This window comes from Acidobacteriota bacterium (assembly GCA_028874215.1).
GTDB lineage: Bacteria > Acidobacteriota > UBA6911 > RPQK01 > JAJDTT01 > JAJDTT01.
In genome coordinates this window covers 1-40,672 of record JAPPLF010000079.1, presented here as the reverse complement: position 1 = coordinate 40,672, position 40,672 = coordinate 1, and the positions used below count along the sequence as shown (strand labels likewise).

Sequence of the window (40,672 nt, the reverse complement as noted above, 5' to 3'; positions counted from 1 at the left end):
TGTGCCCGAATCGCAACGCAGTCCGCCGGGATGCAGGGACGGTCGAATGCCGTGACGACTTTTACCACGGGCTGCTAGCTCTTCTCGTTCCTCGTATTCTGCATTACGATGAGTTGCGGACGATGATGCCAATCCGATTACTCACTCTCTTTCTGCTCTTTTCGCCGCCGGTCCGGGGCGAAGAGACCCCTGCGGAGGACCCGCAGCCGGCACCTGTGAATTCGCAGCCTGAACTGGAAGATCTGGTCAACATCACCTTCAAGAACGATGCCCGCGTCTTCGCCGTCATGGCCGCGCTCAACGCCGCCGGATTCGACTACGAGAGATCCGGGAAAACGCTCTCGACGGAGCGGCAAGCAGTGCGCCGGCATCTGGAAGGACTCGATCCCGATCTGGTTCTTCGTCTCCAGACCTACTACGAATCCCACCGCCGATACCGGGACGAGGGCCGGGAGAGCGCCGACTACATCTCCCTGGCGCTGCTCCTTTCGGATGTCCCGGAGCTGGCCTTCCCGGAAGAGACCGACCACCTGCCGGCGGACATCCTTCCCTTGCGAGGCTTTGCCGATCTGGTGCGTGAACTCTACGCACCGGCCGGCATTGCCGATCTGTGGACCGGCCATCTCAAGCGCTACGAACACGAAGTCGAACGTTACCGGCCCGTACTCGAAAAACTGATCCATCAGACGCTCCGCTACTTCCGGATCGGTCCCCGGAGAGTCCTGGACCGGACCATCATCTTCATTCCCGACCTCCTCAACGCCAAGGACACCGTGAATGCGCGGAACCTGGAACGGATCTACTACGTCATCGTGGGGCCCGCGGACGACCCCGCAGAGAACTACGTCGCCCTCCAGCACGAATACCTCCACGTCCTCATCGATCCTCTGATCGAGAAGTACGTGGCCCGGATGGACGAGGACGCCGACATCTTGCGGATGGCCAACAAGCAGCCCCAACTGAATCCCGAATACCGGGACCGGATTCTGCTCATCCTGGCCGAGTCCATGATCGAAAGTCTGATCCTGCGGATGCACCCGCCCGACGACCCCAAACGGGAGATCGTGGAGTTCTTTCGACAGGGCCTGGTGGCTCTTCCCTCCTTTTACCGGCAGTTGATCGAATATGAACGCAGCGGGTTGCTTTCATTTCCGGCCTACGCCGAACTGCTCCTCCAGGATCTGGATGAGGACAACCTGAAGGAGGCGGAATCCGCCATCGCGGCCATGGAAGAATCGCTCGCCGAAGAAGAAAGGAAACTCCAGGCAGCCCAGGAACGCGAACGGCAGCGGGTGGAGCGAAAAAACCGCATCATTTCGCTTCTCAACGAGGCCGGTCAATTGATGGCCCGGAAGCAGTTTCACGAGGCGGAGCAGCGCTTGGAAGAACTTCTTCGGGAAGATCCGGGAAACACCAGCGGCCTCTTCTACATGGCTCAGATCTCGGGCCAGACGGGAGACTTGCAGCGGGCGTTCGCGTACTACGAGAGCGTCTCGAATTCGAGGGCACCCGTGTGGGTCCGAGGTCTGTCCCTCGTCCGCATGGGCCGCATCCTGGCCTCCCAGGGATCCATGGCCGAGGCCCGGAAGCGCTTTCAGCAAGTCCTGGTCCTGGAAGGGGATCTGAAGGGGGCCAGGAAAGAAGCCTCCGAATTGATCGAATCCCTGGGGCCGGAGGAACCGGAGGAATGAGTCAAGAGGGCGCCCGCAACGGGTGCTCCTGCATCTTCCCTTCCGTGAATTCGTTGGCCTTTTGTGCCACAATTACCGTCTAGCCTCCTGATCGGGGCGGCCCTCTTTTCATGAGATTCGGAGAAAAAGAATGAAACAGGTTCTCGCCATTATTGTTCTCCTGGGTTTGTTTTCCACTGGGGACTGGGCCGTCGCTCAGAATCAGAACCAGGGACAGCAAGACGAAGGATTTCTCTTGGACGAAGACGAACCCCTGGTGGCTCCACCCGAACCGGTCAGGGTTGTGGGGCAAGCCCAGACCAAGGAGGAGTTCGACGCCTGGACGGCCATCGATCAGACCGAGGATCTGCAGCAGAAGGCCGAACTGGCCATGGACTTCCTTGAGTTTCATCCGAAGAGCGGCCTGACGCCGTTGGCCCACCAGCTTCTGGCTCTCTACTTCCAGCAGCAGAATGAGTACGAGCGGTTCGTGGAGCACGGCGAGAAGGCCATTGCCGAGCTGCCCTCCAGTTACGTCCTCCTGATCGAACTGGCCGTTGGATATGCCGAGAGGGGTGAGGTGCAGAAGGCCTTGGCCAGAGCGCAACTGGGTCTGGATGGCGCCGCTGCCGCACAACAGCCCGGACAAATGAGTCTGGTGGAATGGACTCGCAATAAAGAGCGACTGGAGGCGGATGGCCACTACGCCCTGGGATTGGCGAATCTGCATCAATCCATGAAGAGCAGCTCCACCAAGGCCCAGCACCTGAACAGTTGCGTCGAACATTTCTCCAAGGTGGTCGAATTGGAACCGGACCATGATCGAGCCTATCTGCGCATGGGGCGGGCCTACCTTGGACAGCGGAATGCGGAGAAGGCCCTTGAAGCCTATGCCCGCGCGACAGCCACCGGGGGAATGACGGCCCAGATCGCACGGGAGCAACTCGATCAGCTCTACACCTTCATTCACAAGAAGACGGATGGCATCGAGGACCTCATCAAACAGCAGCGCGAGTACCTGATGCAGCAAAAGGCCGCCAAGGAAGCGGCGCTTCAAGAACTCCAGAATCAGGAGATGCAGCAGTTCATCCTTCCGGACGTGGGAGCGGCCCCTCCGACAGAAAATCCTTGACGCCAATTCGGTCCATTCCGGACGAGGCCGAGACTGCATCCCGGGTCGATACTTGAAAAGAATCCTTCTTTCATGGTCCGGGCTGTCGGTCCACTTACGGGCCTGGATCCGATCTCATTCCCGCCGTCAGCCTGCCTCCCGCCAGAAAGATCTCAAGAGCCTGCAGGGCCGCCTGGGCCATCGTTTTCACCGGATTCGTGTTCTGGAGCGGGCCCTCACCCACCGTTCCTTCGCTCACCAAGCGGGAACACCCGGACAGCACTACGAGTCCCTCGAGTTTCTCGGGGACTCGGTTCTGGAACTGATCATCAGTGAGTCGCTGTACCTCGCCAACCCGGATCGGGCCGAAGGAGAGTTGTCAAAAACCCGTTCCTTTCTCGTCTCCAAGTCCGAGTTGGCCACCCTGTCCGGGCGCTTGGGACTTGGACGGTATCTCAGGCTGAGCCCCAACGAAGAGAAGACAGGAGGTCGAAGGCGAAATACCATACTGGCCGACGCCTTCGAAAGCGTCATCGCCGCCATTTATCTGGATGGCGGACTGGAGGCGGCCCGGTCCTTCGTGCTGCACCAGTTTCGAGATCATCTCAGGCAGGATGCCCGGAACGAACTAGAACTGGGAAACTACAAGTCCAGGCTCCAGGAGCGCCTGCACGTGCTGGGAGCACAAGAACCGAGCTACGCGGTGATCCGGGAGTTGGGTCCGCAGCATTCCAAGATTTTTCTGGTCGAGGTTCGGGGTCTGAACCGGGTGTTGGGACGGGCCCGGGGCACGTCGAAGAAACAGGCCGAACAGAAGGCCGCGCGGCGGGCTCTCGACCGTTTGGAGCCGCGCTAGGAGCGGAGCAATCCCCAGAAGATCAAGAGGGTGACCACGTCATAGAGGGCATGGGCCACGATGGGAGCGGCCAGATGTCCTCTCCAGAGATAGAGCAGACCGAAGAGCAGCCCCAGAACACCCGCGGCCACGGCGAAATCGACGCCCTGGAAGGAATGCCCCGCTCCGAAGAATGCGCTCCAGAGGATCAAACCCGGAACCGCTCCTCCGAGATGGTTTCGGAAGTGCACCAGGATGAAGGCTCTCTGAACCTCTTCCTTGATCCCGCCGACAACAACGCTGCTGATCAGCAGCAATCCCAGGTCGGTCCCGTCCTGGATCATCTCCAACAGCGGATTCGACTCGGAGACGTACTGGGGCAGAAAGATCCGGAAGAGGAACCCCACCAGAAAAGTGGCGCCGAAGAGGAGAGGCACGACCGACACCCCGGCCCACGACTCCTTCCGCCAACCCCGTTTGGCCCATCCCAGGTCCCGGAGGCGGCGGTCCCCGGTCCACAACAGGATCAGAATGATGCCCAACGTCAACGACGTTTCCAGCATCAGATAGAGGACGAGATGAGGGACGTCCCCGTAGATGTCCTCGGCGGACAAGCCCAGGAACCTGATCGCCGGCGATGCCAGGACCATGCCCCCCACAGCCACCGCAACCACTTCCAACAGCGCCCCCAAGGATTTCACTTCGAAACCACTCTACTACGGAACCAGCATGACGAGATTCCATACCGGGTGGATCCCCGCCGGGTGAGTTGAACTGGGTCAGGCGGGCGCGGATAATCGCGTTGGAGACTCAATCGATGACTGCAAGCATCTTGGCACAGGATGACGATCTGTACGACGAGTTCGAGGACGAAGACGACACCGACGACTTTGAAGACATCGACGACTACGCCGGCTTGAACGACACCAACCTCAACGGAGACGGCGTTCGGGCGGATGCCGGAACCTAGGAGAGATCCCTCGCCGGGACCCGCCGGCCATTCGCCGTCCCCACCGATTCCGGAGCACCAGGGAAACGTGCCGATCGACTTTTGCAGGCATGGGTAGACGCGTCACGCTGGCCGCTTTGGGGTTCGTGATCCTGCTCCCCGATATGGCCGCTGCCGCCGGCCGCAACAGATTCAAACAGTTGCGTCCCAGTTGGAAGGGGTCGACCGGCCTCTTCAACCTGGCTACCCCCGAAACCCTGCGAACCGGTGAATTCAGCCTGGGGCTTCATCACGCCCGGTTCCACAGACTGGCCGGGCAAGCCCGAGTCACCCACTTTCCCGTCTCGTTCACTTTGGGACTGCGCGACCACCTGGAGGGCTTCCTCTCCTGGGAAGCGCGGAAGTGGTTCGGCTCGAATCCCGTGAACGACCTCACCGAGATCCGCCTTCCCGGCGACAGCTTGGCCTTGCCCGCCCATTCCGCCCATCCGGACCTTCCCTCAGGGGCGATTTCCGGAAACCTGTGGGCCGGATTGAAACTGAATCTGCGGTCGCCCAGGCACGGACATCCCTTCGGACTCGCCCTCCAGCCCAAAGTGCGAGTCTCCAATTCGACCGGATTCCCAGCCACATTCTCCGAACCGGCTGCGCCGGGGACGGGACTGGGATTGGATATTCTCATCTCGCATCAAATCTCCGCCCTCGCAAGACTCACGGTCAACGGAGGTTTCCTCTACTCCGGCGACGAACCGGAAGCGATCCCCGGACACCAGTTCGACTACGGCGTGGGTCTGGACTTTCCACTGGGTCATGAGGCCACGTTCGTCGCCGAGTTGGCCGGAACCCGCCTCGGCGGTTCCCGATTCGAGTCGCCTCTCGAACTGCACCTGGGAATGCGGCTCCTCTCCCGGCGCTGGTTCCAACTCTCGGCCGGTTACAGTTTGAACCTCAAAGGCACGGACCCCGGCCGGCATGGCTGGACGGCCCAACTGGTCATCCAGAGAAAGATCAACCGTCCTCCCGTCATCCGCTGCCACCCGGGCCGCCAGACGGTCAAGTCAGGGGAGTGGACCAAAATACGGGTCCACGCCCTGGACCCGGACGACGACGTCCTGAGTATTGCCTGGATTGCCAGCGGGGGCGCCGTATCGCTGGAGGGGGATTCGGCCCGATTCGACTCCACGGGACTGGTTGAAGGCGTCTACACCATCACTGCGGAGCTGAGCGATTCGGAGAACACCTCCACCTGCACGGTGGAAATCCGGGTAGAGAGAAAATTGAGCCGGAGGGATTGAGCAAAGAAGGTGTCCGGGCGATGCTTGCATGGAACGCGGCGTTCTCGACGGCGGCGCGGCGCAAGCGAAGACTTCGGCATTCTTCACAAGTGACGAACGGGGTAGAATAGACGCCATGATTGATTCCAGGAGCATTTGGCGGGCGCGCGGCCGGACGTTTCTCATCTGCTGGTTCACCCTGGCAATGGTGGATTCGTCCCTGACGGGCAACGCGGATTCCATCGTCCTGGGTCCCTTCGGAGGAGACGTGCGTTCTCTGGCCGTCCATCCCGGAAAACCCGACACCTTCTATCTGGGCACCAGCGATGGCCAGATCTACGTCTCGCGGAACACGGGACTGGGTTGGTCTCGAATCGATCCCGGTTTGGGACGCAGGGATCTCGTGGTGGACAACCTGGCCTTCGACCCCTCCGATCCGGCCACCCTCTATGCCGCCGCTTGGGAACTGAAAGCCAACCGCGGAAAACTGTTCCGTTCCGAGAACGGGGGCCTGGAGTGGGAGCCCATCGCCCTGGGCCGTTACGACAGCACCATCCGCGCCATGGCCATCGCGCCGTCGGACCCGTCCATCATCGCCATCGGGATCTTGGAGGGTGTGCTGCTGAGCCGCGACCGGGGCAAGACGTGGGACCGGATCACGCGCGGATACAGGAGTCTCTACAACGTCGACTCCCTCGCCTTCGATGACCAGAACCCGCCGACTCTCTTTGTGGGTACCTTCCACTTGGCGTGGAAGACCGCCAACCTGGGACGCAAGTGGGTCCCGATCCACCAGGGAATGGCTGATGACAGCGACCTGTTCGCCATGGTCGTGGAGCCCGGCAAGCCCGACACCATTTACGCGGGGGCCTGCTCCGGAATCTACAAGTCGGACAATGGCGGCGAGAAGTGGTTCAGGTTGAAGAACGGACTGCCCAAGGAGGCGAGGAGAACCCGTGCGCTCCAGATGGATCCCTCCGACCCGGCAACCCTATACGCCGGAACCACCAAGGGCCTGTTCATCACCAGAGACGCCGGCAAATCCTGGAAGCAGCTGATCTCCGGGGTGGTCCTGAACGCCGTGGCCGTGCATCCCCACCGGCCTTCGGTGATTCTGGTGGGTTCCGACGACGCCGGCATCCTTCGCTCCGACGACGGGGGCGCCACCTTCTCCCCATCCAACCGGGGATTCGTCCATCGGCAGATCGGCGCTCTGGAGTCCGATCCGCGCCGTTCCCACGTGTATTACGCCAGCGTCGTCCTGGACCGCGATTACGGCGGATTCTTCACCCTCAAGGGAAGAGGTTGGAAGTGGAGCGCATTCAACGACGGTCTCGACGGAAGCGCGGATTCGATCCGGGCGATCCGTCCCTCGCGCCTCTCCTCCAAGGTGTATCTGGGGACGGGAACCGGCCTCTTCGTGGGGGTCCCCGACGAGACCCCATGGCAGCGGGTCGGGGAGGTCTCGAAGCTGCCCGTCCTCGACCTTTCGTTTTCGAACCGGAAGGAGACCGGTCTCTTCCTGGCCACGACCCAAGGGGTCTTCCATTTGGATCTGGAGACCGGCACGCTGGAAAAGAAGGAGATATCAGGCGATATCGGCGCGGCGCAGTCCCTGCTGTATGACTTGCCGACGGCGACCTTGTTTGCCGGGACCGATTCCGGCCTGTTCCGATCGCGCGACGGCGGGGACACCTGGCTGCTTCCACCCCCCGGGCTGCCGCCAGTCCGGGTGAACATCGTCGGCCGGTCTGCAACGCGCCTGTTTTGCGGGACGAGCAAAGGCGTCTTCGTCAGCAACCGGAACGGGGACGAATGGGTACAGGCCGATGGAATTCAGCCTCTGGACGTCTCTGCCCTTTCGATTGGCGCGCGCGGACCGAACCTCCGCGTCTTCGCCAGCGACTCCCTGCTGGGGCACCTGTATGCGAGTCCCGACGGGGGCGATAGCTGGCGCACGTTCGATCGAGGCAACTCCGGACCACGTATCACGACCTTGCATCTGTCCACTTCGGGAGAGCTTCTCGCGGGCACCCTCTCCGAGGGAATCCACCTCATCCACAATCCCGTAGAATAAAAGCATCACACCCACACCAGCGGATGCTGCCGGCTTGGCGGATGACACGTGCAACAGGCGCTCCTCAGCTACCCCTTACTACTGCTCATCTTCGCCCTGGTCCTGATTGCCCTGGGCATCTTGCTGTTCATCGGCCAGCGCCGTTCGGCCGCTTCAGCCGGTGAACTCCATAGACTGCTCGATTCGGCTCATAACGGCGAACCGCCGGACGACAGCCACCACCTGGTCCCGCTCCTGCTCTACGAAAAACGGTTTCCGGCATTCTGCCAAATCCTGGGCCTGGTCCTGAAACAGTTTCCTCTGCAGAGGTTTCTGCAACGGCGCGACTTCCGCCAGGCCTTGGATTTCCTGGCCGCCCACCCGTTCTCGGAAACGGATTCGGAGGATCCGATTTCGGCCATGGTCATCGTTGTCGAGGTGTTTCTTGCCGACCCCGATGTCGAGTACCGCTGCCGTCCCCGCCTGAGGACGCTGGTGAATCAGTTCATTCGGGAAGTGGAGCGCTGACCGGCTCGACCAATGAGACGACTCGCGTGCCGCTCAGACGATCGTGGATGCACCGCCTCCAAGGATCGATGAGTCCCCACAAGAGTCCCACCAGAGTCAAAGTCACCGGAGGATAGAGAAAGATCCACAGGGCGACGGCCAACATGGATATGGATTCCTGCTGTTTCTCGCTCACCAGCCTCAGACGCGTGAAGTACATTCCGGGCGTTTGTCCGGCGCCCAGGAGAAAGAAGAAGGAAGTGAAGAGGTAGATCCCGGCGGTGCAGACGCCTCCGAGCCGGAACGACTCAAGCGAAAAGAAGTCGAGGCTCAGTGCCCGGGAAGCCAGGAGACAGAAAGAAAAACCGATCAGGCCCGCCAACGAGAGGTCCAGGATCGCAGCCAGAATCCGTGACAGAAGGATCTCCCTCGGCGGGCTGGTCACCGTAACCGCGGGCTCGGGCGGCTCTACGACCGGCGGGGCGGGAGGCAGAGTCTCCAGCTTCAGCTTCTGCTGGCGATGAATCCTGGACGGATTTCCGGATCGCGGCCTCCCGGCGACGCCAATGATCCGCCTGTTGTCGCCCTGGCCGGTTCTCGCACGCTGAAATCCCGAGGGGCTTTCCCCGACGGAACCCCTACCGGCGCCGTGGCCGGCGGTCACGTCGTGGGCGGTCCTGCTTTGGGATGAATGGACAGACTCGGATTGGAACGCAATGGTCCGCTGTCGCGCTTCAGGCGTCCAACCGCAGTTGGCGCAGACGTTCCCACGGCTCCGGGTGCGGCAACGCGGACACAACACGCCTATAGATTAGCAGCCCGCGGCAAGGGTCGTCACGGCCTTCGACCGGGGGAGCATGCCGTCGGTCTCACGACAGCCGGGGAGAGAGTAAAGGCTGCTCATTGCCTCAGGATTTGCAGCATCTGGGCGACCTGCTCGTCGTCCACGTGTTGGATCTTCTCCAAGCGCCGGGAAATCATGAAGAGCTGTTCCAGGTAGACCTCGGCCCGGTCCGTCTCCAGGGCTCGGCGTCGCGCATTCTCGAAGGCATCGATGATCGGTTGCCGGGGGGTTTCTTCCGGCGCCCGTTCCAGCAGGCCCTCCAGGACAACAGTATGGACCAGATCGATCCGGTAGGACCTGAGAACGAGGAGAGCTCCCAGAAAAACCACCGGCAACAGAAGAATCGCCACTCGAGTCCGCTTCACTTGTCTCCATCCGCGCGGGTCATAACAGCCTCAAGATCTCGAAGCAGCTGCCGTAATCCAGTTCGATTCCGTTTCTCTTGGCGTGTCCCAGAATGGTCGAGAGAAAGAGAGTCCGAAACCACCTCGGCCACCATCGCGATTTTCTGGTCCGGCCATGGGCATAGGGATGCTTGAAATAGAAGTCCACCACGGTCCGGCAAGTTTCGAGATCCAGTCGCAGGATCTCTCCCAGGGAGAGTTCGCCGATTCGCACCGTCCGGCCCTGGACGTTGACACTCCGGAGGTTCAGCTTCTCTTCGATGGCCTCGCGATTCAACTCGGCGGCCCGCGCCTTGCCGGACATGGCGGACAGCGCATCCCCGTAGCTCGTCACGCCATTCTCGACGTTGACGGCCAAGGTGTTGCATAACCGATAATCCGGATAGTAAGCGAAGAATTCTCTCGTCAGATCCCGCACTCTGCTCTCAACCGATTTCATGGACTGATTTTTCGGCATTGTAGCGCCCTCTGATCGATGGAACTACCGGCCGGTCCCGGTTGACTTGCGGCGTATTAGCCTATAAAAGAGAACTATTCTATCTGGGAGCGCCGAATGTGGAAAAAAGAATCGCCTGAACCATCTATTCCTGCCGTGGACCCGGTCCAACCTGGGCCTGCGCCACGGAACCCCATCCAACGGAACCCCGTCAAACGGCTGAAGGAAAGAGCCGTCATCGGAACGGCCATCGTCATCCACGGGGAGGTGAGCGGCGGCCAGGACCTGTTGGTCAATGGCCGGATTGAAGGAAAGGTATCGCTTGCCAACCAAACTCTCACCGTAGGCCGGGAGGGGCGGATCAAGGCGGACATGTTCGCCAAGTTGGTCAGCATCGAGGGCAGCGTCGAAGGGACCATCCAGGGCGAAGAGAAGATCGTCCTGCGTGGGACCGGAAGCGTGCGGGGAAACCTCATCGCTCCCCAAGTCGTTCTGGAAGAGGGTTGCCGGTTCAAGGGCAGCATCGACATGGGCGACAAGAACGATGACCAGGAGTCGTCGGCAGTCGATGGCAAGGAATCCCAAAGTGAAGACTCGACCGTGGATGCTGTGCTGGCTTCACCGGGAGTCGTTTCCGAACCAGTCATCTCCACCGAAACCGCATCCCCCTTTCCAAAGGCGTGATGCGGTGGTCCCTTCTCCGAAATTCTGAGCCCAGATCCGATCCGGAACCGACTCTGCCGGAAGCCGAAGTTCACTCCTCCATCGGTTTCAACATCGCCTACAATCAGGTCCGGGGCCACCGGAGATTGAGCGTATTGGACCTGGGGTCGGCTTACGCCTCGAACCTCCAATTCCTCTCCCAGGGCGTTCGCTCCCTGCACATCGCAATCGAAGACCTCTACGAGACCTTGTCCTCCTTCGACTTCTTCGATCCCCGCGAGCCCCGTTCCTATGACGCCGTCTACGGCTACGTTTTCCCCTACGGAGAGGAGACGCGCTTCGACCTCATCCTGGGTTGGGACCTGTTCAACTACCTGGAAGAACTCGAACTCGCCGCCCTGGTCAGGCACCTGGACCGCTTTTGCCATCCGGGGACCCTGCTGTTCACCATGATTTCCACAAACCGGCACATTCCCGAGAGACCGATCCGATTCCAGATCATCGATTCGGAGCGGCTCCGCTACGAGTACCTCTCCTCGCTGCAGCGTCCTTCACCTCAATATCACCGTGCGGACCTGAACCGCATGATGCCCCATTTCCGGTTGTTCAGCTCCTTCAGGCTTCGAAACGGTTTCAAAGAGTACGTCTATTCCTTCCACGGGCGGTCCTGAGCCATGGTGCGTCTGCTTCTGATTCCCTTCCTCGCCGGTGTCGTCCTTTGGACTCTGTTCGGGTTGCCCCCCCGGAGCGATTCGGCTGAGGTGATGGAACTCCTGCGGCTCAACAGCCGGGGCGTGGCCTACATGGAACAACTCGACTACAAGGCTGCCGGCAACGAGTTTTCCCGTCTTCTGGAACTGGACCCGAATTTCGTGCCCGGCCACGTGAACCTGGGCGTCGCGCTGTTCAATCAGCAACTCCACGAGGAAGCTGCCCGATCCTTCCGGCAGGCCTTGGAATTGGATCCGGAGCAGATCCAGTCCCACTACATGATGGGCCTCATCTATCGGAACCAGGACGAGGCGGCGAAGGCGGCGGAGGCGTTCGGCCAGGTCTCCCGGCAGGACCCCCAGGATCCGTCCACCCAGTACTACCTGGGACTGCTGAGTTCCCGTGGCCGCCGCTACGAGGAAGCCATTGGCCACTTCAGAAAGGTCCTCTCTCTGGAGCCGTACAACGCTTCGGCTCACTACAATCTGGCCATCGCTCTGACCCGCAGCGGCCAGTCGGAGGAAGGCCGCGCGGAGATGGAGAAATTTCGAACCCTCCAGGGCATGTTCGGGGCCACGACACTGGGACTCCAATACCTGGAGCAGGGACGCTATGCCCTGGTGCTGGAGGATCTCGACGGCTACCTTCCACAACCATCCGTCGAGAGCCGAGAGGAATTCGTGGTTCGATTCCGGGAGGTCGGGGCGTCTGCGGGGCTGAACTTTCGACACGATGGCCCGGGGAAGGCCATATCCGAAGTGTCGTCGGTCCAGGAATTGGAAGATGGGCTGGTCCCGTGGGTCGGATCGGGAAGTTCCTTCGGCGATTACGATGGAGATGGTCACGAGGACCTTTTCCTCGCCAACTCCGGCCCGGGTGGAAGCCGGAGCTCCCTCTTCCGAAACCGGGGAAACGGCACGTTTCAGGAGACGAGCCGTGAGGCGGGGCTCGAACAAAAAGGCCGGACCATGCACGGCGTCTGGGGAGACTACGACAACGACCAGGACCTGGACCTCTACCTCATCAACTACGGGCCCAACGTGCTCTACAAGAATGAAGGAGACGGCCGCTTTCTGGACGTGACGGAGCAGGCGCGGGTCGGCGACCCTGCCTGGGGGAGCGGGGGAGCGTTCGTCGACTACGACCACGACGGAGACCTGGACCTCCTGGTGACCAACCTCACGGCGCGCCCCGAGAGCCTCGAGTCCGGGACCCGGTTTCCCCAGGATTTCCCGGGAGCGAACAACTCGTTGTTCCGCAACAACTCCGACGGGACCTTCACCGACGTCAGCGAATCCTCCGGCTTGGCCGGGGAGCGGCTGCAGACCTGGTCTTCCGTCTGCACGGACTTCGACAACCGAAGGGACATCGACTTCTATTTCGTCAATCAGGGCGCCCCGAACCAGCTCTTCAGCAATCAGCGGGACGGAACCTTTATGGACATGGCCGAAGCGGCCGGCGTCTCCGGTGACGGTGACGGCGTCGGCGTCGGAATCGGAGATTTGGCGCACCGGGGCGTCCTGGACCTGGCGCTCCCCGCTCTGACCGGATCCGATTTCAACCTCTGGACCCGGCAAGCGAGGAACCGCCGGTACGCTCGCCGCCAAAACTGGATGCCGGAAAATTGGAAGACGCCGGGTCACGTGCACACGGCCCACCTTCTGGACTTTGACAACGATGGCGACCAGGACCTTCTGCTCGTCTCGGCTCCCCTGTTCACCTCGAGCTGGGAGGATCCGCGCCGCAATTTCCACCTCCTGGCCAATCACCGGGGCCGTTTCCAGGACGTGAGCCGGCAGGCGGGCCTCGATGAATTCCGCGGCCTCCCGGTTCGCGGCGTGAGCGCCGCCGACTACGACCGGGACGGAGACCTGGACCTGGTGGCCAACGTGAACGGTCATCCTCCCCTGCTGCTGCGGAATCAGGGAGGCAACCGCAACAGTTGGGTCTCGGTGACCGCCCGCGGGACCAACAGCAACCGCAGCGGCATCGGAACCAAGGTCGAGATCCGCAGCGGCCGCCTCCTGCAGAAAGGAGAGGTGCGCGGCGGCTACGGCTTTCTGAGCCAGAATTCGGCCACCCTGCACTTCGGACTGGGCCCCCGGCAGGACATCGACATCGTCCGGCTGCTGTGGCCCGGCGGGGTCCTGCAGTCGGAACTGAATCAGCAGGTGAACCAGGCTCTGGAGATCCAGGAGCTGGACCGCAAGGGGACGAGCTGTCCCATCCTCTACGTCTGGAACGGAGAACGCTACGTCTTTCAAACCGATTTCCTGGGAGGGAGCGCCTACGGTTACCTGCTGGCGCCGGGGACCTTCAACTATCCCGACACCGACGAATACGTGAAGCTGAACCGGAGCCAGGTGGGTCTGAAGGACGGACGTTTGGCGGTCACGCTGAACAACCAGCTGGAAGAGTTGATCCTGTTCGACCAACTCGAGGTGGTGGTGGTGGACCATCCGGGCGACTACGAGATCTACCCGGACGAGAAGCTGCTTCCGGGACCTCCCTATGCCGGCTTTCGGATCCTGACCTTTTCCGATCCAAGGCCGCCGCTTCGGGCTACCGACGGCAAAGGCCGAAATCTTCTGCCGGCCCTCAGCAAACTGGACGGAAAATACCCGGACCTGTTTCGCAACCTGCCCTTCAAGGGGTATGCCGAGCCTCATGACCTGATCCTGGATCTGGGCCCGGTTTCGGGAGAGAACACGCGCCTCCTGCTGGACGCCTGGATCGACTATGCGGACAGCACCAGCAACCTGGCGGCCTCCCAGTCGGGTCTGAGCCTGAGTCCCCCGGTCCTCCAGGTTCAGGATGCGAACGGCGTCTGGGTGACCGTCATCGAGCGCATGGGCTTTCCCGCTGGCCTTCCCAAACCCATGACCGTCGATCTCTCGGGCAAGTTCCTGAGCGACAGCCGGAAGGTTCGGATTCGAACCAACATGCGGATCCACTGGGACCGGATTCGGGTGGACGCGAGTCCTCCCCGGCGCGACTTCAGGACTTTCCGGCTCAGTCCCCAACAGGCCGATCTTCACTACCTGGGGTTTCCGGCCGGGATCGGGAAACCGCTCCTGGGTTATGACCGCAGCCAAATCCTCCCCACGGCACCCTGGAAGGCGCACATCGGCAACTACACCCGGTTCGGCGAGGTGAGTCCGCTGCTGCTCGAACGGGACGACATGTTCGTGGCGACGCGCGCCGGCGACGAGATCGAGGCGTTCTTCGACCTGGACCGGATTCCTCCTCCCCCCGAAGGATGGGTGAGGGATTTTCTCGTGTATGTGGATGGATTCGGGAAGGATATGGACCTCCATTCGGCCTCCCCCGACACGGTCGGTCCGCTGCCTTTCCACGGCATGAGCCGATTTCCGTACGGCCCGAACGAGCGTTATCCGGACACGCCGGCCCACCAACGCTACCTGCAGGAGTGGAACACCCGCCGCGTCGACCGCTGGTACTGACCCCACAGGAGACCGTATCCATGAGTCCGATCCTCGCCGCCCTGCTTTGCTTCTGCCTCTACCTGATCGGCTACAGGTTCTACGGCAAATACCTGGGCCGGAGGATCTTCCGGCTGGATCCGAACGCCACCACGCCCGCCCATGAGCTGAAAGACGGAGTGGACTACGTCCCGGCGAACCGGTGGGTGCTGTTCGGACATCACTACGCCTCCATCGCCGGCCTGTCCCCCATGCTGGGTCCCGCCATCGCGGTGATCTGGGGATGGGTCCCGGCCATGCTCTGGGTGGTTCTGGGCACGCTCTTCATCGGAGCCGTCCACGACTTCAGCGCATTGGTGATCTCCATGCGTGCCAAGGGCATGTCGGTGGGCAAGGTGGCCGAGGACATCGTGGGTCCCCGGGCCAAGAGCCTGTTCCACATCATCATCTTCTTCCTCATCGGCTTGGCCATGGGGGTCTTCGTCCACGTCTCGGCCACGCTCCTGACCACTCAATACAACCCTCAGGCCGTCTATCCCAGCGGAACTCTGATGGTGGTCGCTCTGGTCGTGGGCTGGCTCGTGTACAAGCGCAACGCGTCCATCAAGAAGGCCACCGCCGTCGCCTTCGCCGTGACCCTGCTGAGCGTCTGGATGGGTGTCCAGCTTCCCAGCCCCGATCTGAGCCTGGGGCAGTGGAGCGTGATCCTGCTGGTCTACAGCCTGGCCGCTTCCGTGTTGCCGGTCTGGTCGCTGCTTCAACCCCGGGACTACATCAACTCACTGCTTCTGTACCTGGGATTGATCCTGATCTACACCGGGTTCTTCTGGCTCGGTCCCGAGTTCGCGGCTCCGGCCGTTCAGACTCATCCGCCCGGAGCTCCCCCTATCTTCCCCTTCGTATTCATCGTCATCGCCTGCGGAGCCGTTTCGGGATTTCACGGACTGGTTTCTTCGGGGACCACGGCGAAGCAGATCAACCGGGAAACCGACGCCACCTTCATCGGCTATGGGGGCATGATCGGAGAATCCCTGCTGGGACTCGTCTCCGTGCTGGCCTGCACGGCGGGTTTCCTCACGCGCGATCTCTGGATGGCCCACTACCAGACCTGGGATACGGCCCTGGGCCTGGGACCGAACATGAAGGCGTTCATCGACGGAGCCGGCCTCTTCATGAGCCAACTGGGCATTCCCCTGGAACTCTCCAAGGCCTTCGTCGCCCTCATCGCCATCTCGTTCGCCCTCACCACCCTGGACTCGGCTACCCGGCTGCTCCGCTTCAACATCAGCGAAATCGGAGAAACCCTGGGCGTCGGGATTCTCTCGAACCGTTACGTCGCCTCTCTCGGGGCAGTCGCCACCATCGGATTTTTCGCCTTCTATCGAGTGGACGGAAAGGCCGCCGGCCTGGCGCTCTGGCAACTGTTCGGCACCACGAACCAGGTTCTGGCGGGACTCACCCTGCTGACGGTGACGCTGTACCTGATGCACCGCCGGCGCCCGTTCTGGTTTACGGGCGTTCCCATGCTCTTCATGCTGGTCACGACCCTGGTGGCCATGTCCTACAAAATGGCCGACTTCTGGAACTCGGGAGCCCACCTGCTGCTGGCCGTGGGGGGAATCATCCTGGCGCTTTCGCTCTGGCTCGGCGTCGAAGCCGCTCTTCGCCTGAGACGAGGAATGGGGAAACCATCGTAGGGGCGCCCTTGCACCCCTACAGGTTCTTGTAGTCGGGACCGCCTCCGCCTTCGGGAGGAGTCCACAGGATCACCTGATACGGGTCCAGGATGTCGCAGGTCTTGCAGTGGACGCAGTTGGTGAAGTTGACCTGCAGCCTGGGGCGATCCCCATCCTGCACCATCTCGTAGACGCCTGCCGGGCAGAAATGCTGGCAGGGATTGCCGTACTCCTTTCGACACCGGTCCCGGCAGAGGTCCAGGTCCGAGATCTTCAGGTGGCTCGGCTGGTCCTCCTCGTGCGCCGTGTCCGAGAGGTAGACGTCCGAGAGCTTGTCGAAGGTGAGCTCGCCGTCGGCAGGCGGCGCCGCCGGCCCGGCCGCTGCGGAACCACTCGTTTTTTCCATCCGCTCATGGCCCGGCACCGTCTTCCAGACGCCTCCCCACCCCAGGCCGGTCAGCGTCTGCAAACCGTTGTAGAGGACTCCCGTCCAGAACCCTCTTTGGAAGGACTGCCGGAAGTTGCGCGCCCCATGGAGTTCCTTTCGGGCCTCGCTGGCTTCGAACAGCTCGACGTACCGTTTCAGCCGTTGTGCGGAACAGTCACGAGCCACCAGGGCCTCGAACGCCGCCTCGGCCGCCATCATTCCCGACTCGATGGCCAAGTGGATCCCCTTCAGCCGGGCCGGGTTGAGGAAACCGGCCGAATCGCCCACCAGGAGCAGTCCGTCGGCGTAGGGCCGCGGCATCGAGTGGTAGCCCCCTTCGGGAATGGCCTTGGCGCCGTAGGAGACCACCCGGCCTCCTTCCAGAAGCCGGCGCACGAAGGGATGACGCTTGTATTCCTGAAGCAAACGGTGAGCGTCTTCGCGCGGGTCCCGCGAGTCCAGTCCCACCACGAACCCCACGTGGACCTGCTCCTGAGTCAACGTATAGATGAAGCCGCCGCCGAACTCCCGGGTTCCCGTCGGGTAGCCCAAGGTGTGCCAGACCCGTCCCGGCTCGATTCCCGGGACCCGCCAGACCTCCTTCACACCCAGCGAATAGAGCTGAGGGCCGCCTTCACGGTCCAGTCCGAGTTGCTCCTCCGCCTGGCGGGTCAGCGTGCCTCTGGGCCCCTCGCCCAGAACCGTGATCTTGGCCAATACGTCGGTTCCCGGCTCGTAGTGCGATCGGGGTTGTCCCTTGGCGTCGAGTCCCCGGTCTCCCATCCGGGCTCCCACCACCCAGTTTCCATCCAGGAGCAGCTTCACCGCCGGGAATTCGGGGTAGACCTCGACCCCATGGTCCTGGCAGAGGGCGGCCAGCCACTTCACCAGCTTGCCCAGCGAGGCCACGTGGTTGCCTTCGTTGTGCAGCGGCGGCGGAATCACGGGAAGCCGGAAATGCCTCTTCCTGGTGAGGAACAGGACGTCCTCTTTCCGCACCGGTGCGTCCAGCGGCGGTTCCGTGCCGGGAAGATCCTGAAGCAGAGCGCGAAACGCCCTGGGGTCCACGATGGCGCCGCTCAGGGCGTGCGACCCGATCTCCTTGCCCTTCTCCACCACCAGCAGGAGCTGCTCACCCAGGAGCGGACCCGGCCGGGTCCCTGCTTCCACTTCACGGTCGTGCCGGCTCACCAGACGCGACAGGTGGAACGCCGCACTCAAGCACGCCGGTCCCGCACCGACGAAAAGAACGTCCACCTCCAACTGTTCCCGCTGCATCACTGTCCGCTCTTCAATCGGGATGGGGTCCCGCGGCCCCCGGGCACAAACCCCTGGTCATGAAGCCGCATCCGGAACAGGTTTCGGCGATCCGGGTCCGGGGAAAACGGTGCGGATCCGGAGTTTGGGGCAGCCTGCCGACCAGATCCCCGCATCGGGCCGCGACGCTGGCGTCGAAGGTCACCGGCCGCAGAGTTCCAGCCTCCGTGAACAGCAGGCGCCCCGCCAGATTCATGGTTTCCAAGATCCGGGACACGGCCCACAGGTAGATCCGGACCTGGAGACGGTAACCCTTCTCTACGATCTCCTGTCCCTCTCCAGGTTCAGTCCGGCGTGTCGTCTTGAAGTCCACGACGACCCAGCGGCCGTTCCCCTCCTGAAAGAGCTTGTCGATAATCCCCGTCACCAGGCGGCCCTGCTCCACGACATGGAATCGTTTTTCGCTGAAGACTTTGCGGGCGGAAGCGAGACGTTCCGCCAAGCGGCTCTTCCGGACACCCTCGATGCTTTTTTCGATGCGCCGGCTCATTCGTCGAATCTCCTCCTCCGAGTAGAGCGGGCCAAGCCTCGTCCGCCACCGGTCCAGGAATCGTTCCACCGCCGCTTCATCTCCCAGCGCGCCCGGTTTCTCAAGCAGCTCGTGCACGGCGGAGCCCACCAACGCCGACGGGCTCGCTCGCCAACCCGAGGCCGGAGCCTCCACGCGTCCCTCCACCCGGGAATGGAAGAAGCTCCGGGGGCATCGATAGTAGGAGACGATCTCGGTCGGTGTCCAGGTGGTCTTGCTCCAACTGTCGGCGCCCGGAGCGAGACGGTTATCCCGGCTCGCCAAGGCCGATTGCCCGGTGAGAACCTGGGTCGAGACCGTGGGAGAGAGCTCGTTCTCCCCGGGCTCCCGGCCGGCTGATTTGCGGGAACCGTCGAGAGTCCGGAGGGTCAGCGGGGTCATGTACGTCTCTGCGTCCGCCTCCTGCAACCAGCGGGCGTAGGAGGGCCGCCCCGACTTCCTCCCGATCAGGACCAACCTCTCGCGGGCCCGGGTCAGCGCCACGTAGAGGAGCCGTTTCTCTTCGGCCGTCTGGCGATACCGGTCCAGCCGCCGCAACATCTCGTAGTGAGGATGCCGGTACCGCTCATATCCCCGCAGTGGGTTGCGGATCGCGAGGCCGAAACAATACTGGTTCTCCTCCTTCCCCACAGCCTGGCCAAAGAACGGATCGATCATCCCGGCCAGAAGCGGGGCGCCCAGATCGGGAAGGATGACCGCCGGAAATTGCAGGCCCTTGGCTCCGTGAATGGTGTGGACACTAATCCGGTCCGAGCCGCCTTCCGCAAATCCTCCTTCTTGGGCCCCGAGCCGGCGAAGTCCCTCCAGGTAGCGGCAAAATGGGCGCCGTGAAGGACCATGGCCGATCTCGAATCTTCGAGCCAGTTCCAACAGCCGGCGGATACTGTTGCGGGCCAGATCTCCCCGGCCTCCGGCCGCCATGATCTCATCGTAGCCGGTCTCTGCGATCACTTGAGACAAAATGGCGGCCGATCCCTGGTACGGCGCCTGGACCCATGCGCCCAACGATTCCCGCGCGAAGATCCAATGCCGGGGCCAGGCCCCCGAGGGAGGCTCGCCGGACCGAAGCTTGCTCCAGATCCCGGACCCCTCCTGCAGCGACAGGAGCAGAAGATCCTCGTCCGAGAAATTGAACAGGGGACTCCGGAGCACCCCCAACAATTCCAGGTCCCTCCCTGGATCATCCAGAAAGCGGAGCAGATTCGTCAGGTCCACGATCTCCGGCTGATCGTGAAGCCGATTGCCCCCGCGGGCGGAAAATGGCAAATCCCAGCGGCAGAAAGCGTTCTCGAACTCCCGGAGCCGGGTGCGGTTCCGGAGCAATACAGCGATTTCACGAGCCTGGAACCCCTCCGACAGCAGTTCCATGGCCGCCTCCGCCGCGACTTCGGCCTCGGTGCCGTAACCTTGCGGGAGCTTCTCGTAGAGCAAACCACGGACACCCGGGTCCGCGACGGCGGACTCTTTCCGGACGGGGGTCATCTCCTGATGAACGGCTTCGTAGTCCAATCCCGGCTGCATCAAGTACCGGAAGACCCGGTTGCTGAATCGCACCAGGCTGGAATGAGAACGGTAGTTCCGGCGAAGCTCGACGACGCGTCCCCGCTTCCGGACCCACTTTCGAACCGCTCGAAATACCGCGACGTCCGCATCCCGGAAGCGGTAGATGGACTGCTTGTCGTCGCCGACGGCGAAGAAATTCGCGCCGGCGCCCACGAGCGGCTTGAGAATCTCCCATTGCAGGCGGTTGGTGTCCTGGAATTCGTCCACCAGGAAGAACCGATGCCGGCTTCGAAGCGTTCTGCGAACGTCCGGCAAGCGGATCAACGAACGAGCCAGCGCCAGAAGATCTTCGAAATCCAGCAGCGAGTCCTGTTCCTTCTCTGACCGATAGCGATCCAGAGCCAGGCCGGCCAGTTCCTCCAGAGCCAGCATCGCCTTGTCGAAGTGAGCGTCGCCGTCGAAACCGGATTCTTCCGAAGGGTGGGAGACCCGTAGCGGATACCGGCCGTATTCCTCTTTGAGCGCCTTCCAGCACTTCACCAGGCCGGCTCGATGTTCCCAGTCCGTCCAGGCTTTGGAAGGCCGCGCCACCAGGCCCAGAGATTCTTCGAATCGAACCAGGAACTCCTTGTCGTCCAACGTGGGGCGAGCCCGAAAGAGTTCCCGCTGCCGAACGCATTTACGGGCGAAGGAATCGTTCCGTATCAAGAGCCGTTTCGGCACCCGCTCCAGAAGGCGCCGCAACCGGGCCCACACCTCCGACCGCGCCAGGAAGTGCGCCGTTTCCCGCCGATAGAGGCGGCCCAGGATCTCAGCCTGGTCGAGGGACGAGCGGGCTGCCAGGTGATTCCGTCTCTGGACCACTTCGGCCAGGATTCCTTCGATTCTCCGGTACGGCAGATATCGAAGCAGCGTCTCGAACGCGGGAAGCCGGGTGCCGGACCAGGAGTCGAGCTGCTCCTGGAGACACCGGTCCAGCAGCAGGCGCTGATCCCCTCCGCTCAGGACGCCGAAACCGGGATCGAGGCCGATCCGGCTTCCGTGTTCCCTGAGAATCCTCAGGCAGAAGCTGTGCAAGGTGGTGATGGGAAAGTCTCCCAAGGCCGCCAGCGCCTGTGCCCAGGGACGTTTCGACTCTGGGGAAGGAGCTATGGAGAGTCTGGCCAGGACCCCTTCCCGGATGCGGCCCGCCATTTGGGAAGCCGCCTCCTCGGTGAATGTGATGGCGACGATCCGGTGCGGTTGGTGGCCGTGATGCTCCAGGATCCGCAGGTAGCGGCCCACCAGGACCCGGGTCTTTCCCGACCCCGCCGCCGCCGACACCACCATGTGCGTAGTGAGGTCCAGAGCCCGGCGCTGGGACTCGTCGTAGCTCGGCTCCGGGCCGGCTTCCCGGTTTCGGGGCGAGCTCGCGCCGGTTCTCCCGGGGACGGGTGCGGAAACAGCCGAACTCACGCCGGCGTCCCTCCGGTCTGTGCTTCCTCCCGCCGGCAGACTCGACTGGTGCTGCAGTGGGCACAGCCGGCGGCCGCCGGCTTGTGGGTGGTCACCGGAAAGGTCCCGGACCAGATCCTTCCGGAGGCCAGCAAAGCCTCGTCCCGATAACGATCCATCAATTGTTCCAGGTCATCCGCCGGGGCCCGGCTTCCCGGTTTCCGCAACGGCCGCCACTTCAGGTATCCGGGCAGTCCGGCATGGTAGAAGCCTCCGGATGCCGCCTTGCCCAAATAGGAGTGCACCAGAAGCAGCGACAACGGGAGACGAAAACCCCAGCCCTCCTTGATCCCGCGCAGGCGATTCCGGTGTCCCGCCACGTAGGACACCAGTTGAAAGCCCTCGGGAGTCCTTTCGATCCGGTCCAGAAGACCCGTCAGGCGAACCGGCCGCGGCGGCCCGTCACCGGTCCGCGAACCGCCGGGAAGCTGGCCCAGCACGAGGGGCCCCAGGGTGGTCTCGACGGAATGGATCTCCAAGCCGGCTTCCCGCTCCCGCTCCCGCTCCTCCTCCAGGAATCGCATCAGCAACCCCGGAGGGTTCGCGTCTTCCAGTCCGTCCATGAGCCACGCCCGCGTCTGCTCCCAGCGCAGGCCGCCGGCCACAGGCAAGGCCTGTCTCAATTCCTCCAGTTCTTCCCGGACGATGGCCGCCATGCGGCGCCGACCGTCTTCGGGACCCAGGGGGCCGCTCGCGGCGGCATCCTGCGAATAGCGGGACAGAATTCTCCGAACCAGCCGGTGTTCTTCACGAACCAGATCCGAGTCCGGCGGCGGCGATTTGGCCCCGAGAATCGTCCGGACGAAAAACCGGAATCCGCACCGTCCATACTCCTCCAGCCGCTCCGGAGAGACATCCATACCGGCCGGAAAGTGGCGCCGGCGCATCCGGTCCAGGATCTCGGGACGGTCGAGAACACCGGCGAAGGCATTGGGATGGTCCGACCGCCTCAGGGTCAGCGCCCGGACGCCACGGTGGATGTTCTCGCCTTTCGCCGTAGAGGCCGCCGAGTCCCGGGGCATCTCCGCGGGGGGAAGGACCTCCTCCCGGAAGTCCAGGTACTCCAAAACATGGCTCGGCAACACCGGACCGTTGTCGGCATGCCGGGGCGAGGACAGAAGCACCGATTCCCGACTCCGGCAGCGGAGACCGTGAAAGATGGAAAGTTCTTCCGGGCGCCGGGCTACCGTCTCGGAAAACGGCGAAGGGCGGCGGGCGGGAATCCGGCCCTCCGAGAAGTCGAGCCAGTAGAGATGCCGAAACTCGCACTCCTGCAGGTGACGGGCACCTCCCACGACTACGGCGTCCCGATCCAGGGCGCGGGAAATTCGGATCCGGGAAACCTGCCGGCGGAGCAGGGAGCGGAAGCGCGAGAGACTGAGAGGGCAATCTCCCCAGAGCAGGGCGGCTTCCTGGAGGCTCGCCTGGAGGCGGACCAGAGCCTGGCCTTCGGTTCGCCCCCAGTCTCCACACCCGTCCGGCGGTCGGAGGAGCGGGCCCAACCGGCCGGACAACAGGGAAACCCACTCCGCGGCCGTCCGGAGCCGCGACGAATCAGCTTGGAGTTTCCGGACCCACTCCCGAAAAGCCTCCGCGCAACCCTCCAGGACCGAATGCGAATCCTCCGAAGACGGGGACGGTTTCCCCTCGATCCACTCCGGGAACGCATCTGCCCACACTTCTCCGCCGCCCCGAAAGCCGCCCTGACAGGCCAGTTGCTCCAGGAGCCGAACTCGATCCGGCGAGAGCCCGTCCGGATGGATCCACGGGGACGAGAGGAGATCGAACAGGTCGTCCCGCCGAAAGTCGCGCCACAACAGCTCCACGTATCCGGTCAGGACTCCAAATGCGTAGGTGGACCCCACGGCGTCTCCATGCAGATTCAGCCAGGGAATCTCCAGCCGGGTAAAGATCTCCCTCAAAAGCAGCAGGTAGCTCTCGTCGCGGGGACAGACGACACCCATCCGGGACCACCGGAGCCGGGGCTCCCGGGTCTTGAGTTCCTGAATTTCCCGGGCCACCGTCCGGATCTCCGCTTCCCGGTGCTCCGGCCGGCAGAAGCGAACTTGGGAAACCGTCTCGTCCGCGGCCTGGAAACGCCACACCGGGTTCGTCCCCTCCCAGCATTCCCTGACCGTGGACACCGGAAGCGCGAGGGGCCGCGTTTCTTCCTCGGACGACTCCAGATCCAATGAGAAGACGGCCTTCCCCACCTGATCCGCCAGCAGGCGCACCAGCCCCTTCTCTACCGGCGTTCGGGCGATGAGCCCCTCGAAGAGGATCTCTCCGACGCGGGGAAAACGATCGCGGCAGTCGAGCGAACCGGTCAACAGAGCCTCATAAAGGCTCAGTCGGACTCCCGCCGCGTCTTCCCATCCCTGCTCCTCCAGCTTCTTTTGGTAGGCGAGAAAGACCCGGATCAACCGGCTCGCTTCCTCCGGGTCGCGGTCCTCCCGCTGAAGATGAAGGCGAATCAGCGGCTCGCTGGTCAGGCCCCGGCCCTTGAGCGTCGTCACCCAGGCCCCCGCCTCGGAAAGAGATACGGGTGGCTCTTCGCCGTTCCCTCCGGGTGCCGGGAGTTGCTCCTCCAGGACCGCCTCCAACAGACATCTCCGGCCGGTCTCCGAAACCACTCTCCGGCCGGATCCGATCTCCCGGAAGAGGGCGGCGACCAAGTCCTGAAACGTGAGGATCGGGATTTCGAAGGTGCGGGGGTTTGCCTGCAGAAACTCTCCCGCCAACTGCTGTTTTCGCCAACGGGAGGAGACGATGTAGAGGTACTCGGGCGGGCGGCCCCGGGACTTCCGAAGGCGCTCCTCAAGCAGCCGCCGCGACCGGTCCCGCGCGGCGGGTCCATGACAAATGACAACCTCTCCCACGGGTTCAATTTACTCCGGGGGACTGACCCGGTTGCGAGGGAGCGGCGGTTTCCAACCGCCGACCAGGGGGGGTTAGGGGGGACGGAGTCCCCCCTGTACGCTTCCTGATGACAAAAGAGAAGACGGGGGGACTAATAGTCCCCCCTCCTACCGGGCGCGTTCGATGTAACGGCCTTGGGAAGGGTCGACGCGGATCAACTCGCCCACGCGGATGAATGGCGGCACTTGGACCGTGACGCCGGTCTCCAGCTTGGCCGGTTTCGGCGAGTTGCTGGCGGTGGCTCCCCTGAGTTCGGCTTCCGTCTCCACTACCTTCAACTCGACTGTGGAGGGAAGCTCCACGCCGATGGGGTTGCCGTCGAAGAATTCCACCGTGATGGTCTGGCCCTCCTTGAGATAGTCCCAGCTTTCGGCCAACGCCTCGCGGTCCAGTCCGATCTGCTCATAGTTTTCTGTGTCCATGAAATGGCAGACGTTCCCGTCCCGGTAGAGGAACTCCATTTCGCGGTGGTCCAGCGTCGCCCGGTCCACGGCTTCTCCGGAGGCGAAGCGATGTTCGTACGAAGCTCCGGTCCGTAGATTCTTCAGCAGGACCCGGACAAAAGCGGCCCCCTTGCCGGGCGCCCGGTGTTTGGACTCACGCACGCGGTGGGGCTCGTTCAGATGGATGATGATCATTCCTTTTCGGATCTGGGTGGCGTTGATCATGGCCGGCTCACGATATCAGACCCCGTTTTCCGCGTGCAATTTGTCCCGGCCCGCCGGTCCCGTTGCAAAATTCTTTGAAACCATTTGGGTCCAAATGTTGTCTTTGTTATTGAACCGCAGGACAAAGGCGACTTTCCGCCAATTTCACCAACAACAATAGGAGACGATCATGAACACCTTTGGCGGGTGCGACCGGAAGCGAATCTCGGGCTTCCTGGGCAACACCCTGAACCTGGATGACAAGCTGGAATTCCTCCTGCACCTGGACACCTGTTCCTCCTGCTGGAATCAAATCTATGCAGCGACGAAGGCCCGGTATCAACAGGACACGAATGTCGTTCAACCGAAGCTCAAACACCAAGCCCCGATTCGCGCCCGCGCCGTTCGACGCAAGCGCCGTGCCAAGCGGGCCGTCTAGCCGGCGACGGTGCTTCTCCCCGGCTGGTCCCGTGCGACCCCGCTCGCCGTTCTTTAGGGGAGCTTTCTTTGACAATTGGGGCGGAAAGATCTATACCAATTGGGCGAACGGAACGGGAGAGGAACCGAAGTGATCTGGTTGAGTTTGGGACTTTTGTTGGCAGGCACGTTGATCATGACCGTGGTGGGCTGGTCGAGCAGAACCGGCCGCCTCGCCACCCTGGCGCACCGGGGTGGGGTCGTGTTGCTCCTGGCCGGCATGGCGATCGCAATGATCGCCATTTAGGACGATTTGCGATGGCGCTGGAGCAGATCCGCGACGTCGAATTGCTGGGCGACGGTGTCGTCTTCCAGTATCTGGTCTTCTCCCTGCAGTTGGAAGGGGCGACCAAAAGGATTGCCCGGGCCTCCAACTACATCAGTTCCGGCGTGGACAGCGAAGAGGCCCTGATCCGCTGGACCCTGCAGGACCTGGAGGACTCGGGTTTCCTGGAGGCGGGCGGAGAGTTCACGGTTCAGGGCGGAGGATCGCTGGCACGCAATCCCTACTACGGGACTCTCACTCTATTCGGCAAGAACACGGCATATGGCGCGGACCCGGATCGCGAATCCCTGGCTCAGACCTTCAAAGCGGCATTCCCCGACTACGAGGTCGCCTGGTTCGGTCCCGACGTGGCGCCTCCCCCCAAGGCCAGGCCCAGGGTGAAACGCCGCCGTCCGGCGAAACGGCGCCGGCCGTTGAAACGCCGCCGGGCCAAATGAGATAATGGTTTCGACATGCAAGTCGACGCTCTGAAAGACAGCAGCACCGTCAAGCGCAACGACAAGCGGAAGCGGAAGCCGGCGCTGGTTGCCGTCATCAACGACTGTTGCACCGGCTGTTCCGGTTCGCCGGCCTGCGTGGACTACTGCCCCATCGAGAACTGCATGATCTGGATCCCGGACGACGACCATCCCCCCTTCGGCCGGATCGAGGTCGATCCCCTGCTCTGCATCGGCTGCAAGCTCTGCACCAGCAAGGGCCCGGAAGGAACCTTCCTGGACGGATGTCCCTGGGACGCCATCGACATGGTGGCGATCAAGAGCTACGAAGGCAGTCACGGGTCGCTGCCCTTCTGATCCCCCGTCCCGCTCTCAGGTATCTTTTCCTCCCGATGGATTGACCTCTTGAGAATGGCTTCGCGGGTCAGGTGCGCCTGGCTGCGAATGCTCTCGTTCTCCTCGCCGGCGCCCAGATAGAGCTCGATCAGCTCCAGATCCTCCTCCGTTCCCACCAGATAGAGGGCCCGGAGCGCCTCCCAGAGGTGCACCGGATCCGGCAACAAGACCATCAATTCGGCGCCCGCATCGACCCGCCGTCCATCCTCGACCAGACTCGCCGCCGTGCCGGCAACGGGGACCTGGACCGCCACGGACACCTCCCCCTGTTCGATTTCCGCCACCGGGGAACCGCTTCGGATCTCGTCGTCCGCCTCCACCAGCAGACGGAGTTGTCCCGCCCGGGGACTCTCCACGACCCAGGGCCGGAGCATGGACCGCAACTCGGGCCGTCCCCGGCCATCGCCGAAACGGACCAGGGAAAGGGCGGCGTTCCGGCGAACCAGGGGGTTGGAGTCTTTCAGAAGCTCACCCAAGCTCAGACGGAAGGCCTCCGCCGAGGCATCCTGTCCCATGAGCCAGGCGGAGAGGTTCCGGATTTCCGGCTGGTCATGTCCCGCCAACTCCATCACCCTCGGGTACCATCTCCGCGCTTCCGGGTCCCCTCTGCCCATCCTTTCTCCCAATTGGGCCAATCCATGCTGCATCCGCCTGGCACTGGTCTCGTCGTTGAGATACGCCTCCAGCTCGGCGTCGTCGAGGGCGCGTCCGAACCAGACATCGTGCCAGAACATTCCCGGAACCAGGACGAGGGCCAACAGGGAAGCGAACACGAGAAGATGGGTCTTCAGGGAAACTTTGCCGGCGCCGGATCCCTTATCGGGCATAGAGATGATAGAGCATGACGTAGATGATCACGCCGGTGACGGAGACGTAGAACCAGATGGGCAGCGTCCAGCGTGCGATGCGCCGGTGGGACGGGAAATCCTCCCGCCACGCCCGGACCAGGGTTACGGCCGCCAGCGGGATCACCGCCGCCGCCAGTACCGCGTGGGTCACCAGAATCGACAGATACAGGGTCCGGATCCAGCCCGTCCCGGGAAACCGGGTGGACCCGGCGTGATAGTGGTAGATGACATAGGAGACCAGAAACAGCGTCGAGACGCCTACCGCGGCCAGCATGAAAGCCTTGTGCGCCCTCACCCGGCCCCGGCGAATCATGGCATACCCCACCCCCAACAAAGTGCCGCTGAGGGCGTTGAGACCTGCATTGAGCGCCGGCAGGTCCGAAATGTTCATCAGGCCAGGCCCCGCAGCCCGGGCCGGCGGACCAGCCACAGGGAGACGCCGAAGACCACCAGAACGAAGAGCAGCGTCACGGCCAGGGACGCGGTGAAGGAGGGGAGACGGATTCCCAGGTTGGGAACCTCCGAGTGGAGAGCATGCCAGAGCAGCGACACCTCGTAGCTGAGGGGGTTGATCCGCATCAGGTACTGGATCCAGGACGACGCCCCCGAGAAGGGGAAGAGGGCGCCCGAGAGGATCCACATGGGAACCAGCATCAGGTTCATGACGGCGTGAAAGCCTTGAATCGACTCGCTCTGCCAGGCGATGACGAAGCCCAGGCCGGTCAGGGAGAGGGCGATCAGGGCCATGACGGCCATCATCCACAAGATCTGTTCCAGGCCGAGGGAAATACCCGCCAGCGGCGCCAGAAGCAGAAAGATGAGACCCTGCAGGAAAGCCAGGGTCGCCCCTCCCAGGATCTTGCCCAGGACCACGCCCGCCCGGGAGACCGGCGACACCAGGACCGAGAGCAGGAATCCTTCACGGCGGTCCTCGATCAGGGAAATGGTTGAGAAGATGGCCGTAAACAGGAGCATCAGCAGAATGGTCCCGGGATAGAAATAGACCAGGTAGTGGAGGTCATCGGGCGCCGCCGCCGGACGAAAGGATTCGCCGACTCCCGATCCGATGAGGATCCAGAAGACCAGGGGAGTGCCCAGGGCGCCGACCAGCCGTCCCCGTTGGCGATAAAAGCGAAGGACCTCCCGGCGCCACAATGTCGCAACCGCTTGTGACATGACTCGTGTGTTATATCAGCCCGCCGCCGGCGCCGCCACGCCATTCGGCTGGCGGACCGGGCATATTTTCGAGAGAATGACGTCAGATCTCCGTGGGTGGCTTCGCCGGCAACCGAAAACGATCCTGGCCGCAAGGAGATTCAGAGTGAGCAGGAATGAGAATCTGAAACCTGCCGAACGAAGACGCCTTTTGTCGCAACAGTTGGCCGTTATGCAGGAAGAGGGCAAGAGGATTGTCTTCCAGGGCGACTATCAGGCCATTGTCGCCGACGGCACCCCGGTGAACCACATCCTTCATCTCATGCTCAGTTTTTTCACCATCGGCCTGTGGGCCATCATCTGGATGCTCGATATCTCATTCCACAAGGAATCCAAGGAGTTCGTCAGGGTGGACATCAAAGGGAACGTGACCGTTTACGACATTTGACCGTCTTCCCGATCCGGCGAACCCCATTCCGACCGGAAAGGCCTGCCTTCAACATGAAACTGAAAACTCTCGCCCTGGTGACGGCGTTTGCGCTCCTGGCGACGTCGAATACGGCTGCCCGGCAGGACTCCGGATCTCCCCATGTCCACTTGGGGCCATTGGAATCGGAACCCCCGCTGCAGATCGGCAACCGGAAGCAGCTTCTGGTGGACAACCACGTGCTCGCCGCCTGGTACAACGTGAAGCGGGTTCAGGCCGTGCTCCGGAAACATCCCGCGAACCCACTGATGGAGGCGGATGCCCCCTGGGAGGAGACGGCCCGGAAGAGCTGGGGAATCCAGCTCGGCACCGCCATCTACGATCCCCGGGACCGGAAGTTCAAGATCTGGTACCAGATCGAGCAGCATACCGGCGGCAACGTGGCCGCCTACGCCGAGAGCGAGGACGGCGTGACCTGGGTGAAGCCGGACCTGGGACTGGTCCGCTACCAGGGAACCATGCGCAACAACGTCCTGCGCCACTCGGACCACCTGGGGAACCGTCCCCTTGCCGGCGCCATCCGGCTGATCCAGGACCCGAGAGAACGGCCGCCGGAACGCCGGTTCCTCACCTGCGGGGTTCCTCCCTACCACCGGGACGGGGGCAAATTCGGAGGCTGGAACGGGATGGCCTACAGCGCCGACGGCCTCACCTGGCACCAGATGCCCGGCGGCCTTCGAGGCGGAGGCGGGGGCGGGAATCCCAGCATCGTCTGGGACGAGAACCTGGAGAAATACGTGCTGTTTCATCGGCAACTGACGGAGAAGGCGGATCCCGAGACCGGCACCGGTCCCCGCTACATCGTCCGCCAGGAGAGTCCGGACCTGGTGAAATGGTCTCCGCGGCAGACGGTGTTCCATCCCATGAGCGAACGTTGGCCCGAAGTGGAGAGCATGCAGGTGATCCGCTACCAAGGAGTCTACCTGGGGCTCCCCTCCATGCTGGACAACTACGTGAGGGGAGACGTGGAGCAGCACCTGATCGTCAGCCGGGACGGGTATCGCTGGGACCATCCCTTTCCCAAGGAGGCATTCATTCCCCAAGGGGAAGAGGGGAGCTGGGACGACCGGATCATCTGGTGGCCCTCCATGATCGTGCACGGGGAGAAGATGCTCTTCTACTACGCCGGCGCCCGCTACAACCATGGTTCCAAGAACGTTCCCCTGGACCGGCGCCAGATCCGGATCGGGTTGGGTTCGGTGCCGAGGGACCGGCTCATGGGTCTCCGCAACCGGGAGGTTCTGGAGGGCAAGGGGGCCTTTCTGACCCGGCCCATCGTGGTGGAGGGGGACGAGCTGCTCGTCAACGCCGACATCGGCGGGGAACTGCGTGTCGAACTGGTGGACCCCACGGGGAGGCAGTTCGACACCGGGAAGAAGGTCCACATGAGCCACTACATCGGCGCCGCCGAGCAGAAGCTGGAAGGCTTCCGGCGCGAGGACTGCGACGTGATCCGGGGGGACGAGCTGGCCCACCGGGTGACATGGCAGGGCCGGTCGCTGGCCTCCCTCAGGGGCAAGGCCGTCCGCCTGCGGTTCCTGTTCCGGGACGCGACCATCTGGTCGTTCCAGGTGGCGGATCCCCGGAAAAGTGTCCGGTAGCGGACACTTTGTCCCGGAAACGGACAGCTGAATACTGTGACCGGTCGTACTGGTGTTCCGTAACCTCTTGACTTATAGCGAGATATAGATCTCGTCCCACCTTGGCACTCCGATTGCTGGGTTGTTCCGCATGAACATCCCAAGTCCGTTCGCCGTTCACCGACGCGGAATCAAATGCACCTACGATCCGCTTGCGGGGATCGTCCTTCCGATTTTTCTCGTGTTGACCGTGCCATTCTTGCGAGCTGGTCCTCTAGAGAAAACGGCCATTGATCAGGCCCAGTCAGAAATGCCAGCGATCGATCGGCCCGAGTCGTGGGCGGACCGGATGCGCCGGGAGAGGCAGGTGCGGGAGTTGAGCGTCAAGGACGCCATCCGTCTGGCGCTGACCAACAACCTGGAGATCGCCATCGAGGACTACAACGAGGATCTGAACCGCCAGAATATCTTCAGAAGCAAGGGTTTCTACGATCCCCGGCTGCGGGTCGAGATGGGCTGGACGGCCACCGAAAACCCGGCCCGGTCCATCCTGGACGCCGGTCAGGGAATCCCGGTGAACACCACGGGCCTCATCTACTTCGACACGTCGCTGGTGCAGAATCTGCCCAACGGAAGCAGCCTCACCTTGAACTTCAACAACAACCGTTTCAGCACTAACAGCGCCTTCTCCTTCATGAACCCCTCCTTCGGTTCCAACTTCGCCGTCTCGTTGCGCCAGCCGCTTTGGAGGGGATTCCGCAAGACCCAGACCAGGCGCGAGCTCATGCTTTACAACCTGGAGACGGAGATCAGCGAAAGCCAGTTCCAACAGAAGGTGTCGGAGATCGTGCAGCAGGTGCAGAACCAGTACTGGGAGCTGGTGTTCGCCATCCAGAGCTACGAGGCCATTCGCAAGTCCATGGAGTTGGCCATCATCCAGCATGAGAACAACCGGAAACGGGTCCAGATCGGCGTCATGGCGTCCATCGAGATCACCGCCTCCCGGGCCGAGGTGGCCACGCGCGAGCAGGAGATGATCCAGTCGGAAGTCCGGATCATCACCGCCCAGAACGGACTCAAGCGCCATCTGGCGCCGGACCCGACGGCGGCCATCTGGAACCTGACCCTGATCCCGACTCAGCTTCCACAAGTCCAGGATCTGGCCATCACCCTGGATGAGGCCATCGCCAGGGCCATGGAGAGGCGTCCCGAGCTGGAACAGAACCGGCTGCTCCGGGAACAGGTGGAGGTGGACCGGGAGTATTACAAACAGGACGGCAGGCCTACCGTGGACCTGGTGGTAGGCCTGACCAATACGGGACGGGCCGGCGAGATCTTCGCAAGCGAGTTCGTGGATACGGACGGAGACGGCGTCCCCGACACCCGTTTGCAGAACGTTCCCCAGCCGTCGAATCCGTTTTTCGGGGGCTTCGGAAATTCGTGGGGTCAAGTCTTCGGGTTCGACTACGTCAACTACACTCTCGGCGTCAGCATGGAAATTCCCCTGAGAAACCGTGCCAACGAGGCGGAGAGGGCCAGCCTGCTGATCCGGGACCGCCAACTCGCCAGCCAGCGCAAGAACCAGCAGCAGATGATCATCGTGGAAGTCCGCAATGCCTACGAGAGCATCGCCACCCAGAGGAAGCGGCTGGAAGCGGCCCGTGTTGCTCGACATCTCTCCGAAGCCCAGTTGGAGGGCGAGAACAAACGTTTCCAGGCCGGATTGTCCACCAACTTCGAGGTGCTCCGGTATCAGCGGGACCTGAGCCAGTCGCAGGTGCAGGAACTGAGGGCGCGGCTGGACTATCAGCAGGCCGTGACCGACTTGGAAATGGCCATGTACACCATTGTCGACAGCAACGACATCGTGCTGGCCCGCCGTGATTAGACGGGAGGCTCTCCGGTGGTTGAGCAGCACTACATCCCGCCGGTCCTAAGGCATCCGAACCGTACTGATCTGTATTTTTTCTACGTACTCGATGTCCTTTTCTCCTTCAACGTCCAAGTGTCCGATACCGGACACTTGATCCCGGAACCGGACACTCCGGATCTCGGGCTCAAATATCCGCTTTCATATAAATCATTTAATTACATACATTTGACTCTTTCCCTAAACTTGGCACACTGATTGCGAGGAGATACAGCATGGACATCCAAAGACCCTTCGCCGCCCGCCGACGCAAAATCAGACACACTCTTTACCTGCTGTCGGTGATCGTCTCCATTGCCGCCATCAGCGCGGGCCTTTCCCGCCTGGAGCCGGCCGCTCCCCGTGTCGACCGATCCACCCTCTGGATGGGGGAGGTCAAGCGGGGCGAACTCACCCGCCGCGTTCGCGGCCTGGGCAAGCTGATCCCCGAGATCATCCGCTGGATTCCCGCCGCCACCGAGGGCCGCGTCGAGCGGGTCCTGATTCAACCGGGCGGACGGGTCACTCCCCAGACGGTTCTCCTGGAATTGAGCAATCCCGAGCTGGAGCAGCAGGCTCTGGATGCGGAGAGCCAGTTGAAACGAGCCGAAGCGGAGATGGCCCATCTCCGGATCCAGCTCGAAAGCGAGAAGATGCAACGCCAAGCCGACGCCGCCAGCGTCGAGTCAGATTATCTGGAGGCAACCCTCAAGGCGGAGGCGGACGCCGCTCTGCTTCGCGAGGGCCTGGTCTCGGAGATGGATACAAAGATCAGCCGAAGCAAAGCCGAGGCCCTTGAGACTCAACGTCTGCTTGAAAAGAGAAGGACGGACATCTTCTCCAAATCTCTGGAGGCCCAACTGGAGGCCAAGCGGGCCGAGGTCGAGCAGCGGCGTCTGCTCCACTCACTGCGGAGGAGCCAACTGGAGTCTTTGCGAGTGCGGCCCGGAATCTCCGGCGTGCTTCAACAGGTGGAGGTGGAAGTCGGCCAGCAGGTCACCCCGGGTACGAACCTGGTCCGGATCGCCGAACCCAGCCGGCTCAAGGCGGAGATCGAGGTCGCGGCGACCCAGGCACGGGATCTGGAGGTGGGTCAAAAGGCGGAGATCGACACCCGCAACGGCGTCGTCCCGGGACGAGTTTCGCGGATCGACCCTGCAGTGAAGGAAGGGCTGGTAACTGTGGACGTGGCGCTCGCGGGAGAGCTGCCCCGGGGGGCGCGTCCGGACCTCAGCGTGGATGGAACCGTGGAGCTGGAGCATCTAGCCGATGTCGTCTACATGCCGCGGCCCGGCTTCAGCCAGGAGGACGGCTCGGCCAGCCTGTTTCGGATGGAAGCGGACGGGATTCATGCCCAGCGGATCCGCGTCGGTCTGGGGGCCAGCTCTGTCAGCGAGATTCAAATTCTGGAGGGCCTGAACGTTGGGGATCAGGTGGTGCTCTCCGACATGGCCCAGTGGAAGGACCATGACCGGATCCGGTTGGAGTAAATACAAGGATCAGACCAAGGAGAAGAATCAATGGATGGAAACACGGAATGGCTGATACGGATGAACGGGATCACTAAGATCTTCCTGACGGAGGAGGTAGAGACCCATGCCCTGTCCGGGGTTCACCTGGGAGTGAGGCAGGGGGAGTACGTCTCCGTTGGCGGCCCTTCGGGCTGCGGCAAGTCGACTCTGCTCTCCATCATGGGACTGTTGGACGCTCCCACAGCCGGGGAATACTACCTCCACGGCCACCCGGTTGCGGACCTCACCTTCGCCCAGAGGACCCACCTGCGAAACCGGGAGATCGGATTCATCTTCCAGAACTTCAACCTCATCGGCGATCTCCGGGTCTTCGAGAACGTGGAGTTGCCGCTGACCTACCGCAATCTGAAACGGGCCGAGAGGCGGAGGCGCGTGGAGGAGTCCCTGGAGCGGGTTGGCATGTCCCACCGGATGAACCACTACCCCACTCAGCTCTCGGGCGGTCAACAACAGCGCGTGGCGGTGGCGCGGGCGTTGGTGGGACGACCGGCGATTCTCTTGGCGGACGAACCCACCGGGAACCTGGATTCCAGGAACGGCGGAGCCGTCATGGAACTTCTGGGAGAGCTGCACCAGGAAGGATCGACCATCTGCATCGTCACGCACGATCCCCGCTATGCCGAACACACCGAGCGGACGGTGCACCTTTTCGACGGGCAGATCGTCGACGAGGACGAGGCGGCGTAGAAACATGATTCTGTGGATCTGGGAGACCAAGCCATGAGTGGAGAACCGCAACCGACCTCACCCAAGGATCACGTTTTGCAAGGAAACGAATCACGACGACGTTTCGTTCTCTTACTGGAGGACATCGTTCGGGACCTCAGGCTCTCATTTCGAACGTTGACTAGGAATCCCGGATTCACAATCGTCGTGATTTTGACCTTGGCCCTGGGAATCGGAGTGAACACGGGGGTCTTCACGCTGGTCGATAATGCCTTTTTTCGTCCGTTACCTGTCTTGAATCCCCATCAGATCGTAAGCTTCGGTTCATTCACGAAAGGACGGCCAAATCGCGACAACCAGTTCTTTTCGCACGCCGCATTTCGCACGATCCAGGAATCCAACGAGGTCTTCTCCGGGCTGATTGCCCACAGCGGGTTCACGGTCCACCTGAGTGCCGATGGATTTACGGAGAGGCTTTGGGGTGGATTGGTTTCGTCCAACTATACGCATGTCCTCGGGATAGAACCGGGCATCGGCAGGGGGTTTCTACCGGAGGAGGGACAAGTCCCCGGGCGCAATCCGGTGGCCATGATCAGTGATCGCCTCTGGCGAGATCGGTTTCAAGGGAGTCGAGATATTGTTGGAAAAACTGTACGAGTGAACGGTCATCCACTCACTCTGGTGGGAGTCATGCCCGCCGAATTCAAAGGGATCTTAGGGGAGCCAGACGTGTGGGTGCCTACGATGATGCAGCCCCAAGTGCTGCCCCCGAATCGTCTCGACGATGCCGACTACGCTTGGTTGAGAATGATCGGACGACTCAACCCCGATCTCAATTTGGAAAGCGCTCAATCCAGTTTGGCTGCCGTAGTCTCTCAATTGGAACTTGAAGATCCCGGGTGGAAGGATCGAGTCCTGCGCTTGGCCCAAGGACACTGGGGAACGAGGGGCGACGACGCGCGGTCCCAAATCCGGATCTCGGGGATCATCCTTATTGCGATCATGGGCTCTGTGCTCTTCATCGCTTGCACTAACGTCGCCAATCTCCTCCTCTCCCGTGCCATGGGAAGAAGGAATGAAATGGCCATTCGGTTGGCCGCAGGCGCCAACCGGAGTAGCTTGGTGCGCTACCTCCTCACCGAGACCACCATGCTCTTTCTGGCCGGAGGCGCTGCCGCTGTTCTGGTAGCACCCTGTTTTATGGCAATGACGAGCTTACTCTCGCTCCCCAGCCATCTCATTCGGCCGGATCTTCTGAACTTCGGACTGGCACTGGACAATCGCACGCTGTTGTTCACCCTGCTCCTCTCATTGTCGACAGCCATGATCTTTGGCCTCGCTCCAGCAGCACAATCCAGCCGAATCGACCTGTTCTCGGAACTCAAAGCCACAGGGGCGGCCCGTGGCGGCCGGTCGGTTCGCTGGCGGAACCTTCTGGTCATCCTTCAGGTGACCTTGTCCTTTACGTTGTTGGTGGCGGCCGGACTCTCCATCCATACGCTCGACCATCGACTCGCTCTGGATCCGGGTTTCGATCCAGAGAACGTGGGCACACTTTCCGTTGACGTTGCCACCCAAGGGTACGACGAAACTCGAGGAGCCCTGTTTCTGCGACAACTTCTGCGACGGATCGAGACGGCACCGGGAGTGGAATCCGCGACTCTGGCGCGATTCACTCCTGCCGACGACCGCTATTTCAGCACTTCCATCCACAAGAACGATGAGGAACGGATTCAGGTCGAAGTCAATTCCGTCGGCCCCGGATACTTCGAAACAGTCCGTATCCCCCTGATAAGGGGCCGCGATTTTCGCTGGACAGACGATCAAGACTCCAGGCAAATCGCCATCATCAGTCAGCCGGTGGCCGAACAATTCTGGCCCGATGCCGATCCAATCGGAAAACGGATCTATTCCGAATCAGATAGCTGGGAGGTGGTCGGCGTCGCTCGAGAGGTCCGGGGGCGCCAGCTCGGCGCCGCCCAAAATCCACATGTGTACTTTTCGTTGCTCCAGCGGTATCAGGGCACTTTCACTCTCATGGCTCGATCTCCGCAACAACCGACTTCCGCCATGGTTGCGACGATGCGCCGGGCAGTGCAGGAAATGGACAACGATCTGCCGACCTTCGGCGCAACATCCTTGTCAGCGGCGATTGCGGAAAGCGTTGCCCCATGGCTGTTCTTGAACTTACTGTTGGGCGCGTTCGGGGTTTTGGCCCTCACCCTGGCCTCGGTTGGCCTGTACGGAGTGCTCTCGCGCTCGGTCATTCGACGGACCCATGAGATCGCGGTTCGGTTAGCCCTGGGGGCAAGGCGGGACCACACGGTTTGGCTGATCCTAAGACAAACCCTGGTGACAGTGGCCATCGGTCTCTCCATCGGCATTGGCTTGGCATTGAGTTTGGGTCAACTGATGGGTGTTTTTCTTCCCGGATTTGACTTGGGCGATCCGGTGACGTTCGTCGTCGCCACACTAGTAATTCTGGCTGCCTCCCTGCTGGCATGCTGGGTCCCTGCCTTCCGAATCACCCGGCTGGAACCCATGGAAGCGCTGCGTCATGAATAATGGTGAGCAGATCTGACAACGAAGAAGATGGTCGGAACCCGTTCCAAGAGACCCAGTGTCTTGATCGCCGATGATCAGGCCGACGTGATTCATTCCCTCCGGCTCCTGCTGAAGAGCGAGGATTACGAGATCACTACCGCCGACACTCCCGCGCGCGTCCTGGAGTGCGCGCGGCGTCTCGACGTCGACATCGTCCTGATGGACATGAATTACGCCCGGGACACGACTTCGGGCCGGGAGGGACTCGATCTTCTGACAAAGTTGCTGGCGGTGGACGGATCGCTACGCGTGGTGGTCATGACTGCGTGGGGCACAATTGACCTGGCTGTGGAAGCCATTCGGCGCGGTGCCCGGGACTTCATTCAGAAACCCTGGGAAAACGAACGACTCCTCACGGTCTTGAAGAGCCAGATCGAGCTTCGGCAGGCGCTACGGCAAGGCCGCCGTCTAGAGGAAGAGAACCGGGTCCTCCGCTCTCGACAACACGTTCGTCTTATCACACAGTCGCCGGTCATGCGGCCTGTCCTCGATCTGATCGCCCGGGTAGGACCTTCCGACGCCCAGGTGCTGATCACCGGCGACCACGGCACCGGCAAGGAAGTGGTGGCCCGAACTCTGCATTCGGTCTCCGCTCGCGCCTCAATGCCTCTAGTAGCCGTCAATCTGGGAGGTCTCTCTGAAGGTGTCTTCGTCAGCGAGATGTTCGGCCACGTCAAGGGTGCCTTTACCGACGCCCGCACAGACCGGATCGGACGCTTCGAACTGGCCGACGGAGGAACGCTGCTTTTGGACGAGGTCACCAGCATTCCCGTAAGCCAACAGGCCAACCTCCTCCGCGTCCTGGAGAGCGGAGAGATGCAGCGTGTCGGCTCCTCCCGCACCAAGCACGTCGACGTGCGGGTGCTGTCGGCCACCAACGCCGACCTGAAGCGGGAGGTGGACCGCGGCCGGTTTCGGGAGGACCTCCTGTTTCGTCTCAACACGGTGGAGATCCGCCTGCCGCCGCTTCGGGACCGGGGTGAGGACGTCCTCCTGTTGGCCAACTACTTTCTGGGCCGCTACAACCAGAAGTACCGAAAGCGGCTGGACGGATTCAGCGAACCGGCACTGGCCGCCCTGGCTCACTACTCGTGGCCGGGAAACGTCCGGGAGCTCAGCCACGTGGTGGAGCGCTCCGTCCTGCTGGCCCGGGAGTCCTCCATTTCGGTCGAGGATCTGAGCCTGCCGGCGGACTCGCCCTATTCGAATCCGCTGGAGATGATGACCCTGGAGGAAGCCGAAGGCGTCCTGATCGGCAAGGCACTGTCCCGCGCCGGCGGCAACGTGAGCCACGCCGCTCGAAGTTTGGGGCTGAGCCGAACCGCCCTCTACCGGCGCATAGAAAAACTCGGGCTATGAACCGACTCGGCTTTCAGGCGCGGATCGTCTTGATCTCTCTTGCCGCCGGCCTCCCCTCCTGCGCCGCACTGCTGGTCCTGCTCTGGACCGGCGATCACGATCCCCCAGTGCGCTACGGCCTCTCGCTGCTGGCCGTGGGAGCCCTGGCGGGCGGCCTGATCCTGCTGTACCGGAAGTTGACGTTTCAGTTTCAGACACTTGCCAACGTGGTTTCGGCGATTCGAGAGGGGGACTTCTCCATCCGGGCCCGGAGTGGAACCGACAAGGGGCTGGGCGAGTTCGCCGCGGAACTGAACATTCTGGGCGAGGTCCTACGGCGGCAACGCCTGGGAGCGGTCGAGGCGGCCGCCCTGCTGCAGAAGGTGATGAAGGAGATCGACGTTGCGGTCTTCGCGTTCAATGACGGATGGCGCGTGCGCCTCATCAACCGGGCCGGGCAGAGGCTCCTAGGAATTCCGGAAAAGCAAGCGTTGGGCAAGTCGGCGGCAGAGCTGGATCTGAAGGACTGCTTGAAAGGTGAGCCGGTCCAGACGCTCCAAATCCAATTGCCCGGGGGGAGCGGCCGCTGGGGAATGCACCGGATCGTGTTTCGCGAGGAGGGTCGGCCCCATCACCTGGTGGTCCTGACGGATTTGAACCAGACGCTCCGAGAGGAGGAGCGGCAGGCCTGGCGCCGGCTGATCCGGGTTTTGGGACATGAATTGAACAACTCGTTGACCCCCATCAAGTCCATCGCCGGCAGTCTCGAATCCCTCTTGGAGCAGGACCGCTCGAATACGGACCGGGAACAGGACCTGAGGGAGGGTCTCGGCGTCATCTCCTCCCGGGCCCAGGCGCTGAGCCGGTTCATGGGCGCCTATTCCCGGCTCGCCCGGCTACCGGCCCCGGACAAGCGCCCAGTCTCCATCGAAGACTCGGTTCGCAAGGTGGTGAGCCTGGAGACCCGGATGCCGGTGGCGATTCGAGACGGCCAGCCGGTCCGGTTTCGGGCCGACCCGGATCAATTGGAGCAGTTGCTGATCAACCTGGTTCGGAACGCAGTCGACGCCGCGACGGAAACCGGCGGGGGAGCCAGCGTCGGCTGGAGACGGATCGGCGACCAGTTGGAAGTCTCCGTGGAGGACGAGGGAAAGGGACTGGCCGACACCGCCAACCTGTTCGTCCCCTTCTTCACCACCAAGCCCCAGGGGAGCGGCATCGGCTTGGTCCTGGCTCGGCAGATCGCCGAAGCCCACGGCGGCTTCCTCAGCCTGACCAACCGAAGGCAGGCGCCGGGCTGCAGAGCCGTGCTAGTGTTGCCCGTGGCGTAGGCGGTGAGGTTCCAGCCCGACATCTCCACCCCCCCTCCAGCACGCAAACTGCTTTCCTGACTTCGACGGTCTCGAACTGTAAGCTATTGATTTAATTATGCAAGTGTTCTCAGAGTACACTACAGGCCTGGGAAACGGAGAGCGGCGCGGGGTCCAACTCTAGCCCAAGTTTACCGTGTTGGATGAGAGATCTCATCTAAGTTATTTCTTT

At 62.3% G+C, this 40,672-nt stretch carries 34 protein-coding genes; 23 read left to right on the top strand and 11 right to left on the bottom strand.

From position 1 onward, the window contains the following. Positions 1-122: 122 nt before the first annotated feature. The 3 genes from OXT71_15490 to rnc all read left to right on the top strand — a co-directional run bounded on the left by OXT71_15490 (position 123) and on the right by rnc (position 3,637). Positions 123-1,691 (top strand): hypothetical protein, encoded by a 1,569-nt coding sequence (locus tag OXT71_15490; protein MDE2927797.1) that lies wholly within the window; start codon positions 123-125, stop codon positions 1,689-1,691. A 130-nt stretch (positions 1,692-1,821) separates the two neighbouring features. Further along, positions 1,822-2,802, top strand: a complete 981-nt coding sequence (locus OXT71_15485) for a hypothetical protein (protein MDE2927796.1) — start codon at positions 1,822-1,824, stop codon at positions 2,800-2,802. 52 nt (positions 2,803-2,854) lie between these two features. Continuing rightward, the gene (gene rnc, locus OXT71_15480; GenBank protein MDE2927795.1) at positions 2,855-3,637 is read left to right on the top strand and encodes a ribonuclease III; all 783 of its coding nucleotides are present in this window, start codon (positions 2,855-2,857) and stop codon (positions 3,635-3,637) included. Here rnc and OXT71_15475 read toward each other — a convergent pair. Next, the gene (locus OXT71_15475; GenBank protein MDE2927794.1) at positions 3,634-4,317 is read right to left on the bottom strand and encodes a CPBP family glutamic-type intramembrane protease; all 684 of its coding nucleotides are present in this window, start codon (positions 4,315-4,317) and stop codon (positions 3,634-3,636) included. The genes rnc and OXT71_15475 overlap by 4 nt on opposite strands. A gap of 116 nt (positions 4,318-4,433) precedes the next feature. Between OXT71_15475 and OXT71_15470 the strand changes: the two genes are divergently transcribed. The 4 genes from OXT71_15470 to OXT71_15455 all read left to right on the top strand — a co-directional run bounded on the left by OXT71_15470 (position 4,434) and on the right by OXT71_15455 (position 8,423). Next, positions 4,434-4,586 (top strand): hypothetical protein, encoded by a 153-nt coding sequence (locus OXT71_15470; GenBank protein MDE2927793.1) that lies wholly within the window; start codon positions 4,434-4,436, stop codon positions 4,584-4,586. An 89-nt stretch (positions 4,587-4,675) separates the two neighbouring features. Beyond that, complete coding sequence (locus tag OXT71_15465) at positions 4,676-5,860, top strand: hypothetical protein (GenBank protein ID MDE2927792.1); 1,185 nt, start codon at positions 4,676-4,678, stop codon at positions 5,858-5,860. 115 nt (positions 5,861-5,975) lie between these two features. Further along, the gene (locus OXT71_15460; protein MDE2927791.1) at positions 5,976-7,916 is read left to right on the top strand and encodes a hypothetical protein; all 1,941 of its coding nucleotides are present in this window, start codon (positions 5,976-5,978) and stop codon (positions 7,914-7,916) included. Between the two features lie 48 nt (positions 7,917-7,964). Continuing rightward, positions 7,965-8,423: a hypothetical protein gene (locus OXT71_15455; protein ID MDE2927790.1), complete on the top strand. Its 459-nt coding sequence runs from the start codon at positions 7,965-7,967 to the stop codon at positions 8,421-8,423. On the opposite strand, the gene OXT71_15450 is transcribed toward OXT71_15455, so the two are convergent. The 3 genes from OXT71_15450 to OXT71_15440 all read right to left on the bottom strand — a co-directional run bounded on the left by OXT71_15450 (position 8,401) and on the right by OXT71_15440 (position 10,089). Beyond that, positions 8,401-9,066, bottom strand: a complete 666-nt coding sequence (locus tag OXT71_15450; GenBank protein ID MDE2927789.1) for an RDD family protein — start codon at positions 9,064-9,066, stop codon at positions 8,401-8,403. The genes OXT71_15455 and OXT71_15450 overlap by 23 nt on opposite strands. A gap of 236 nt (positions 9,067-9,302) precedes the next feature. Next, positions 9,303-9,611 (bottom strand): hypothetical protein, encoded by a 309-nt coding sequence (locus OXT71_15445; GenBank protein ID MDE2927788.1) that lies wholly within the window; start codon positions 9,609-9,611, stop codon positions 9,303-9,305. 19 nt (positions 9,612-9,630) lie between these two features. After that, the gene (locus tag OXT71_15440) at positions 9,631-10,089 is read right to left on the bottom strand and encodes a hypothetical protein (GenBank protein ID MDE2927787.1); all 459 of its coding nucleotides are present in this window, start codon (positions 10,087-10,089) and stop codon (positions 9,631-9,633) included. A 114-nt stretch (positions 10,090-10,203) separates the two neighbouring features. Here OXT71_15440 and OXT71_15435 point away from each other — a divergent pair, with 114 nt between their 5' ends. Genes OXT71_15435 through OXT71_15420 form a run of 4 tightly spaced genes read left to right on the top strand, consistent with a single transcriptional unit; the run spans position 10,204 to position 16,600 of the window. Further along, positions 10,204-10,770, top strand: coding sequence for a polymer-forming cytoskeletal protein (locus OXT71_15435; protein MDE2927786.1), 567 nt, complete (start codon positions 10,204-10,206; stop codon positions 10,768-10,770). After that, positions 10,770-11,420 (top strand): hypothetical protein, encoded by a 651-nt coding sequence (locus OXT71_15430; protein MDE2927785.1) that lies wholly within the window; start codon positions 10,770-10,772, stop codon positions 11,418-11,420. Before OXT71_15435 ends, OXT71_15430 begins: the two co-directional genes overlap by 1 nt. A 3-nt stretch (positions 11,421-11,423) precedes the next feature. Beyond that, positions 11,424-14,924 carry an FG-GAP-like repeat-containing protein gene (locus tag OXT71_15425; GenBank protein ID MDE2927784.1) on the top strand — a complete coding sequence of 1,167 codons (3,501 nt, stop codon included), beginning with the start codon at positions 11,424-11,426 and terminating at the stop codon, positions 14,922-14,924. Between the two features lie 20 nt (positions 14,925-14,944). After that, positions 14,945-16,600 (top strand): carbon starvation protein A, encoded by a 1,656-nt coding sequence (locus OXT71_15420; GenBank protein MDE2927783.1) that lies wholly within the window; start codon positions 14,945-14,947, stop codon positions 16,598-16,600. A 16-nt stretch (positions 16,601-16,616) separates the two neighbouring features. Here the strand turns inward: OXT71_15420 and OXT71_15415 are convergent, their stop codons facing one another. From OXT71_15415 to efp, 4 genes are all read right to left on the bottom strand, one after another. Further along, positions 16,617-18,284: an electron transfer flavoprotein-ubiquinone oxidoreductase gene (locus tag OXT71_15415; protein ID MDE2927782.1), complete on the bottom strand. Its 1,668-nt coding sequence runs from the start codon at positions 18,282-18,284 to the stop codon at positions 16,617-16,619. A 13-nt stretch (positions 18,285-18,297) separates the two neighbouring features. After that, the gene (locus OXT71_15410; protein MDE2927781.1) at positions 18,298-21,810 is read right to left on the bottom strand and encodes a UvrD-helicase domain-containing protein; all 3,513 of its coding nucleotides are present in this window, start codon (positions 21,808-21,810) and stop codon (positions 18,298-18,300) included. Further along, positions 21,807-24,728 (bottom strand): PD-(D/E)XK nuclease family protein, encoded by a 2,922-nt coding sequence (locus OXT71_15405; protein MDE2927780.1) that lies wholly within the window; start codon positions 24,726-24,728, stop codon positions 21,807-21,809. The genes OXT71_15410 and OXT71_15405 overlap by 4 nt, the downstream gene beginning before the upstream one ends. Before the next feature lie 147 nt (positions 24,729-24,875). Further along, the gene (gene efp, locus OXT71_15400) at positions 24,876-25,436 is read right to left on the bottom strand and encodes an elongation factor P (protein MDE2927779.1); all 561 of its coding nucleotides are present in this window, start codon (positions 25,434-25,436) and stop codon (positions 24,876-24,878) included. A gap of 169 nt (positions 25,437-25,605) precedes the next feature. Here efp and OXT71_15395 point away from each other — a divergent pair, with 169 nt between their 5' ends. The 4 genes from OXT71_15395 to OXT71_15380 all read left to right on the top strand — a co-directional run bounded on the left by OXT71_15395 (position 25,606) and on the right by OXT71_15380 (position 26,972). Further along, positions 25,606-25,854: a zf-HC2 domain-containing protein gene (locus tag OXT71_15395; protein MDE2927778.1), complete on the top strand. Its 249-nt coding sequence runs from the start codon at positions 25,606-25,608 to the stop codon at positions 25,852-25,854. 129 nt (positions 25,855-25,983) lie between these two features. Then, complete coding sequence (locus OXT71_15390; protein MDE2927777.1) at positions 25,984-26,139, top strand: hypothetical protein; 156 nt, start codon at positions 25,984-25,986, stop codon at positions 26,137-26,139. Positions 26,140-26,150: 11 nt separating this feature from the next. After that, on the top strand, positions 26,151-26,615 hold the full coding sequence (locus OXT71_15385; protein ID MDE2927776.1) for a hypothetical protein: 465 nt from the start codon (positions 26,151-26,153) through the stop codon (positions 26,613-26,615). A gap of 15 nt (positions 26,616-26,630) precedes the next feature. Further along, on the top strand, positions 26,631-26,972 hold the full coding sequence (locus OXT71_15380; GenBank protein ID MDE2927775.1) for a 4Fe-4S dicluster domain-containing protein: 342 nt from the start codon (positions 26,631-26,633) through the stop codon (positions 26,970-26,972). On the opposite strand, the gene OXT71_15375 is transcribed toward OXT71_15380, so the two are convergent. Genes OXT71_15375 through OXT71_15365 form a run of 3 tightly spaced genes read right to left on the bottom strand, consistent with a single transcriptional unit; the run spans position 26,951 to position 29,035 of the window. Continuing rightward, positions 26,951-27,784 carry a hypothetical protein gene (locus tag OXT71_15375; GenBank protein ID MDE2927774.1) on the bottom strand — a complete coding sequence of 278 codons (834 nt, stop codon included), beginning with the start codon at positions 27,782-27,784 and terminating at the stop codon, positions 26,951-26,953. The two genes, OXT71_15380 and OXT71_15375, sit on opposite strands and share 22 nt — an antisense overlap. Before the next feature lie 43 nt (positions 27,785-27,827). Next, positions 27,828-28,250, bottom strand: coding sequence for a DUF420 domain-containing protein (locus OXT71_15370; GenBank protein MDE2927773.1), 423 nt, complete (start codon positions 28,248-28,250; stop codon positions 27,828-27,830). Next, entirely contained in the window at positions 28,250-29,035 is a 786-nt protein-coding gene (locus tag OXT71_15365) for an ABC transporter permease (GenBank protein ID MDE2927772.1), read from the bottom strand. Before OXT71_15365 ends, OXT71_15370 begins: the two co-directional genes overlap by 1 nt. 145 nt (positions 29,036-29,180) lie before the next feature. On the opposite strand from OXT71_15365, the gene OXT71_15360 reads away from it, so the two are divergent. The 8 genes from OXT71_15360 (at position 29,181) to OXT71_15325 (ending at position 40,461) form a co-directional block, all read left to right on the top strand. Further along, on the top strand, positions 29,181-29,462 hold the full coding sequence (locus OXT71_15360; GenBank protein MDE2927771.1) for a hypothetical protein: 282 nt from the start codon (positions 29,181-29,183) through the stop codon (positions 29,460-29,462). Positions 29,463-29,515: 53 nt separating this feature from the next. Continuing rightward, entirely contained in the window at positions 29,516-31,102 is a 1,587-nt protein-coding gene (locus OXT71_15355; GenBank protein ID MDE2927770.1) for a hypothetical protein, read from the top strand. A gap of 289 nt (positions 31,103-31,391) precedes the next feature. Then, complete coding sequence (locus OXT71_15350) at positions 31,392-32,969, top strand: TolC family protein (GenBank protein ID MDE2927769.1); 1,578 nt, start codon at positions 31,392-31,394, stop codon at positions 32,967-32,969. Positions 32,970-33,226: 257 nt separating this feature from the next. Further along, entirely contained in the window at positions 33,227-34,480 is a 1,254-nt protein-coding gene (locus OXT71_15345) for an HlyD family efflux transporter periplasmic adaptor subunit (GenBank protein MDE2927768.1), read from the top strand. A 30-nt stretch (positions 34,481-34,510) separates the two neighbouring features. Next, positions 34,511-35,209: an ABC transporter ATP-binding protein gene (locus OXT71_15340; protein ID MDE2927767.1), complete on the top strand. Its 699-nt coding sequence runs from the start codon at positions 34,511-34,513 to the stop codon at positions 35,207-35,209. Positions 35,210-35,242: 33 nt separating this feature from the next. Beyond that, entirely contained in the window at positions 35,243-37,753 is a 2,511-nt protein-coding gene (locus OXT71_15335; protein MDE2927766.1) for an ABC transporter permease, read from the top strand. Positions 37,754-37,780: 27 nt separating this feature from the next. Next, positions 37,781-39,151, top strand: a complete 1,371-nt coding sequence (locus OXT71_15330; GenBank protein ID MDE2927765.1) for a sigma-54 dependent transcriptional regulator — start codon at positions 37,781-37,783, stop codon at positions 39,149-39,151. After that, a complete protein-coding gene (locus OXT71_15325) occupies positions 39,148-40,461 on the top strand; it encodes an ATP-binding protein (GenBank protein ID MDE2927764.1) in 1,314 nt (437 codons plus the stop codon). The genes OXT71_15330 and OXT71_15325 overlap by 4 nt, the downstream gene beginning before the upstream one ends. The last annotated feature ends 211 nt before the right edge of the window (positions 40,462-40,672 follow it).

Excerpts from the sequence above, each read along its gene's own strand:
- OXT71_15490 (MDE2927797.1), top strand. The coding sequence starts at position 123 with ATGATGCCAATCCGATTACTCACTCTCTTTCTGCTCTTTTCGCCGCCG.
- OXT71_15485 (MDE2927796.1), top strand. The coding sequence starts at position 1,822 with ATGAAACAGGTTCTCGCCATTATTGTTCTCCTGGGTTTGTTTTCCACT.
- OXT71_15470 (MDE2927793.1), top strand. The coding sequence starts at position 4,434 with ATGACTGCAAGCATCTTGGCACAGGATGACGATCTGTACGACGAGTTC.
- OXT71_15465 (MDE2927792.1), top strand. The coding sequence starts at position 4,676 with ATGGGTAGACGCGTCACGCTGGCCGCTTTGGGGTTCGTGATCCTGCTC.
- OXT71_15460 (MDE2927791.1), top strand. The coding sequence starts at position 5,976 with ATGATTGATTCCAGGAGCATTTGGCGGGCGCGCGGCCGGACGTTTCTC.
- OXT71_15440 (MDE2927787.1), bottom strand. The coding sequence starts at position 10,089 with ATGAAATCGGTTGAGAGCAGAGTGCGGGATCTGACGAGAGAATTCTTC.
- OXT71_15435 (MDE2927786.1), top strand. The coding sequence starts at position 10,204 with ATGTGGAAAAAAGAATCGCCTGAACCATCTATTCCTGCCGTGGACCCG.
- OXT71_15430 (MDE2927785.1), top strand. The coding sequence starts at position 10,770 with ATGCGGTGGTCCCTTCTCCGAAATTCTGAGCCCAGATCCGATCCGGAA.
- OXT71_15425 (MDE2927784.1), top strand. The coding sequence starts at position 11,424 with ATGGTGCGTCTGCTTCTGATTCCCTTCCTCGCCGGTGTCGTCCTTTGG.
- OXT71_15420 (MDE2927783.1), top strand. The coding sequence starts at position 14,945 with ATGAGTCCGATCCTCGCCGCCCTGCTTTGCTTCTGCCTCTACCTGATC.
- OXT71_15415 (MDE2927782.1), bottom strand. The coding sequence starts at position 18,284 with ATGCAGCGGGAACAGTTGGAGGTGGACGTTCTTTTCGTCGGTGCGGGA.
- efp (MDE2927779.1), bottom strand. The coding sequence starts at position 25,436 with ATGATCAACGCCACCCAGATCCGAAAAGGAATGATCATCATCCATCTG.
- OXT71_15395 (MDE2927778.1), top strand. The coding sequence starts at position 25,606 with ATGAACACCTTTGGCGGGTGCGACCGGAAGCGAATCTCGGGCTTCCTG.
- OXT71_15385 (MDE2927776.1), top strand. The coding sequence starts at position 26,151 with ATGGCGCTGGAGCAGATCCGCGACGTCGAATTGCTGGGCGACGGTGTC.
- OXT71_15380 (MDE2927775.1), top strand. The coding sequence starts at position 26,631 with ATGCAAGTCGACGCTCTGAAAGACAGCAGCACCGTCAAGCGCAACGAC.
- OXT71_15370 (MDE2927773.1), bottom strand. The coding sequence starts at position 28,250 with ATGAACATTTCGGACCTGCCGGCGCTCAATGCAGGTCTCAACGCCCTC.
- OXT71_15365 (MDE2927772.1), bottom strand. The coding sequence starts at position 29,035 with ATGTCACAAGCGGTTGCGACATTGTGGCGCCGGGAGGTCCTTCGCTTT.
- OXT71_15355 (MDE2927770.1), top strand. The coding sequence starts at position 29,516 with ATGAAACTGAAAACTCTCGCCCTGGTGACGGCGTTTGCGCTCCTGGCG.
- OXT71_15350 (MDE2927769.1), top strand. The coding sequence starts at position 31,392 with ATGCCAGCGATCGATCGGCCCGAGTCGTGGGCGGACCGGATGCGCCGG.
- OXT71_15345 (MDE2927768.1), top strand. The coding sequence starts at position 33,227 with ATGGACATCCAAAGACCCTTCGCCGCCCGCCGACGCAAAATCAGACAC.
- OXT71_15340 (MDE2927767.1), top strand. The coding sequence starts at position 34,511 with ATGGATGGAAACACGGAATGGCTGATACGGATGAACGGGATCACTAAG.
- OXT71_15335 (MDE2927766.1), top strand. The coding sequence starts at position 35,243 with ATGAGTGGAGAACCGCAACCGACCTCACCCAAGGATCACGTTTTGCAA.
- OXT71_15330 (MDE2927765.1), top strand. The coding sequence starts at position 37,781 with ATGGTCGGAACCCGTTCCAAGAGACCCAGTGTCTTGATCGCCGATGAT.
- OXT71_15325 (MDE2927764.1), top strand. The coding sequence starts at position 39,148 with ATGAACCGACTCGGCTTTCAGGCGCGGATCGTCTTGATCTCTCTTGCC.